The 57,671-nt window shown below is 64.0% G+C and carries 41 protein-coding genes and 1 riboswitch (2 of these 42 only partly in view); of the genes, 19 read left to right on the forward strand and 22 right to left on the reverse strand.

Annotated features, from left to right (window positions below; translation table 11 throughout):
• Together RE4_RS11005 and RE4_RS11010 are read right to left on the reverse strand one after the other, a co-directional pair.
• A protein-coding gene (locus RE4_RS11005) for a non-ribosomal peptide synthetase (protein WP_060938596.1) crosses the window boundary here: on the reverse strand, positions 1-19,240 show its 5' portion. 7,337 nt of this gene lie to the left of the window's left edge; the window shows 19,240 of its 26,577 coding nt (coding positions 1-19,240); its start codon is at positions 19,238-19,240; its stop codon lies off the left edge, out of view.
• 279 nt (positions 19,241-19,519) lie between these two features.
• Entirely contained in the window at positions 19,520-19,876 is a 357-nt protein-coding gene (locus RE4_RS11010; RefSeq protein ID WP_080657174.1) for a hypothetical protein, read from the reverse strand.
• A gap of 189 nt (positions 19,877-20,065) precedes the next feature.
• Between RE4_RS11010 and RE4_RS11015 the strand changes: the two genes are divergently transcribed.
• Positions 20,066-20,404: an RNA polymerase-binding protein RbpA gene (locus tag RE4_RS11015; RefSeq protein ID WP_019748472.1), complete on the forward strand. Its 339-nt coding sequence runs from the start codon at positions 20,066-20,068 to the stop codon at positions 20,402-20,404.
• 358 nt (positions 20,405-20,762) lie between these two features.
• Here RE4_RS11015 and RE4_RS11020 read toward each other — a convergent pair whose 3' ends face one another.
• The 6 genes from RE4_RS11020 to RE4_RS11045 form a co-directional block, all read right to left on the reverse strand.
• The gene (locus tag RE4_RS11020) at positions 20,763-21,941 is read right to left on the reverse strand and encodes a PrsW family intramembrane metalloprotease (RefSeq protein WP_019748474.1); all 1,179 of its coding nucleotides are present in this window, start codon (positions 21,939-21,941) and stop codon (positions 20,763-20,765) included.
• Entirely contained in the window at positions 21,938-22,591 is a 654-nt protein-coding gene (locus RE4_RS11025) for a hypothetical protein (protein WP_230544040.1), read from the reverse strand. Before RE4_RS11025 ends, RE4_RS11020 begins: the two co-directional genes overlap by 4 nt.
• Positions 22,592-22,727: 136 nt before the next feature.
• Positions 22,728-23,588 carry a DUF3159 domain-containing protein gene (locus RE4_RS11030; protein WP_060938571.1) on the reverse strand — a complete coding sequence of 287 codons (861 nt, stop codon included), beginning with the start codon at positions 23,586-23,588 and terminating at the stop codon, positions 22,728-22,730.
• A gap of 92 nt (positions 23,589-23,680) precedes the next feature.
• The gene (gene lnt, locus RE4_RS11035) at positions 23,681-25,249 is read right to left on the reverse strand and encodes an apolipoprotein N-acyltransferase (RefSeq protein ID WP_060938597.1); all 1,569 of its coding nucleotides are present in this window, start codon (positions 25,247-25,249) and stop codon (positions 23,681-23,683) included.
• A gap of 37 nt (positions 25,250-25,286) precedes the next feature.
• Positions 25,287-26,921: an amidohydrolase gene (locus tag RE4_RS11040; RefSeq protein WP_060938572.1), complete on the reverse strand. Its 1,635-nt coding sequence runs from the start codon at positions 26,919-26,921 to the stop codon at positions 25,287-25,289.
• A gap of 12 nt (positions 26,922-26,933) precedes the next feature.
• Positions 26,934-27,494 (reverse strand): FxsA family protein, encoded by a 561-nt coding sequence (locus RE4_RS11045; protein WP_003944915.1) that lies wholly within the window; start codon positions 27,492-27,494, stop codon positions 26,934-26,936.
• Positions 27,495-27,744: 250 nt separating this feature from the next.
• On the opposite strand from RE4_RS11045, the gene RE4_RS11050 reads away from it, so the two are divergent.
• Positions 27,745-28,404 carry a hypothetical protein gene (locus RE4_RS11050; protein WP_060938598.1) on the forward strand — a complete coding sequence of 220 codons (660 nt, stop codon included), beginning with the start codon at positions 27,745-27,747 and terminating at the stop codon, positions 28,402-28,404.
• A 37-nt stretch (positions 28,405-28,441) separates the two neighbouring features.
• On the opposite strand, the gene RE4_RS11055 is transcribed toward RE4_RS11050, so the two are convergent.
• Both RE4_RS11055 and RE4_RS11060 read right to left on the reverse strand, forming a co-directional pair.
• Positions 28,442-29,101, reverse strand: a complete 660-nt coding sequence (locus RE4_RS11055; RefSeq protein ID WP_003945024.1) for a response regulator — start codon at positions 29,099-29,101, stop codon at positions 28,442-28,444.
• 57 nt (positions 29,102-29,158) lie between these two features.
• A complete protein-coding gene (locus RE4_RS11060; protein WP_060938573.1) occupies positions 29,159-30,322 on the reverse strand; it encodes a sensor histidine kinase in 1,164 nt (387 codons plus the stop codon).
• 38 nt (positions 30,323-30,360) lie between these two features.
• On the opposite strand from RE4_RS11060, the gene RE4_RS11065 reads away from it, so the two are divergent.
• Genes RE4_RS11065 through RE4_RS11080 form a run of 4 tightly spaced genes read left to right on the forward strand, consistent with a single transcriptional unit; the run spans position 30,361 to position 34,939 of the window.
• Complete coding sequence (locus RE4_RS11065) at positions 30,361-31,128, forward strand: TSUP family transporter (protein ID WP_019748481.1); 768 nt, start codon at positions 30,361-30,363, stop codon at positions 31,126-31,128.
• 30 nt (positions 31,129-31,158) lie between these two features.
• The gene (locus tag RE4_RS11070) at positions 31,159-32,679 is read left to right on the forward strand and encodes a TldD/PmbA family protein (protein WP_060938574.1); all 1,521 of its coding nucleotides are present in this window, start codon (positions 31,159-31,161) and stop codon (positions 32,677-32,679) included.
• Entirely contained in the window at positions 32,676-34,034 is a 1,359-nt protein-coding gene (locus RE4_RS11075; protein WP_060938575.1) for a metallopeptidase TldD-related protein, read from the forward strand. The genes RE4_RS11070 and RE4_RS11075 overlap by 4 nt, the downstream gene beginning before the upstream one ends.
• Positions 34,034-34,939, forward strand: a complete 906-nt coding sequence (locus tag RE4_RS11080; protein WP_060938576.1) for a TIGR01777 family oxidoreductase — start codon at positions 34,034-34,036, stop codon at positions 34,937-34,939. Before RE4_RS11075 ends, RE4_RS11080 begins: the two co-directional genes overlap by 1 nt.
• Before the next feature lie 5 nt (positions 34,940-34,944).
• Here the strand turns inward: RE4_RS11080 and RE4_RS11085 are convergent, their stop codons facing one another.
• Complete coding sequence (locus RE4_RS11085) at positions 34,945-35,325, reverse strand: PPOX class F420-dependent oxidoreductase (RefSeq protein ID WP_029255376.1); 381 nt, start codon at positions 35,323-35,325, stop codon at positions 34,945-34,947.
• Positions 35,326-35,543: 218 nt separating this feature from the next.
• Between RE4_RS11085 and RE4_RS11090 the strand changes: the two genes are divergently transcribed.
• Positions 35,544-37,184, forward strand: a complete 1,641-nt coding sequence (locus tag RE4_RS11090) for a GMC oxidoreductase (protein WP_037134397.1) — start codon at positions 35,544-35,546, stop codon at positions 37,182-37,184.
• Between the two features lie 39 nt (positions 37,185-37,223).
• Here RE4_RS11090 and cobN read toward each other — a convergent pair whose 3' ends face one another.
• A complete protein-coding gene (cobN, locus tag RE4_RS11095; RefSeq protein ID WP_060938577.1) occupies positions 37,224-40,844 on the reverse strand; it encodes a cobaltochelatase subunit CobN in 3,621 nt (1,206 codons plus the stop codon).
• Between the two features lie 49 nt (positions 40,845-40,893).
• Positions 40,894-41,005, reverse strand: a riboswitch (adenosylcobalamin (AdoCbl) riboswitch).
• Positions 41,006-41,067: 62 nt separating this feature from the next.
• Between cobN and cobG the strand changes: the two genes are divergently transcribed.
• The 9 genes from cobG to RE4_RS11140 all read left to right on the forward strand — a co-directional run bounded on the left by cobG (position 41,068) and on the right by RE4_RS11140 (position 46,819).
• Positions 41,068-42,210, forward strand: coding sequence for a precorrin-3B synthase (gene cobG, locus RE4_RS11100; protein WP_021344300.1), 1,143 nt, complete (start codon positions 41,068-41,070; stop codon positions 42,208-42,210).
• 19 nt (positions 42,211-42,229) lie between these two features.
• A complete protein-coding gene (locus RE4_RS11105; protein ID WP_007729839.1) occupies positions 42,230-42,856 on the forward strand; it encodes a precorrin-8X methylmutase in 627 nt (208 codons plus the stop codon).
• Entirely contained in the window at positions 42,853-44,340 is a 1,488-nt protein-coding gene (cobJ, locus tag RE4_RS11110; RefSeq protein WP_060938578.1) for a precorrin-3B C(17)-methyltransferase, read from the forward strand. The genes RE4_RS11105 and cobJ overlap by 4 nt, the downstream gene beginning before the upstream one ends.
• Before the next feature lie 26 nt (positions 44,341-44,366).
• Entirely contained in the window at positions 44,367-44,726 is a 360-nt protein-coding gene (locus RE4_RS11115) for an HNH endonuclease (protein WP_078377497.1), read from the forward strand.
• Entirely contained in the window at positions 44,723-45,127 is a 405-nt protein-coding gene (locus tag RE4_RS11120) for a nuclear transport factor 2 family protein (RefSeq protein WP_060938579.1), read from the forward strand. Before RE4_RS11115 ends, RE4_RS11120 begins: the two co-directional genes overlap by 4 nt.
• Before the next feature lie 105 nt (positions 45,128-45,232).
• Positions 45,233-45,484, forward strand: coding sequence for a hypothetical protein (locus RE4_RS11125; RefSeq protein WP_051636474.1), 252 nt, complete (start codon positions 45,233-45,235; stop codon positions 45,482-45,484).
• Positions 45,481-45,813: a type II toxin-antitoxin system HicB family antitoxin gene (locus tag RE4_RS11130; RefSeq protein WP_037119480.1), complete on the forward strand. Its 333-nt coding sequence runs from the start codon at positions 45,481-45,483 to the stop codon at positions 45,811-45,813. The genes RE4_RS11125 and RE4_RS11130 overlap by 4 nt, the downstream gene beginning before the upstream one ends.
• Before the next feature lie 98 nt (positions 45,814-45,911).
• Positions 45,912-46,151: a PLDc N-terminal domain-containing protein gene (locus RE4_RS11135; protein ID WP_046378573.1), complete on the forward strand. Its 240-nt coding sequence runs from the start codon at positions 45,912-45,914 to the stop codon at positions 46,149-46,151.
• 77 nt (positions 46,152-46,228) lie between these two features.
• Positions 46,229-46,819 carry a dihydrofolate reductase family protein gene (locus RE4_RS11140; protein ID WP_046378574.1) on the forward strand — a complete coding sequence of 197 codons (591 nt, stop codon included), beginning with the start codon at positions 46,229-46,231 and terminating at the stop codon, positions 46,817-46,819.
• Between the two features lie 274 nt (positions 46,820-47,093).
• Here RE4_RS11140 and RE4_RS11145 read toward each other — a convergent pair whose 3' ends face one another.
• A complete protein-coding gene (locus RE4_RS11145) occupies positions 47,094-47,876 on the reverse strand; it encodes an alpha/beta hydrolase family protein (RefSeq protein WP_020969656.1) in 783 nt (260 codons plus the stop codon).
• 274 nt (positions 47,877-48,150) lie between these two features.
• Between RE4_RS11145 and ccsB the strand changes: the two genes are divergently transcribed.
• Positions 48,151-49,110 carry a c-type cytochrome biogenesis protein CcsB gene (gene ccsB / locus RE4_RS11150; protein WP_046378576.1) on the forward strand — a complete coding sequence of 320 codons (960 nt, stop codon included), beginning with the start codon at positions 48,151-48,153 and terminating at the stop codon, positions 49,108-49,110.
• Positions 49,111-49,123: 13 nt separating this feature from the next.
• On the opposite strand, the gene RE4_RS11155 is transcribed toward ccsB, so the two are convergent.
• The 8 genes from RE4_RS11155 to dprE2 all read right to left on the reverse strand — a co-directional run bounded on the left by RE4_RS11155 (position 49,124) and on the right by dprE2 (position 55,433).
• Positions 49,124-49,639 carry a DUF1990 domain-containing protein gene (locus tag RE4_RS11155; protein ID WP_060938580.1) on the reverse strand — a complete coding sequence of 172 codons (516 nt, stop codon included), beginning with the start codon at positions 49,637-49,639 and terminating at the stop codon, positions 49,124-49,126.
• Positions 49,639-49,998, reverse strand: a complete 360-nt coding sequence (locus RE4_RS11160; protein ID WP_019748498.1) for a VOC family protein — start codon at positions 49,996-49,998, stop codon at positions 49,639-49,641. Before RE4_RS11160 ends, RE4_RS11155 begins: the two co-directional genes overlap by 1 nt.
• Positions 49,999-50,008: 10 nt before the next feature.
• The gene (locus RE4_RS11165) at positions 50,009-50,650 is read right to left on the reverse strand and encodes a ScbR family autoregulator-binding transcription factor (protein ID WP_019748499.1); all 642 of its coding nucleotides are present in this window, start codon (positions 50,648-50,650) and stop codon (positions 50,009-50,011) included.
• A gap of 159 nt (positions 50,651-50,809) precedes the next feature.
• Positions 50,810-51,709 (reverse strand): HAMP domain-containing protein, encoded by a 900-nt coding sequence (locus RE4_RS11170; protein WP_225320034.1) that lies wholly within the window; start codon positions 51,707-51,709, stop codon positions 50,810-50,812.
• A gap of 166 nt (positions 51,710-51,875) precedes the next feature.
• On the reverse strand, positions 51,876-52,622 hold the full coding sequence (locus tag RE4_RS11175) for a cobalt-precorrin-6A reductase (RefSeq protein WP_060938581.1): 747 nt from the start codon (positions 52,620-52,622) through the stop codon (positions 51,876-51,878).
• Between the two features lie 23 nt (positions 52,623-52,645).
• Positions 52,646-53,395: a precorrin-4 C(11)-methyltransferase gene (gene cobM / locus RE4_RS11180; protein WP_060938582.1), complete on the reverse strand. Its 750-nt coding sequence runs from the start codon at positions 53,393-53,395 to the stop codon at positions 52,646-52,648.
• Entirely contained in the window at positions 53,392-54,675 is a 1,284-nt protein-coding gene (locus tag RE4_RS11185) for a bifunctional cobalt-precorrin-7 (C(5))-methyltransferase/cobalt-precorrin-6B (C(15))-methyltransferase (protein WP_060938583.1), read from the reverse strand. The genes cobM and RE4_RS11185 overlap by 4 nt, the downstream gene beginning before the upstream one ends.
• The gene (gene dprE2 / locus RE4_RS11190; protein WP_051636475.1) at positions 54,672-55,433 is read right to left on the reverse strand and encodes a decaprenylphospho-beta-D-erythro-pentofuranosid-2-ulose 2-reductase; all 762 of its coding nucleotides are present in this window, start codon (positions 55,431-55,433) and stop codon (positions 54,672-54,674) included. Before dprE2 ends, RE4_RS11185 begins: the two co-directional genes overlap by 4 nt.
• A 30-nt stretch (positions 55,434-55,463) precedes the next feature.
• On the opposite strand from dprE2, the gene RE4_RS11195 reads away from it, so the two are divergent.
• Positions 55,464-55,889: a PPOX class F420-dependent oxidoreductase gene (locus tag RE4_RS11195; RefSeq protein ID WP_019748505.1), complete on the forward strand. Its 426-nt coding sequence runs from the start codon at positions 55,464-55,466 to the stop codon at positions 55,887-55,889.
• Here the strand turns inward: RE4_RS11195 and RE4_RS11200 are convergent, their stop codons facing one another.
• A complete protein-coding gene (locus tag RE4_RS11200; protein ID WP_021344317.1) occupies positions 55,890-57,026 on the reverse strand; it encodes a M24 family metallopeptidase in 1,137 nt (378 codons plus the stop codon).
• A 37-nt stretch (positions 57,027-57,063) separates the two neighbouring features.
• Between RE4_RS11200 and RE4_RS11205 the strand changes: the two genes are divergently transcribed.
• A protein-coding gene (locus RE4_RS11205) for a 5'-3' exonuclease (RefSeq protein WP_029538151.1) crosses the window boundary here: on the forward strand, positions 57,064-57,671 show its 5' portion. It continues 358 nt past the right edge of the window; the window shows 608 of its 966 coding nt (coding positions 1-608); the start codon lies at positions 57,064-57,066; the stop codon falls past the right edge of the window.

Raw genomic sequence — 57,671 nt, forward strand, 5'->3', positions numbered from 1 at the left:
CTTCGTCGAGCGTCACTTCCGAGATCGGCAGCCACGGCACCTCGCCGTGCTCGGGGTCCGAGCCGGCAAAACGTCCGAGGTAGTTGAACGAGATCTCAGGTGTGGGCAACTCCTGTAGTTCTTCGTTCCGGTCGAGGTACTTGAGCATCCCGAACCCGATGCCGTTGTCCGGCAGACCGAGCAGCGTTTCCTTGACGACTTTCACAGCGGAGGCCGCGGTTGATCCCCCGGACAGTGCATCGACGACATTGAGTCCGGTGAGATCGATCCGGACGGGGAACAAGGTGGTGAACCAACCGACTGTGCGCGAGAGGTCTGCGCCAGGCGCTGCGTTCTCCTCGCGCCCGTGTCCCTCGAGATTGACGAGCACTTCCCCGCTGCGCTGTCCGCGCGATCGACGCCAGGCGGTGACGGCAATCGCGAGAGCAGCAAGCAGCCCGTCGTTCACCGAGCCTCCGAAATGTCGAGGCACCGCCGAGATGATGTTCTCGGTCACCGAGGTCGGTACGTCGACGCTGACGCGGTCGACGGTGGCTCCGACGTCGACCGCGGGGTCTAGCCCGCGCGTTCCGAGCATTGGTTCGTCGGTCCGCATCCTCGACCACAGGTCGATCTCGTCGCGTCGATCTGCGGCGGCCTCGGCGAGCGCTGTCGCCCAGCGACGTATCGACGTTCCGCCGGGGGGAAGAATCGGTGTTTCGCCGTCGAACGCCGACGCATATGCCGTGACCAGTCCGGGGACCAGCATTCGCCAGGACACACCGTCGACCGCGAGGTGATGAAGTACCAGGAGCAACCGTCCCGCCTCAGGCCGGTTGCCGTTCGCGCTGACCGGATCCAACCAGACTGCGCTGATCATCTTGCCGTGCTCGGGATCGAGTCGGCTGGATGCGTCCTGCATCGCGGCTTCTGCCGCGCGTAGGAATTCTTCGCCGCCGGTGGACACGATGGGGGTTCGGTGCAAGATGTCGGAGGCTGCGACGGTGCCGGGTTCGCTGATCTCGAGTTGGTGAGTCACGGCCTCCAGACGTGCCCGCAGTACGTCGTGGCGGTCGAGGATCGTTTGTAGTGCGCGCTCCAGCGCGGGGCCGGACACATCCGCGGGCAGTGCGATCAGCGCGCTCTGGCTGTAACTGCGGATCGTGCTCAGGTCACCGCGACTGCGTTCGACGAGCCACTCCATGATCGGTGTGAGCGGTAGCGGGCCGGCTCCCCCGCCGGGTAGCTCGGTGAGAACCGGTGCCGTTTCCGATGATTCGATGAGGAGGACCTTGGTGAGGCCGGCCACGGTTTTCGCTTCGAAGACGTCCCGCGGAGTGAAGATGAGGCCTGCGGACTTCGCCCGTGAGACGAGTTGGATTGACATGATCGAATCGCCGCCGAGGCCGAAGAAGGAATCGTCCACTCCGATACCGCCCCGCCCCAGAACCTCTCCGAAGAGGTCCGCGAGGACCGCTTCGGTGGCGGTGGCTGGTGCCCGCGTTGCCTCGGTTGTTCCCGTCACGGTGAAGTCCGGAGCCGGGAGGCTGCGTCGGTCGAGCTTTCCGTTGACCGTCAGTGGAAGCGATTCGAGGACGACGATCGCGGTGGGCACCATGTACTCCGCGAGTTCGGCGGCGACGAAGTCGGTCACCGTCGCTGAATCGACGGTACTGCCTGTTTCGGCGACCACGTACCCGACGATCCGCGGTGACGCTCCCTCTGTGCGAACAAGTGCTACCGAGGCAGCGACGCCGGGGCAGCGGAGCATTGCGGCTTCGATCTCTCCGAGTTCGATGCGGAAACCACGCACCTTCACCTGGAAATCACTGCGGCCCACGTACTCCAACTGCCCCGCGTCGTTCCACCTCGCCAGGTCCCCGCTCCGATACATTCGATCCCCCGAACTACCGAATGGATCGGGAAGGAACCGCACCGAAGTCAATGCGGGTTTCCCGAGGTATCCCCGAGTCACCTGGTCACCGGCGACGTACATTTCGCCGACAACACCTGGTGGCACCAGGTTCAGTCGCCGATCGAGTACGTAGACGGACAATCCTGGTACTGCTCGCCCGATGATGCTCGCCGACGCGTGCTCGCTGTCGTTGCGGTCGAGTGCGATTCGACTGACGTGCACTGTCGTCTCGGTGATCCCGTACATGTTGACCAGCGTCGGCGCCGTGTCCGCACGACGGTCGTACCACTTGCGCAATTGCCCGAGATCGAGCGCTTCTCCACCGAAGACGACGTAACGCAGTGCAAGGTCGGGGTCCGTGCCGTTCGGTGAGTACGCACGGTCGGCTTCGGCGAGTTGGTAGAAGGCGGTGGGTGTTTGGTTCAGCACCGTCACTCGCTCACGGCGGAGCAGTTCGTGGAACATGTCCGGCGATCTGGTCGTGTAGTAGTCGACGACGACCAGCCGGCCACCGTGCAGCAACGGCCCCCACAGCTCCCAGACGGAGAAGTCGAATGCGTACGAGTGGAACATCGTCCACACGTCCGTGTTGTCGAACCCGAATGTCGGGGAGGTGTTGTCCATCAGAGTCAGGACGTTTCGGTGGCTGACCTGGACACCTTTGGGGCGCCCTGTGGATCCGGAGGTGTAGATGATGTACGCGATCGCGTCGGGCAGAAGTGGTGTCGTCCGGTCCGCGTCGGTGATGCGATGTGGCGCGGAGTGATCGAGGCGTACCGCGATCTCCGGCGATCCGAGTTCGACGATGTCGATGCCGGATTCGATGATCTCCGAAGGTAGGTCGCTTCGGAAGTCTCCGGTCGTGACCAGGCATACCGGCCGCGCGTCGTCGAAGAGGAATCGCATGCGCTCGGCCGGGTAGGTGATGTCGACCGGCAGGTATGCCGCCCCCGCTTTGATGACAGCGACGAGGGCGAGCACGAGATCGGTGGTTCTGGGCATCGCAACGGCAACCACGGATTCCGGACCGATACCGCGGCCGATCAGGAGCCGCGCCAGGCGGTTCGCGCGCCCGTCCAGTTCGGCGTACGTCATGGCGCCGTCGCTGTCGTTGACCGCGGTCGACGACGGATGTGCTGCAACAGCTTCGAAGAATCGGTCCGCGATGTTGTCGGCCGGAGCCGGTTCGGCGTGAGTGTTCCACTCGGTCAGCATCTGTCGACGCTCGCCGACGCCCACGACGTCGATGTCACCGGTAGGAGTCGACGGCTCTCGGGAGACCGCCTCGAGGAGGGTGAGCAGCCTGCGTGAGAACGATTCGATCAATTCACCGTCGAACAGGTCTGTGGCGTAGATGAATTCGGCGTCGATTCCATCCGTTCCGCCATCCGCGTCGTAACGCTCGGTGACCGAGAGTTGCAGATCGAACTTGGCGACGGGTAGGTCGAACTCGACTCCCGAGACAGACAGCCCTGGCAGTTCGAGTTGCGGTAGCGCGTTGTTACGGAACTCGATGAGGATCTGGAACAACGGAGTGTGCGACGTCGAGCGTTCCGGGGCGAGTGCGTCGACCAACCTTTCGAAGGGCAAGTCGGTGTGTTGGAACGCGCCGAGGTCGCCTTCGCGAACCTGGGCGAGTACGTCCTCGAACGACGCGTCGGGCGTGATCTGTGCCCGCAGCACAAGAGTGTTGACGAACATTCCGACCAGGTGATCGAGTTCGGCCTCGCCGCGCCCGGCGACAGGTGTACCGATGGCGATGTCCTCGGTACCGGCCAGGCGTGCCGCAAGTACCGCCAGTGCTGCGTGCATGACCATGAACATGGTGCTGCCGTGCTCGCGGGCCAGATCGGTCAGCGCCCGATGGGACTGCGGCGATACCGCGAACCGGTGAACAGAGCCGACCATGGACGGCTTTGCCGGACGTGGGAACGACGTCGGCAGGGCGATCGGCTCGCCCAGTCCCGCGAGTCGGTCCTTCCAGTAATCGAGCTGACGGGTCAGAGCCGAGTCCGGATCTTCCTCGGAGCCGAGCACTTCGTGCTGCCACACAGCGAAGTCGCCGTACTGCACGGCCAGTTCCGACCAGCTCGGCGCACTGCCGGCGCTGCGGGCCGCATATGCCGCTGCCACGTCCGCTGCCAGGGGGTTCATCGAGAACCCGTCGGCGACGATGTGGTGGACGACGATCACGAGTACGTGCCTGCGCTCGTCCCCGTCGACGCGCAGGACCGCGCAGCGGATCGGAACTTCGGCCGAGGCGTCGAAGCCTGCCGAGGCCAGCTCGAGGATTCGATCGGACACTCTGGCAGCAGTGACGATTTCCGGCTCCAGGATCGGCATGACCTCGTCGCTGGACATCACCTGCTGCACCGGCTGTCCGTCGATCGAGGGGAACTTCGTCCGCAAGCTCTCGTGGCGACCCAATACGTCCGCTACCGCGGCCTGCAATGCGGCGAAGTCCAGATCGCCGTCGAGGCGCACTGCCAGGGGAACGTTGTAGGCCGGCGAGGTCACGTCGAACTGGTTGAGGAACCACATCCGCTTCTGTGCCAATGACACGGGCAGTGGATCCGGGCGAGATCGCCGAGTCAACGGTGGTCTGGGGTTCTCGCCGCGGCCGACACTCTCCGCCAGACGAGACAGCTGCCGAACTGTCGGAGACTCGAACAATCCTCGAACGCCGATGTCGGTGCCGAGAAGTGCGTTGACGCGGGCGATGACGCGGGTCGCGGTCAGTGAGTTTCCGCCGATGTCGAAGAAGTGAGTATCGATACCGATCGGGGACACTCCGAGCACGTCCTCGAAAACGCCCACGACCAGCCGTTCGAGCTCGGTCGCCGGTGCAGCGAGTGTTTCGGCATCGGTGTCGAAGCGAGGTGCCGGAAGAGCAGCCCGATCGACCTTGCCGACGCCGGTCAGTGGTAGCTCGTCGAGCACGACGACGCTCGCGGGCACCATGTGTGCCGGCAGTAGCTCCCGTGCCGCCGCCCGGATGTCCTCGGCGCTCACCGGGCGTTCGTCGTCGCAGACGACATATGCCGCCAAGGCCTGCTCGTCGGAGGGTCCGCGCACCGCCAATGTGACCGCGTACTCCACACCGGGCAGCTGACCCAACGCCGTGTCGACCTCGCCTAGTTCGATACGGAACCCGCGGATCTTGACCTGGAAGTCGCTGCGTCCGAGGTACTCGATGGTGCGGTCACTGCGCCAGCGCACCACGTCTCCGGTGCGGTACATCCGCTCCCCCGGCTCGCCGTACGGGTTGGCGACAAATCGTTCGCTCGTCAGCGATGAACGCCCGTGATAGCCGCGCGCGAGTCCAACTCCGGCGACATACAGTTCGCCGGGAACTCCGACGGACACCGGTTGAAGTCTGCGATCGAGGACGACCTCGCTGAAGCCGCGGTTCGGCGGCCCGAGATAGACCTTCTCACCGGCTGGGATGGGGTCACTGAGGTTGCAGGAGATGGTGGTTTCGGTGGGTCCGTAGACGTTGACGAACGATCTTCCCGGCGCCCAGGTGCGCACCAGGTCCGCCGAGGGCGCCTCGCCACCGACCGTGATGGTGGTCAGTTCGTCGAGTCCCTCGGGATCCACCGACGTCAGCGCTGCGGGCGTGATGAACGCGTGCGTGACATGTCCCTCTCGGAGAACGTCGGCCAGTTCGGCCCCTCCGTAGACGGTGGTGGGAGCTACGACCAGTTCGCCGCCGACGGCGAAGGCGAGCAGATACTCGAGAACGGAGGCGTCGAAACTCGGCGAGGCGAAATGCAGTGCGCGTGAATTCTCCGTGAGACCGTAGCGATGACGCTGTTCGTCGGCGAAGTTCTCGAGACCGGTGTGCGTGACGACGACACCCTTGGGCCGGCCGGTCGAGCCCGAGGTGTAGATGAGGTAGGCAGTGTTCTCCAGCCGCGGGGTTCCCCGGCGCTCGTCTTCGCGTAGCGGTGATGTGGACACTCCGGAGAGCCGAGTGGCGTTCTCCGGGTCGTCGAGTTCGAGCCACTTCGTTGCGCCACCGCCGGCCGGTGCGTGTGCAGCCGTGGTCATTCCGAGCGATGATGCCGAGTCCTCGAGCATGAACGAGATCCGGTCACTCGGGTAGCGAGGATCGATCGGCACGAAGGCGGCGCCGGTCTTGGTGATCGCCCAGACCGCTGCGACGGATTCGAAGGACCGTTCCACACAGATCGCCACCCGTGAGTCCGGGCCCGCGCCTTCCGAGATGAGCACGCGCGCCCACTGATTCGACGCCTCGTCCAGCTCTCGATAGGTCATCTTTCTGTCACCACAGGACAGTGCGACCCGTTCGGGGAATCTGCTCGCGGTGTCCGAAAAGATGCGATCGAGTGTCCTTACCGAGCGGCCTTGCCGGCCGCGCGCGGGAACCAATTGCTGCACTTGCGAATCCGGCATCAAACGCAGTTTCGCCAGCGGAAGATCCGGTTGTGCGGTGATCAGTTCGAGGGTGCGGAGCAGCCGGTCCGCGATCGCGTCGATGTCGTGATCGCCCAGGACTCCCGGGAAATACTCGAATTTGAGCCGCAGTCGCCCGTCTGCCGCAGAGGCAACGATTGCGAGTGGATAGTGCGCGGCATCCTCGGCGTCGTGGACGTCGAGAACGTGCATTCCGGCGATGTCGGTGCCCGAGGAGAGTCCACCGCGGTCGACGGGATACGACTCGAACACAGTCAGCGTGTCGAACGATGCAGCGGCCCCCACTGCCGAAGTGATGTGCGAAAGCCCCACATGATGGTGATCGGACAACCGCGCCTGTTCCGCTTGGACACGAACGCACAGCGCTGCCAGTGACTCTCGCGGGTCGAGGCGAACTCGGACGGGGACAGTGTTGATGAACAAACCCACCATCGACTCGACGCCGGACACCTGGGGTGGTCGGCCGGAGACGGTTCCACCGAAGACGACGTCGTCGCGGCCGAGGAGTTCGGCGAGCACGATTCCCCAGGCCACCTGGATCAAGGAGGCTGTCGTCAGGCCACGGGAGCGGACGAATCCACGCAGAAGTTCCGTCTCACGTTCTCCGAGGGCTGTGGTGGTCGAGCGTGAGGTGGCGCCGTCCTCGTCGACGGCGTGAGTTCCGGTCAGCAGCGTCGGGTCGTCGAGTCCGCGGAGTGCTTCGCCCCAGGCTTCGATCGACACGCTGTCGTCGCGAGTGCTGATCCAGCTCAGATAGTCCCGGTAGGGGTGCACGCGTGGGATGGCACTGTGATCACTGTCGGTGGCGTAGAGCGTCAGTAGGTCACGGACCAGCAGCGGCATCGACCATCCGTCGAGGAGGATGTGGTGGTTGGTCAGGATCAACCGATACGCGTCGTCTCCGGTTCGCAGAAGCAGGAACCGCAGCAGGGGCGGCGTGGCCATGTCGAAGCCTCGCACCCGATCCGCATGGAGGAGCTCGCGTATCTCGGTTGCCTGTTCGGTGGGGGCCAACGGAGAGATGTCGATCTCGGTCCACGGCACGTCCACGTCGGCGCTGATCACCTGCACCGATCGCCCACCGGTGTCGGTCGTGAACGCAGCTCGCAGGTTCTCATGACGGTCGAGCAACGCCTGTGCGGCGCGGTGCAACCTGGACGCGTCGACGCCGTCGAGTTCGAGTGCGAGTTGGACGGTGTACGCGTCGACTGTGTGTTCGGCGTAGCGGGCGTGGAAGAGCAGTCCGGATTGCAGCGGTGAAAGGGACCAGACGTCGGTCAGTGTCGGGAACTCGCGCTCGAGGTGGTCGATGGACTCCTGGTCCAGTTCGATCAGGTCGATGTCCGACGGTGTGAGTCCCCCGCGTTCGCTGTGTTCGGCGTAGCTGGCCAGAGCGCGCAACGACTGCACCCAGAGTTCGGCGATGGCGCGAGCATCGCGCTCTGCCAGCACGCCGGTGGGATAGGCGATAGTGGCACCGATGTGCGGTGCACCCGAGATTTCGGTGGTGACGACATTGACGTCCAGGACCGAACCCACGGGCATCTCGGACCGAGCTGCCGCTTCCAGATCGACGTCGCGGGCCAGCGCCCAGTCCCCCAGCGACTCTCCTGCCTCGGTGCCGGAGAAACGACCGAGATAGTTGAAGGAGATCTGCGGTTGACGGAGATCTTCCAGTTCCGCTCGGCCCGCCTCGTCGAGATAACGCAGAACTCCGTACCCGATGCCACTGTCCGGAACTCCCAACAGTTCTTCCTTGACCCGCTTGAGAACCACCGCTGCCTCGGGGCCGCTGCTCATCACGTTCGCGATGTCGATGTCGGCGAGGTCGATTCGCATCGGGAAGACACTGGTGAACCAGCCGACGGTGTGCAGGACGTCCGCACCGGGCACCACGTGAGCCTCGCGTCCGTGACCTTCCATCGAGACGAGCACGTTGTCGGTTCGTATGCCCTGTGCCTGCCTCCACTGCGTCAGTGCCAGCGCGAGAGCAGCAACGAGACCGTCGTTGACGGATCCACCGAAGAGCGCGGGAAGCGTGGTCAGGACTGTGTCGGACAGTTCGACGGGCACGTCGGCGACAACTCGGCCGACCGAATCGAACGTGTCGAGCCGCGGGTCCAGCGGCCGGGTTCCGATCAGGGGGTCGTCACCTTCGAGGATCGAACGCCACCGGGGCAATTCGACTCTTCGATCGGGCGCGATGTCACGGAGCGCATGCGACCAACGACGAACCGACGTGCCCGAATACGACGGCTCCGGCTCCTCGCCGGCGTCGATCCGGTGGAAAGCGGACGCAAGTTCCGGTACGAGCACGCGCCAGGACACGCCGTCCACCGCGAGGTGGTGGATCACCAGGAGCAACCGGCCGGTGTTGCGTACGCCGGACAACCAGACGACCCGCACCATCTCGCCCCGGACGGGGTCGAGTTCTCGACGTGCATCACCCAGGGCGGCGACGATCGCCGCGTCGAACACGGCGGTGCCCGGCTCGGCCTCGACCTCGACTACCCGGCAGATGTCCTCGGCTGCAACAGATCCCGGATCGCCGACTATGAGCCCGCGCTCGCCGTCGAGTTCGAGGCGCGCGCGAAGGATGTCGTGACGATCGAGAACGACTTGAAGCGCTGCGGTCAACTGCTCCACACTGCGAAGCCCGTGCGGCGCATTGAGAAGGGTCGCTTGGGAGAACGAATCGAGCCCCTGGAGATCGGAGCCGAGCCGGTCGAGCCACCACTGTGCCACCGGCAACAACGGCATGTGGCCGACGCCGCCTCCGGGAAGTTCCTCGAGCACCTCGGGTTCGTCGTCCTTGGTCGATGCCAGCAAAACCGCAAGACCGGCGACCGATTTCACCTCGAAGACGTCACGCGGGGTGAACACGAGCCCGGCGTCGCGGGCACGGGCGACGAGCTGAATCGACATGATCGAATCGCCGCCCATCGAGAAGAACGAGTCGTCGACGCCCACCGATTCGACACCGAGGACATCGACGAACAAGGCGGCCAGCGTGCGCTCGGTATCGGACTCGGCAGCCCGCGAGCGTGCCTGGGTTGCTCGCAGGTCGGGAACCGGCAGGGCTCGGCGGTCGAGCTTTCCGTTGGCAGTCATCGGCAGTTCGTCGAGCACGACCACCGCCGCAGGAACCATGTACGGGGCCAGAGCCGAACCCGCGAACGCGATGACGGCCTCGGGATCCACAGTCTGAGCATCGTTGGCGGGCACGACGTATCCGACGATTCGCGCGGCGCCTCCGTCACGTTCGAGCGTGGTCACCACGGAATGCGCGACCCCGGGATAGCGAGCCAGAACTGCTTCGATCTCGCCGAGTTCGATGCGGAACCCACGAATCTTGACCTGGAAATCACCTCGGCCCTGGTACTCGAGTTCGCCGTTCTTGTTCCACCTGGCGAGGTCGCCGGTGCGGTACATCCGTGTGCCCGCACTGCCCGCGGGATTGGGCACGAAACGTTCGGCGGTGGTGCCGGCGCGGTTGCGGTAACCGCGGGCGAGTCCGTCGCCACTGACGTACAGCTCCCCCGTCACTCCGACCGGGACGCGGTGCAGGCGATTGTCGAGGACCCACGCAGTGATGCCTGTCGACGGGCGACCGATCGTCACTCGATCGGCCGGGGACATCGGCTCGGTGATGCTGGCGACGACCGTCGATTCGGTCGGTCCGTAGGCATTGATCATGATCCGGTGATCACTGACCCAGGCGGCGACGAGATCGGGCGGGCAGACGTCGCCACCGGTTCCGATGCAAACCAGCTCGTTCAGTTCGCTCGGATCGACCGTGGCCAGAGCGGCCGGGGTGATGAAGGCGTGCGTGACGTGCTGATCGGCGATCAGGCTCGTCAGTTCGGTTCCGCCGATGATGCTCGGTGGAGCGATGACCATCGTGGCCCCGGCACCAACGGCCATCAGGAGTTCGAGAATCGAGGCGTCGAAGCTCGGTGAGCTGAAATGCAGCGTGCGCGAGGTCGATTCCACCCCGAATCGAGTACGTTCCTGTTCGGCGAGTGCCGAAAGCCCACGGTGAGTGACCATGACACCTTTGGGGACGCCGGTGGAACCGGAGGTGTAGATGACATAGGCGGGATTGTCCAGAGACACCGTCCCCGCCAGTTCCGAGGCCTCCAGCCGCTGATCTCCGAACTGTTCGAGGGTTGCCAGTGTCTCGGCCTGATCGAGCAGAACTGCGTCTGCCTCGTCGGGGACGACACCCACATGCTCGGCGGTGGTGAGGACGACGCCCGCTCCCGAGTCGTTGATCATGTGATGTACGCGGTCGACGGGGTACGCCGGGTCGACGGGTACGAATGCGGCGCCGGTCCGGGCAACCGCCCAGATCGCGACCACGGATTCCAGTGAGCGTGGCAATGCCAGGGCGACAACGGATTCCGGACCTGCCCCGCGGCCGATCAACAGTCGTGCAAGCCGATTGGCCCGGCGGTCCAGATCGGAGTACGTCAGATGTCGGTCGCCGAAAATCAGTGCAGTTCTCTGCGGTTCGTCGACGTACTTCCGCTCGAGCAACGTCGAGAAGTGAACCTGGTCGGGAAGTTCCGGTGCAGACACGACGCTGATCGTGTCGGTGTCGACCACGAGATCGATGTCGCCGACCGGCGTGTGCGGTGATTCGGTCACCGCACCAAGGATCCGAACAAGATATCGAGCGAAGCCTTCGACCGTCGACTCGTCGAACAGGGCGCTCGCGTAGGTGAACCCGGCCTCGATTCCCGCCGGCCGGCCGTCGTCGTCGAATGTCTCGGCAAGCGTGAGTTGCAGATCGAAATTCGAAACGGCGGATTCGAGTTCGAGGACCTCGACCTCGAGGTCCGTCAGACGAACTGCTGGTCGACTGGTGTTCTTGAACTCCAGCATCACCTGGAACAACGGTGAATGCGAAGTCGACCGCTCCGGAGCCAGCGCATCGACGACGCGCTCGAAGGGGACGTCTGCGTGAGCGAAGGCGTCGAGGTCGGTGCTGCGAACTCTGGCCAACAGATCGGTGAACGAGGCTGCGGGGTCGACATCGGCGCGCAGCACCAACGTTCCGACGAACATACCGACCATCGGATCCAGGAGGGCATTTCCGCGTCCGGCGATCGGTGAGCCGATCGTGATGTCTTCCATGCCGGACAATCTGGCCACGAGCACCGCGTACGCGGCGTGTATCGCCATGAACATACTGCTTCGGTGTTCGATCGCGGTTTCGCTCAGACGACGATGAATGCCGGCATCGATGTCGAATCGAACGACGCCGCCCGAGAGATCCTGTACGCGCGGCCGCGGGCGATCTGCGGGGAGCGCGAGAAGCTCGGGCACACTTGCCAGCTGACGTGTCCAGTACTCGAGCTGGCCGGCGAGGGTGCTCTCCGCTTCGTCTATCCGTCCGAGAGCCCTTTCCTGCCAGATCGCGAAGTCCGCGTACTGGACCGGGAGAGGAGACCAGTCGGGTGCCTCACCTCGATGCCGTGCCGAGTACGCGCTCATCACGTCGAACGCCAACGGTGCCATCGAGAATCCGTCGGCGCAGATGTGATGGACGACCACAGCCAGGACGTGATCTTCTGCGTCGACCTCGATCAGTTCCGCCCTGATCGGTGGAGCCTGCGTCACGTCGAAGCCCCTCGAGGTGACGCGTTCGATCTCCCCGAGTACCGCTTCGGTGCTCGCGCCGACAATCGGTAGCGACCCCAACGCTTCACCGGGTTCCACGATCACCTGCGCCGGCACTCCCTCGATCATGGGAAACAGCGTGCGCAGCGATTCGTGGCGATCGAGCACATCGGTGATCGCGCCTTCCAAGGCCGCAACGTCCAACCGGCCTCTCAGCCTGATCGCTATGGCCACGTTGTACGCCGCGGAGGTGACGTCGAATTGATTGACGAACCACATGCGCTTCTGCGCCAGCGACAGCGGAATCGACTGTGGCCGCGGCAACGCCTCGAGTGGAAGAACGGTTGCTCCCCCTCGCGCCGTTGCGCACTCGACCGCCAACTGCGCAACGGTCGGCGCGTCGAACAACTCTCTGATCGACAGGTTCAACGAGAGTGAATCGTTCACGCGCGCCACGGCGCGGGCAGCGACGAGACTGTTTCCGCCGATCTCGAAGAAGTTGTCGTGAACACCGACGGCCCCGGATTCCAGCAGCTCCTCGAAGATCGCCGCCAACTGTGCTTCGAGCGGTGTTCGCGGCGCCAGATACGTCTGCGAGCTGTCGAAGCTGGGAGCGGGCAGGGCTTTCCGATCGAGCTTGCCGGTCGAGCCGAGCGGAAACACGTCGAGGGCGATGACCACTGCGGGAACCATGTAGGCGGGAAGGAGACCTCTCAACTCGGCGCGCATGCCGTCCGTGTCGATCGAGGTGCCGGTCTCGGCGATGACGTAGCCGACCAAGCTGTCACCGACCACGTCGTCGTGATGGACGAGAGCAGCAGCTTGCGTGACACCGGGCAGCCTGAGCAACGCTGCTTCGACCTCGGCGAGCTCGATGCGCTGGCCGCGGATCTTGACCTGGAAATCGCGTCGACCGACGTAGTCGAGCAGCCCGTCGGCGCGCCACCGGACGACATCACCGGTTCGGTACATCCGGGTGCCAGCCGGGCCGTACGGATCGGCCACGAATCTGTCGGCCGTGAGATCGCTGCGCCCGAGGTATCCACGCGCCAGTTGCACTCCCGCCAGGTACAGCTCGCCGTGAACGCCGACCGGAACGGGATGCAGCCGCCCGTCGAGGACATAGAGCTGGGTGTTCCACACAGGAGCACCGATGGGAACGGTGACGGTCATGTCGGGGGTGAATTCGGCGGCGCTCACGTCGACGGCAGCCTCCGTGGGTCCGTACAGGTTGAACAATCCTGCAGAACTCAGACGGGTGAACGCCTCCGCGGTGGTGGGAGCGAGAGCTTCACCGCTGCAGAACACCTGACGCAGGCTTGCGCACTGCCCGGCAGTCGCGACCGCGACGAATTCCGCGAGCATCGACGGAACGAAGTGCGCCGTCGTGACGCCTTTTTCGGCCATCAACGCCGACAGGTACCCGGGATCACGGTGCCCCTCCGGTTCCGCGATCACCAACTGCGCACCAGTCTGCAGGGGCCAGAACAGTTCCCACACCGAGACGTCGAAGGTCACCGGAGTCTTGTGCAGCACCACGTCCGACGCGTGAAGTGGGTACGCGTCTTGCATCCACAGAAGGCGATTGACGATCGAACGGTGTGATACTGCAACGCCTTTCGGTCGACCGGTCGATCCGGACGTGAAGATCACGTATGCAGCATTGTCCGGGAGGAGGGGTCGGATCCGATCAGCGTCGGTGATCGGCACCGTCGTGGACACGGGACGATCGAGATCGACGTCGACGATCGGGACTCGCGCGGGAAGTGCGCCGTGGTCCTGGGGCCGGCTCAGCACACAGATCGGTGCGGCGATGTCGAAGACGTACGCGATCCGTTCGGCCGGATGGTCGGGGTCCACCGGGACATACGCCGCACCGGCACGGATCACGGCGTGGACCGCGACGAGTAGTTCGGGTGACCGGCGAATCGACACCGCGACGCGCATGTCCGGGCCGACACCGTGGGCGATGAGGGTTCTGGCAAGTTCGCTGACCCTCGCGTCGAACTCCGCATACGTCAGTGTCCGCTCGCCGTAGATGAGCGCGGCCCCCTCGGGCGTCCGGGCTGCCTGCTCCGCCACCAGGTCGGAGAGGGTGGTGATCGGTACGGCGTGTTCGGTGGCATTCCAGCGCTCGAGGACCAGTTCCGCCTCGCCCACAGCTGTGAGATCGACGTCGCCGACGATTGATTCGGGGTCGGCCGCTACCGCGTCGAGGAGCATCGTGAAGCGATCAGCGAGGCCCGACATGGTGTCCGAGTCGAAAAGTTGGCTGGCATAGTTCAACTGGCCGTCGAGATGGTCGCCGCGGTCGGTGAGAATGACCTGAAGATCGAACTTTGCTGCACCCGTGGACAGTTCGTCAACCGTGACGTCGAGCTCGGGCAAGGTGACCTCGGCGGGAGCAGCGCCTTGCATCACCAACATGACCTGGAACAGCGGTGCCTGGCGCTCTGCGAGGGATTCGACGAGCACGTCGTACGGCACTTCGGTGTGCTGCAAGGCCGCCACGTCGACGTCCCGGACGCGGGTGAGAACTTCACCGAAGGTGAGTCCCCCGTCGAGAACCGTCCTCAGCACCACCGTGTTGACGAACATTCCGACGACGTCGTCGAGGGCGCGCTCGCTACGCCCGGCCACCGGGGTGCCGATCGTGATGTCGTTCGCTCCACATTCTCGACTGAGCAGGACGGCCAGCGCGGCGTGGATCACCATGAACACGCTGACGTCGCATCGCGCCGCGATCTCGCCGACCCGGCGGTACGTCGCGGAGTCGATCCGGAAATCGAGATCGCCACCGCGCAGCGAGACACCTGCAGGCCGCGGATGATCCATCGGCAGTTCCGCGAGCTCACCGCGTTCGGCGAGCGTGTGCGACCAGAACCGCAACTGCTCGGCGAGAATCGAATCCGGGTCGGACGCTTCGCCGAGCGCTCCGCGTTGCCATTCGCTGAAATCGCCGTACTGCACTTCGAGCGGCAACCACGCCGGTACACGCCCGCTCGCCCTCGACGCGTACGCGACCATCACGTCACGAGCCAGCGGCGCCATCGACAGGCCGTCCGCTGCAATGTGGTGAACGACGAGGACCAGGGTGTGCTCGCGTTCGTTCACCTCGAGCAGAGTGGCGCGGATCGGCACCGATTCGCTGACGTCGAATCCCGTTCGTGCCAGTTCGCTCGCCCGCGCTGCGGCCGCTGCGGCAGGCACCGTTTCCACCTCGAGATGATCGAACATCTCGTCCACACCGAGAACGTGCTGGACCGGACCACGGGCGCTCTCGGGGAAAACGGTCCGCAAGACCTCGTGCCGAACGATCACGTCCCGCAGTGCGGTGAACAGTGCGTTGACGTCGAGATCGCCGGTCATCGAAACCGCGATCGGAATGTTGTACGCCGGCGAACTCGGATCGAGTTGATTGGTCAGCCACATACGTTGCTGAGCCAGAGATACCGGTATCCGGTCAGGGCGATCGATACGCGTCAGTGCTGGGGCGCGCGTGTTCCGCGAGTCCGCGAGGTCTGCGCGAGCAGCCAGAGCGGAGACGGTCGGCGCCTCGAAGAGGTCGAGAACGCTCAGCGTCGTCCCGAGTGCTCCGTTGACCCTCGACACGACTCGGGTCGCGATCAGCGAGTCACCGCCGAGGTCGAAGAAACTGTCGTCTGCTCCCGCCCTGGTGATGCCGAGCAGATCGCAGAACACTGCAGAAATTCGCTTCTCGGTCGAGGTCTCGGGGGCACGGTATTCGGCCGTGCCGCCAGCCGAATCGATGTCCGGTAATGCTTTCCTGTCGATCTTTCCGGCGGGAGTCAGTGGAATGGAATCGAGTACGACGATCCGCGACGGAACCATGTGCGCTGCCAACGAGGATCCGGCGTGGGCGATCAATTCGGAGTTGTCGATGTGCGTGCCCTCAGCCGCCGTGACGTACGCCGCCAACAGTGTTTCCCCACTCGGGCCCGAAACTCCGGCGGTGACGGCCTGCGCGACGCTCGGATGGCGGCGCAGTACGTCGTCGATCTCGCCGAGTTCGACGCGGAAACCGCGGATCTTGATCTGGAAGTCGCTCCGTCCGAGGTACTCCAGCTCACCCGCGCCGTTCCACCGCGCGAGGTCACCCGTGCGGTACATGCGCTCTCCCGCAACGCCGTTGGGGTCGGCGACGAATCGTTCGGCCGTGATCGTGGCTCGCGCGTGGTATCCACGCGCCAAACCGATACCGCTCACATAGAGTTCGCCGGCGACACCGATCGGCACCGGTTGAAGCCGCGAATCCAGGAGGACGGCCGCGGCGCCGCGCATCGGCTTTCCGATCGTGACGGGAACATCGCTGCTCAGCGGTCCGGTCAGGGTGGCGACGACGGTGGTTTCGGTCGGTCCGTACGCGTTGAACATCGAGCGTCCGTGTGACCACTGATCTACCAGCGCGGGCGAGCAGGCGTCGCCGCCGGTCACGACCACTCGTAGATCCGGTAGGCCGGCGGGATCAACAGTTGCCAGCGCGGCCGGGGTGACGAAAGCGTGTGTCACCCGGCCGACGCGCATCACCTGGGCCAGTTCGTCGCCGCCGTACACGGTGGGCGGCGCTATCACCATCGTCGCCGCGCCGCCGAAGGCAAGGAGAAGTTCGAGTACCGAAGCGTCGAAGCTCGGCGACGAGAAATGCAGGGTGCGGTCGCCTGGTTCGACTCCGAACCTGATTCGTTCTTCGTCGGCGAAGCTGCTCAGCCCGCGGTGACTGACCACGACGCCTTTGGGGACGCCGGTAGATCCCGAGGTGTAGATCAGGTAAGCCGGGTCGTCGTAGCGAACGCGTGAGCGACGTTCGCCATCGTCGAGCGGTGCGTCCGAGCGGTACGCGTTCGGTTCGTCGGTGCGGAATTCGTCCAGAAGCAGCCAGTCCACCGAATCGGCGAGCCCGGCATGGTGCTCCCCCACGCTGATTCCGACAACAGCTCCCGAATCGGTGAGCATGTGCCGAATACGATCCTCGGGGTAGTGCGGATCGATCGGAAGGAAGGCGCCGCCGGTCTTGGCCACTGCCCACGTCGCGGTCACCGATTCGATCGACCTCGACAGTGCAAGGGCGACGTAGGTGCCTGGGCCGACTCCCCTGTTGATCAGTTCGCGGGCGAGTGTGTTCGACTCGGCGTCGAGTTCCCGGTAGCTCACCTCACGATCACCGAAAACGAGCGCCGGGGCATCGGGGTTCACAGCCGCGGCCCGGCTGAGGATATCGGGCAGGGTCAACGGCGCGGACGCGGTCGCTCCCCGTGCCGGCATAAGGAACTCACGCTCGAACTCGTCGAGAAGATCGAGATCTCCGACCGACGTTCGCGGGGCTGCCGCTGCGCCCGCAAGGATCCGCACCAGTCGCGAGAGGAAGGCTTGGACCGTGGATTCGGCGTAGTGCTGCGTGGAGTACGCCACCTCGAGGGCGCCGGTATCCGCGTGGACGTCGATCGCCACATCGAGGCCGGCAATCGTGGTCTCCTGCGAGCCGTCGTTGAGATGGACGTGCAACTCGGGCAGCTCGGGGATACCTGCCGCCGATCGAACCAACAACGTGTCGCGTTCTCGAGCAAGAAAACTCACGAACTCGTCGAACGGCGCCGCCGGATCGACCTCGCAGCGCAGCGGCGAAGTCCCCCACTCGGTCCTCGTTCCGATCAACACGTCACGGCGCTCGGTCGATCTCGACAACAATGCCGCAAATGCCGCGTGGACAACGGCAAAGAGTGAGACATCTTCCGTACGTGCAAGTTCGGCGACCGCGGGATCGAGCGGGAAGCTGAGCCGATTCGTAGTGGTCGGCTCCGATTCTGCGTCGATTCGCTCGAGCCCCAGCGCCGAACCCTCGTCGGAGTCCCCCAGATATCCAGCCCAGAACCTTTCGGTTTCCCTCCGCTGCGCACTGCGTGCCCCGGCCTCGGCGCTTGCCGGATGAATCCGGTTCATCGGCGTACCGGCCGGTGCTGCTGTCAGTTCTGCGACCAACTCGGTGAACGCCCGGTGGTGTTCAACCAGTTCGTCGTGACCGTAGCGATTGGGGTTGCCACGAAAGTCGATCAACGTCTGAGCTGGGTCGCCACTCTGGTACACGTTGACCAGGAGATCCTCGACGGGCCCCGACGTGACGATGTGAAACTCGCCGGTCAGTGATCCCAGTGTTATCTCCTGCCGGAAGAGCATCACATTCATCATCGGACCGGACAGTCGTGCATCGCCGACCGCCAAGCCCGCATCGCGCCTGATGTCTTCGAGACTGCATCGCTGATGACGAAGCGCGCCGAGGAGTTCGAGTTGGACCCGCCCGACCAGATCGTCCACGCTTTCGTCGGGGTCGACGTGGATGTGAAGGGGCGCGACGTTGACCAGCATTCCGCCGGAGCGTTGCAGCGGTGCCGTGGTCCTCGCCGAGACCGGCAGATTTATCAGAACGTCGTCGTAGCCGGTGTTGCGAGACAAATAGCACGCCAGTGCCGAAATCAGCACCGCCGCCGCAGTGGCACCGGAACGCGAATTCCACTCGTCCAAGGCAGCAAGGCTGTTCGCCGACATCGCGGCACTGACGAGTTCGCTACGCGCAGTCGGAGGTCCCTCACGCGTTGCCAACGTAGAACCGTGCTCGACGCCGGACACTCGCTGGGCCCAGTATTCGCGGTCGGCCTCGAACCGACTCGATTCGCGGTACTTCTGATCGAGTTCGGACAGCGTCGTGACGTCGAGCGCCTTGTTTACCGCAGGCTCCCGGCCCTCGACTGCTGCGGTGTAGATCGCGGCAATTCGATTCACTATCGTCATTCCGCTGTATCCGTCGAGAGCAACGTGGTGAATCCTGGTGTACCACAAGTAGTCTCGATCACCAGTTTGGAGAATTGTCATCTCGACGAGACGATCACGCGTCAAGTCGAGCGTCGTCGCGTAATCGTTGTCCATCCACTCCGACGCAGCCTGCCGAGGGTTCTCACGCTCGCGGAAGTCGAAGTAGTCGATACCCGGATCGATCGTGAAGTCCACGATCTGGCACGGCTCACCATCGGGGTACATCAACCGCAGAAATGGCGACTCGAACTCGTGGGCGGCCTCCACTGCAGCGCGGCTGAGCAGTTGCATGTCCAGGTCGCCGTGGAACTCGATGTACTGCGCAATGAAATACGGCACCGTCGGGTGAAGTTGCTGCGCAAACCACATACTGCGCTGCACCGCTGACAGGGGAAACGCCCCTGCCGGCAGGCTTCGCGATCCGGTCAGCGGATCGATCCTCTTGTCGGTATCCATCACGACCACCCCCACACAGCGTTGTGACGATCAGCGCCGGGAACTGTGGCTCGGGGATTGAAGAGAAACATCGCACCGCCTCGATATCGAGTGGAAACCATGTGGCGATCCTGCGAGAGCGCAGCCGAAGGTCATCGACCTCGACGAAGGGTCGCTTCGAAGTCCGAACCTCCCCGAAGGTCCGAACTCAGGATCAGAATTTGTCGTCGTCAGGCGTCAGGCGCACCGCAGTGCTGCGGTGCTCAACGCAAGGCTAGAAACCGGTTGCCCACACCTGCTTCACCGGAAACGTTCGGCTTCACGGGCAAGTTCGGTCAACCGTTCACACAACTGTGCGAGTTCCGAACTTTCGGCTCCCTCGGCAACAGCAGTCGCCACATCTTCGGCGGCGCAGCGAACCTCGAACATCCGATCCACCAGTTCGACGGCCTCGACGGCGGTCAAGATGACGGCGTCAGCCGGGATCGACGTGCCCTTGACGGCATTGCGCTGCTCGTACGCGCGCTGGCGACAAGACTGGCTGCAGTACCGGCGACGACGACCCACTCCCGTCACCGCGACCTCGCGGCCGCACCACACACACGGGTTTCCGGAACGCGCAGTCTGCGGTGATCCGACGCGTGTGCTCTCAGCCATGAGTCGACACTGTACTCGAGATTCGGACGCCTTCGATGAACGCGCGCGGTACCCGGTAAGATGGAGAGGTTGCGTCTTCTCGCCACACGGGAACCAATCGGGTGCTCGTGGCGTTGTAGATGAGTGTGAGCGTCTACTCCCCAAGTCAGGGCGCCCACCAGCGGTGACGAACGAAGAGAGGACACCACCATGGCAGATCGCGTACTTCGAGGTAGCCGTCTCGGAGCTGTGAGCTACGAGACCGACCGTGACCATGACCTCGCGCCCCGTCGTATGGCCAAGTACAAGTGCGAGAACGGCGAGATCTTCGACATCCCGTTCGCGGACGAAGCCGAGATCCCCGGCACCTGGTTGTGCCGCAACGGCCTCGAAGGCGCCCTCATGGAGGGAACTGCCCCCGAAGCCAAGAAGGTCAAGCCTCCCCGCACCCACTGGGACATGCTGCTCGAGCGTCGCTCGGTCGAGGAACTCGAAGAGCTCCTCAAAGAGCGTCTCGATTTGCTGAAGGCCAAGCGTCGCGGCGCATGAACTAGCACTTCGATCAAGACCGTCCGGTTCTACACCGGGCGGTCTTTCTCGTTCTACGGGGAGTGATCGTTCACAAGTCGACGTCATACTTCGGCCCTTCTTCGACGTGGCAACTTCAGGATGCTTCGCGGTCCTCAAAGGCACTTCAGGACAACGTCATTCAGCATCCAGGCGCACTCGCGAGCCGACAGTGCGCGGATTCGCGATTCGCGCTGGAGAACCATCGGCACTGCTTCGTGCACCAGTGTGAGCTGTATCCCCCACCCCGCGACACACCAAACTTCGGTACCCCACTCACGCCGACTGGGGTGTGGGTAAATGACTTACGGTGCTGAACGGTACTTCCGCTACTTCGCGGTCACCGATCGATGCTCTGTGCCGCGGTTCCTTGGCGGAGGCGGGTGATTTCGTTGCGTGATTCGACGACCTGGGAGCTGTCGTCGCCCTTGCTGACAGCAAGGTCGCTGCACAGATCCAGCGCGGCACGAACGATATGTCGTCGTTGGCGACGTTCGGTGCGAGTGGGTGCGGCTTTCGCGTAAGTGCGTTGTTGTCGCCATCCGCCGGCGGCTGTCACCTCGGCGTCGGTCAGGACGCCGGACTCGATTTCCGGGGCGAGAATGTCACGGACGAAGTGGGATTCACGTGGGTGCGCCCAGACGAACGCGATCCACAAGGCAGTGAAAGCGAAGACGATGTCGCCGATCATGATGACGAACACGAGCGAACTGCTGCCGCCGGCGATCGCGAGCATCGAATCCCACACGCCGTGGATCAGGATGGGTGCCACGATCAACGCCAATCCGCGTCCGATCCGCCGGGGCTGGGCCGGGGTGCCGATCAGATAGATCACGCCGGCGCAGAAAAGGGCTGTAAAGAGGGGATGAGAGACGATGTCGGAGTAGGTGCGGGTGGCGATGGAACCGATCAGGCCGTCGGTTTGGTGGGCGCCGAAGCCCTGCGTCGCGCCGGCAATCGAGTACAGAAAGTCTTCGCTGGTCTGAAATCCCAAGCCGATGAAAGCGCCGAGGAGCAGGCCGTCGGTTGCGGTGCGCACCAGTCGCGGTGCAAGCGCGAGGAGGACGACGATGCCGATGCCTTTGGCGGTTTCCTCCACGAACGGTGCAGAGAGGCCCGCATGCCAGTCCTGAGCCCATACCTGCCCGAAAATCTTCGTGTAGAGCGAGCCGACTGCTCCGTTCGCGGGTACCGCGATAGTGAACGTTGCTGCGGTGGCGCCCCAGATGAAGCCGGTGACCACTAGTCCTACGGGTTGGCGTTCGTAGCGGTCGATGTGCCGGAACCACCATGTCCAGACCGCGGCGCTGATGATGCCGACGATGCCGGCAACGAGGAGTGCGCGCCCGAAGTATCCGGCGAAGGGGGCGAACATCTGCCAGCCTTTGACGAGGCCGAATCCGCACATCCACAGGTATATCCAGAACACGACGTTGCGTGGTTGGAAGAAGTGAAATTTCTCGCCCCAGGCCGTCGTATCGAATGCGCGAGAGCGGGTTTCGAGGAGATCGCTGCTCACTTGGTGTCTCCCTCATGTGTGCCGATGGAGGCGATCATGTCGGTGATTTCTCGACTGCGGGCGGCGATCTGATCGGGTGGGCCGACTACCTGTACCCGAATTCCCTCGCCGTCGGCGACGAATGTTGTCACCGATCCGGCGGACCGCGGAGTGTCAAAGCTGACCTGGACGCCGCTCAGACCCCCGTCGGTGCTGATCGGCTGGCGTGTACCGGAGACCGCAAGCACGGAACTGCCGTTCGTCGCCAGACTCACGGCATCTGTTTGGGAGAGGAGCTCGTCGGCAGTTCCACTGAATGTGTCGGCGTCGACGCTCACGGTGACGGTGCCGCCGGTCAACGTCACACGCGGGAACGAATCGGACGCGCCATGTTGGTCGGTTCGGAAACCACTCTCGACATTCCAGCCCGCAGGTGCGGCGAAGGAGACCGTTTCGGTCACGGCCATTCGGTCTCCGGCGCCGGTTGGATCTTCGGAGGAGACAGCGGAATCGATGGCGGGCACGATCACGGTCCAGAGCATCCACACCCCCAAGATCGCGAGGGCGTGTGGGAAGACGCGTGTGTCGAGTCCGAGGAAGCGGTGATCCGCTGGTGGACGTCGTCCGTGTATGGGCTCGTGCTTGTGTGCAGTACTCGAAATAACGCTCAATTTCCCTCGTTTCCATTGCACGGCAGGTGCACTGACTATCGCAGAAACGGACAAATTCCGTGCATCAGCCGGCACCTACCGGTCATCGAGACGATCGTGCACCAAGTTCCCGTCGGCGCGAGATCACCGAGAGCTCCTAGTCGACGGTGAACCGTCGCATCGCCAGATGTCCGAACACGCCGACCAGAATCAACGTGACGCCTGCGGTCACGGAAACGGAGTCGGTCACCAACCCCGCGATGCCGGTCACGGCTACGAACACCGGCAAAAAGTCGAACAGCCTGAAAATCGACTGCGGTGGTTCGGTTTCGAGGCCCTGAGCCTGAGCGGCCTTGTTCGGCGCATACTCGGGGTACCACTCGGTGAAGGAGATCGCGAAGAAGGTTCCGAGCAACTGCAGAATCCATCCGGTCCAGAAGTTGTCTCCGTCGTGCAGCAGCGCGTCTCCGAACAGGCCCACTGCGGCCGACCATGTGAAGGCGAGCGCCCACACTGCGGTGATGACGTAGTTGATGCGCAGAAACAGTGGCGTCGTCCAATACTCTTCAGGCGTCGACTCTTTCGCGTACTGCAAAGTGAAAGGATTGCGGAGCAGGATCGATCCGAAGGCAAAGACCACCAGCGCGATGTTGGTCAGTTCGCCTCCCCAGAGTTCGAACCACCGAATCGTGTTCGCCGACGCGAGGAGGCCGATGGCCGCCAGAACGCCGAAGAACACGACGTCGAAGACCTCCAACAGCTTCACCGTGCCGCCGCGCCGGTGACTGGCCGCCAAGATCAGCAGTGACAACCCGAGCGCGGCGGCCGCGGATTCCTCGAACCTTCCCGGCCCGGAGAGCAAGGACAGCAGGATCCACGGTGACAGCCCCGCGAGCGGTGACTGCAGCACCGCGTCGACGACACTGGTCTTGCGAACTGCAGTCTGGGGCCCGGTCTTCTCAGGCTGGGTCTTCTCAGGCTGGGTCTTGTCTGGCTCGGTCTTGTCTGGCTCGGTCACAGGAGGCCGCCTTTACGCAGGAACGGGTGGCACAGCGAGTACCCGCGTAGGCGCCCCTCGGAACATCGGCAGCCCGATATCCGTTGCTCGGGTCAGATTGCCGCAGTCTCCTCAGGTGATTGCTCGGCCCGATCTCGGCGCCGGGCTACCAGCGCCAGTGAAATCGCACCGACCGCGATGATGCTGAGCACGATCTCCGGCGCCGGACCTACTCGGGTAGCGAGGGTGGAGCTGGTCGAGAGCGGCACCTTGGCCACAAGTGCCGCCGGCACGAACAGGTCGGTCTGCGAAGTCACTGCCCCGTCGGGAGCGATGATGGCGCTGACACCACTGGTTGCGGCCACAACGACGGCACGGCCGTGCTCGACTGCCCGCACACGGGACATTGCCAGCTGCTGATACGTCATCTCGGTGTCCCCGAAGGTGGCGTTGTTGGTCGGTACTGCCAGCAGCTGCGCACCATTGCGCACCGATTCCTGGAACGCCCGGTCGAACGCAACCTCGTAACAAGTCGCGACGCCGATCGGTACACCCGCTGCGTGGACAACGCCGTTGCCCTCGCCGGGCACGAAATTGCCCGCACGATCGGCGTACGAGGAGAAGTTCCGGAAGAAGCTTCGGTATGGCAGGTATTCACCGAACGGCTGGATGATCTTCTTGTCGTGCTGTTCCTGAGGACCATTGGCGCCGTCCCACACGATCACTGAATTGGTGGTCGTCCGATCGGCATTCACGAGTACGGTGCCGACAAGAATCGGGGCTCCGATCGCTTCGGAGGCTCGGGTGATGTCGGCCGCGGCATCGGCGTTTCGCAGTGGGTCGATGTCCGAGGCATTTTCCGGCCAGATCACGACGTCAGGCTGATCGACGCGGCCCGCGTCCACCTCGGCTGCCAGTTTCACGGTTTCGGTGACGTGGTTGTCGAGGACCTGCTTGCGTTGCGAGTTGAAGTCCAAGCCCAACCGCGGAACGCTGCCCTGGATCGCGGCGACGGTGATCGTTCGGTCGCCGGAATCCATGGTGGCAAGAAACGGCGACACCACGAGAGCAACGATCACGGGCACGATGGCGGCGGCAACGGCTCCGAAGAATCCTCGGTCCCATCGTTTTGCCGCGACAGCGACGACGACTGCTGCCAAGCCGGTACCGGTCAGGGCCACCGCGAAGCTGAGCAGCGGCGCACCGCCGATACTCGCGAGTGGGAGGAGCCACCCTTCGGATTGACCGAATGCGAGCCTGCCCCAAGGAAATCCGCCGAAAGGGACGCTGGAACGAAGCCACTCGGTAAGCGTCCAGGTCGCGGCAATCCACAAAGGTGCCCAAGGCAACCTCGCCACCAGTACCGCCAGCAAACCGAACAGTCCGATGAACAACGACTCCACCGCGGCCAACGCGATCCACGGGACCGCGCCCACGAACACACCGATCCACGGAAGCAACGGCACCAGGAATCCGAGACCGGCCAGGTACCCGTAACCGAAGCCGGCACGAAGACGCAATCCGCCTCGACCGAAGTTCATCAACACGCACGTCAGAAGAGCGATCCCGACTGGCGCCAGAAACCACAGCGGACGAGGTGGGAACCCGGCGAAGATCAAGAATCCGCCTGCGGCTGCGTACAGCGAACGTAGCCATGCCGAACCGGTGAGCACAGCGCTCACGCGGGAGCGATCACTGCTGGGCGCCTCTGCGCCGGCCTCACTCACTCGTCGAGCCGCGCTGGTAGACGACGCGTCCGCGATGCACCGACTTGATGCAGACCGGAATCGGCGCATCTTCCGCCAGCCTGGGCAGAGCGGGTACTCGCGAGCGCGGATCGGTAGACCATCGCTGAACCGAATCGGCCGGTGCACTGACTTCGAGTTCGCCTGCCGCCCACAACACGTAGGAGGCGGGTGCACCCGGATTGAGCGTTCCCGCGGCGCCGTCCCGCACTCCGCCCGCGCGCCAGGCGCCGCGCGTTGCGGCGGAGAAGGCCGCACGCGGTGAGATTCCACTTCCGTCGGTGCGGTGCTGGACAGCGGCGCGCAGCATCGCCCACGGCTCGATGGGGGTGACCGGGGCATCGGAGCTGAATGCGAGCGAGACACCCTTACCGGCAGCAGGTGCAAACGGATTCAACGCTGCTGCGCGGTCGACTCCCAGGCGCGTGGCGTACAGACCGTCGGTACCGCCCCACAGTGCGTCGAACACCGGTTGGACGCTCGCGATGACACCCAAGGCCGCGAAGGTTTCCGCGTCGGCCATCGACATCATTTCCGCGTGCTCGAGGCGGTGACCCAACGCGGCGACCTTGGGGCCACCCAGTTCGTCGGCGACCTTGCGGAACGCGGCCGCTGCCGACGAGACGGCACCGTCGCCGATGGCATGGAAGCCGGCCTGGACACCCGCGAGGGTGCAGGCCCGGATGTGTGCGGCGATCGCGTCGACGTCGAGATAGGCGTTGCCCGTCGAATCAGGTTGGTCTGCATAGGGTACGAGCAGCCACGCGGTATGCGAACCGAGCGAACCGTCGATGAAGAGATCCCCGCCGAGTCCGTCTGCTCCGGTTTTGTCGAGGAGTGCGCGAGCATCCTCTTCGGTGTCGACGCGCTCACCCCAGTAGCCCCGAACCTCCACTCCGTGGTCGTGGGCCAGTAGTTCCTGGAAATCGGTCAGTCCCGAGATGTCCGGTCCCCCGCACTCGTGCACTGCGACGATCCCGCGGGAGGCGCACAGATCGAGCGCCGCGGTACGAGCAGACGCGCGCTGAGATTCGGTCAGCAGGTTCCGAGCCGCATTGCGCGCCAGGTGGTGTGCGTCGAAGGTCAGCGGGCCGTCGGCCGAGTATCCGGCAGTGTCGGCGAGGCCGGAGATCCCGTCGCGCAATGCGCTCGAGCACGCGGCCGAGTGAACGTCGATCCGCGAGAGATACACCTTGCGGCCAGGGGCAGCCGCGTCGAGATCCGCGGTCGAGGGCGGCGTCTGATCTGCCCACTCGGTGTCGTCCCAACCGTGTCCCCAGATGACTGCGTCGGGATGGGCAGTTTCGGGGTTTGCCGCTGCGAATGTTCGTACTCGCGAGAGGCATTCGTCCAGTGAGGTCGCGCCCACGAGATCGAGACAGACGAGATTGAGTCCCAATGCAGTGATGTGGACGTGGGTGTCGACGAACCCGGGAGTGACAAACGCACCGCCCAGGTCTTCGATCTCCGCGGCGGGGTGCAACGCCCGTCCGGCGCGCTCGTCGCCGACCCACACGACGGTGCCGTCGGTGATGGCGATCGAGGTCGCGTCAGGTGCAAATGAACTGTAGATCCGGCCGTTGACCAGCAGACGAGTAGTCACGAGCACCCAGTCTGCCTGTTAGTACTGCGGCCCCCGCGAACGGGTGGGTGTATCCGTGTCCAGAATCTCACCCTCGAGGACGAGTTCCTTGCCGTTGCTTGCTACGTACTCGGTGGTTTCGGGTGTCTCGACGATGATCTCGCCGTCGATCACCTCGCCGTTTCCGCGCATGCGCGCCGCGTAGCCGACGGTTCCGGCGAAGGCGTCACCACCGGCGGCAAATGCTGCTGCGCGCTTGCCTGCCAGGAGCACCGCAAGCGGGCGGAGCGCCCACCGGGTCGGCGGAATCAGAAGCAGAAGGCCCAGAACCGAAGTCACGAGTCCGGGTACGAACATCAACGCGGAGCCCGCCGCGACCAAGGCGCCGTCGGCGACCGCCAGTGACGGCGATCCCTCACCTCTGGTTGCCTTGCGGAATCCGTCCATGACTCGTCGCCACTGCGAACGCATGAGGATCAATCCGACAAGCGAACCGGCGAGAAACAGCAGCACTGTCCAGGCGACACCGATGGCGTTGCCCACGATGACCAATGCGGCGATCTCGACGATCACGTAGAGGAGGAATACGGCGGCGATCATGACGTCCCCTTTCAGACGGTCTATCCGTTCAACGCTCGAGGGGCCGGATTTTCTCCCGACAACGACGCAGAGGTGCAAAACAGGCGAGTGCCGTGAGTCACACGGGCCTTCTCTCGCGCACGTGCGACTTGCCTGGCGTTAACTAACGCTCCGCTAACGATTCTAAACCTCAAGTTGACGTTGAGACTATTCGCATGGTCAAGTCACTTCGGGCCGCATTTCCCGGCCTCATGAAATGAAGGAGCCCGACATGAGCCGACTCCCCGGCAAGACACTCGCCCGACACATTCCCGCTGCCATCGCCGGCACTGCCGCCGTCGTGGCACTCACCGCCGGCAGCACGATGATCAGCGCGGGAACCGCGGCCGCAGAACCGGTAGTACCCGAAGGAATTGCCGCGCTGATCGCGCAGGCCGCAGCCATCTCCCCCGAAGCCTCTGCTGCTGTTCAGCAGTTGATCGGCACGGCAGGCGCTGATCAGATCACGACCGCCCTCGATCTCCCGGACATCGGCGTCACCAAGCCGCAGTCGTTCATGTACCCCGCACCGACAGTCGGGTGTGGCGTGGCCGGTGAACCTGTCACCGTCACCCTCAGCTCCGCACAGGCCGGTCCGAACTTCCCGTTGCCGCCGTGGGTCGAGGCCGACCATCTCCGGTTCCAGGCAATCCCGGGTTACGTCGGCATACCCAAGACCTCAGGGTTGAGTGTTGCCTGGATCAACGTCGGCACCTTCAAGGGTGGCATCGTCCCGTTGGACGAGAAGTTGCCCGTACTCGATACGCCGTTGCTCTCGAAGGTCGTCGACACCGGCGACGGCAAGGTGTTTGCCGCTCTGTTCGGCAATGTCGATTACGCAGACGGGAAGACCTGCATCGTGCTGCCAACAGTGGGCGCTTTTGATGCCTGAGCAGACCGAAACGCTCGCTGCCTGACAGGCGGCTGGCCTACGCGCCCGGAGTCACCAGTCCGGTCTCGTAGGCCAGCACCACCGCCTGCACACGATCACGCAGATCGAGTTTGGTCAGAATGCGTCCGACGTGCGACTTGATCGTCGATTCGGACAGGTACAGCTGCTGTGCGATCTCGATGTTCGACAGTCCCGTGGCCACGTGCCCGAGGACTTCGCGTTCGCGTTCGGTCAGGACGTCGAGAACCACCGGATCGCGTCGCGGCGCCGGACCGTCCACGATGAACCTCGACAGCAGACGACGTGTCACCTTCGGGGAAACAACCGCATCACCGGCCGCCACGCTGCGGATAGCCGACACGAGGTCCTCGGGCGGGGTGTCCTTGAGAAGAAACCCACTCGCTCCGGCACGCAGGGCGCCGAGCGCGTGTTCGTCCAGGTCGAACGTCGTCATCACCAGGACCCTGGATTCGATCCCGGAGGCAAGAATCTGCTCCGTCGCTTTCACACCGTCGACAATCGGCATCCGCACATCCATCAACACGACGTCAGGCTTCAGCGCCACCGCCGCTGCGACCGCCGCGGCTCCGTCACCGGCCTCACCGATGACCGAGATGTCCTCATGTGCTTCGAGCACCATGTTCAGGCCCATCCGCATGAGTTCCTGGTCGTCGACTAGCAGCACGGTGATGGGCACGGCGTAAACCTATCGGGCCTGAGACGTCGGTGCCAATGCGATTGCGGCGAGCCGGGATCAATCGTGGATCTCGAGCGGCAACTCTGCGTACACACGCCAACTGCCGTCGGGGCGTCGTCCCGTCTCGAGCGTCCCGTGCAGTACCGCCACCCGCTCACGCATGCCGACCAGTCCGTTGCCCGAACCGTGAGCGAAGGTCGAGCTCGACGTTCCGTTGTCGACGACCTCGAGCAGTACCGCGGTCTCGGTGCGGCGCACGGTGACTCGGGCCTTCGGGTTCGCGCCGGCGTGGCGGAGGACATTGGTCAGTGATTCCTGAACGAGGCGATGAATGCCCAGGCTGACCGATGGACTGACGTCGTCGAGCTCGCCGGTCAGCTCGAGGCGCACGCCGAGACCGGCAGCCCGCATCATCTCGACGACCTTGGCGATGCCGGCCGTTCCGTGTTGCGGCATCAAATCGCTACTGACCTCGGTGCGCAGAAGCGAGACGGTCCGGCGAAGCTCGGCAAGGGCGTCACGTCCGGTGCTGGAGATGTTGCCGAGCGCCTTCTTCGCCAACGCGGGATTGGAATCGACGGCGTACGAGGCGCCGTCCGCTTGAACGATCATCACGCTGACCGCGTGGGCAACGACGTCGTGGAGTTCGCGGGCGATCCGGGTTCTTTCCGTCGCCACCGCATCCTCGGCGCGGCGGTCTCGTTCGTATTCGGCCACTTCGAGTCTGGCGGCCACTTCCTCGTCGTAGGCACGTCGCGCGCTCAAGAACTCGGCGGTGATCCAGGCCAGCGCATAGAGCAGCGTCGCGATGATGATCGTCAGGATCACGTCTTGGCGGATGACGAGCAACGAGAGAGTCATGTCCAGGGCAAGGAAGCACGCGAATATCGCCCCGGTACGCCGATCGACGTACGCAACGAGTGTGTAGAGCGAAACTCCGAGCGCCAGCAGGCCTGGATGTTCCGCAGCCGGATCCCCGGTCGCCCACATCATCAGGGTCGCGAAGTACGACATCGACAATATGGACGCAGCGGACACACGCGGATATTTGCGACGCCACACGACGGGAAGGCAGATCAGAAATCCGACGACGAGCTGAGGCCACCGCTCCTCACGCGGCGAACTGACGAACGTGACTACCTCGAGCGCGAAGAACACGAGCGCGAGCGCGCTGTCCGCGATCATCGGCTTTCCTCGCAGCCACAGGCTGAACCTCCGCATGTGCTCAAGAGTGTCACAGCTGTGAAAGAGTCACCGCCGTGGATATTGCTGATTGGGGACTGCTGATGACGGCAGCAACGGCGGCGGGTTGGGTGGACGCCGTCGTCGGCGGCGGCGGATTGATTCTGTTGCCCGCGCTCTTTCTGGTCGCCCCGCAATTGACCCCGCAGGCCGCACTGGCCACCAACAAACTGACGGCATTCACTGGGACGAGTGCTGCGGTGTACACGTTCTCGCGTCGAATCCCGATGGAATGGCGGCAGATGGCGCCGGCAGCCGCCTTGGCTGCGGTGACGTCCGCGTGCGGGGCGGCGGCCGTTTCACTGATCGACAAGAAGTACTTCATTCCGATCGTGATGGTCGTACTCGTCGCTGTCGCCGTCTTCGTGACAATGCGGCCGACGCTGGGCACCACGATCGCCACTCATCGTCCGACGCAGCGCAAGACCGTCCTCGTCCTGCTGCTCTCCGCCGGACTCATCGGGCTTTACGACGGTCTGCTCGGACCCGGCACCGGCACTTTCCTCATCATCAGCTTCGCCACCTTCCTCGGAACCGAATTCGTTCGGAGCGCGGCTATGGCGAAGGTGATCAATCTCGGTTCCAATTTCGGCGCGCTCGCCTACTTCGCCGTCACCGGGCATGTCTGGTGGAGTTTGGGTTTGGCGATGGCGGTGTGCAACGTTCTCGGCGCGGTCATCGGTTCGCGGATGGCGCTGAGCAAGGGATCCGGATTCGTCCGGATCACGCTGTTGGTGGTCGTGATCGCCATGGTGATTCGCCTCGGATGGCAGCAGTTCGGTTGAGATCGGCGGTCGTCGGCTAGCGTCGTGTGCGTGACCGTCACCCGAGATGTCGATGCAGATTTCCTCGCCCTCCCGCTGCGAGCCGTCGCTGATGCGGCGCTGTCGGCAGCGAGAACAGCCGGCGCCCAGCACGCCGATGTTCGTGTCCACCGCGTGCTCACACAGTCGATCCGCTTGCGCGACGGCGTAGTTCAGGCGGTGTCCGACGGAGACGAGATCGGGGTCGCCGTCCGTGTGATCGTCGACGGCACGTGGGGATTCGCCTCGCACGCCGACGTATCTCCTGACGTCGCGGCTGCGCTGGCACGCCAAGCGGTCGAGGTTGCGAAGGCATTACGCTCGCTCAATCGGGATCCGGTCACCCTCGCCGACGAGCCCGTCTATGCCGACGCGACGTGGGTGTCCCCGTACCTCGAAGATCCCTTCGCGACACCGACGGCCGACAAGGTAGCGCTGCTGGTCGACTACTCCGGACGGCTTCAAGCCGCTGACGGCGTGGATCACGTCACGGCGAGCGTCCTCCAGGTCAAGGAGCAAACTTTCTACGCGGATCTGGCCGGTTCGTCGATCACCCAGCAACGGGTGCGTCTGCACCCCGAATTCGAGGCTACCGCCGTCGACAAGTCGGCCGGCAGCTTCGAATCGATGCGCACCTTGGCGCCGCCGGTAGGTCGCGGATGGGAGTACCTCGGGGCGCAGAGCACGTGGAACTGGGGCGAAGAGCTCGCGCAGATCCCGGAGTGGCTGGCCGAGAAGACCAAGGCGCCCACTGTCGAAGCAGGTCCGACCGATCTCGTGATCGATCCGACCAATCTGTGGCTCACGATCCACGAATCCATCGGACACGCCACCGAATACGACCGCGCGATCGGCTACGAAGCGGCCTACGCCGGTACGTCGTTCGCGACGCCGGACAAGCTGGGAACGCTGAAATACGGAACGCCACTCATGCACGTGACCGCCGATCGTAACGAAGAGCACGGCCTGGCCAGCGTCGGATTCGACGACGACGGCGTCGCCTCTCAACGGTGGGATCTGGTGGCAGACGGAACACTGGTCGGGTATCAACTAGACCGCGTGTTCGCGCCGAGGCTGTGGCTGACGCGTTCCAACGGCTGCTCGTACGCCGACTCCGCACATCACGTTCCCATCCAGCGAATGGCCAACGTCTCGCTCTCCCCCGACCCTTCTACGGACACCTCGACCGCAGACCTGATCTCGCGAGTCGAGAACGGCATCTACGTCGTCGGTGACAAGTCCTGGTCGATCGACATGCAGCGCTACAACTTCCAGTTCACCGGTCAGCGGTTCTTCAAGATCCGTGACGGAAAACTCGACGGTCAGGTACGTGACGTGGCGTATCAGGCGACGACGACGGATTTCTGGGGCTCGATGGAAGCCGTTGGCGGTGAGTCGACCTGGCGCCTGCAGGGCGCGTTCAACTGCGGCAAGGCGCAACCCGGTCAGGTTGCGGCGGTCAGCCACGGCTGCCCGTCCGCTCTGTTCCGCGGAGTCAACATCCTCAATACTCGTTCGGAGGCTCAGCAGTGATCGATCCGCAGCAGGTCGTCGAGCGTGCATTGGCCGCGAGGACGGTAGACGAATCGTTGGTGATCGTGACCGATGCGAGTGAGGCGTCGCTGCGGTGGGCCAACAATTCGATGACCACCAACGGAGTTTCGCTGTCCCGGACGTGGACGGTGATCTCGATCGTGCGCGAGGGTGACATCGCGAAGGTGGGCACTGTCAGTTCCAGCAGTGTCGATCCGGAGCAGATTTCCGCACTCGTACAGGCAAGCGAACAGGCTGCGCGCACAGCCACTCCGGCTGACGACGCGTCCGACCTGATCACGCAGTCGGCGGCAGAGACCGACTGGGACCTGCCGGCCGCCCTGACCGACATCGGTGTCTTTGCGCAGTTGGCTGCCGACCTGTCCACGGCCTTCGACAGTGACGACCAGTTGTTCGGCTTCGCTCACCACCAGTTGCACACCACCTGGCTCGGAACTTCGACGGGCGTGCGACGTAGAACGGCTCAGGCCACCGGCTCCGTGGAGATCAACGGCAAGCGCGGCGACGCCAGCGCCTGGGTCGGATCCGGAACTGTCGATTTCACTGACATTTCAGTGCCGAATCTTTTGTCGCAGTTGACCACTCGGCTCGACTGGGCGGAGAATTCGGTCAGTCTGCCTGCCGGCCGCTACGAGACGATTCTTCCGCCTTCTGCTGTCGCGGACCTGATGATCTATCTGATGTGGACCATGGAGGGTCGCGGCGCCGAAGAGGGCCACACCGCACTTTCCACCACCGGTGGTACCCGGATCGGCGAGAAGCTCGGATTGCCACTGACACTCACCTCCGACCCCGGCGCCGAGGGCTTGCAGTCCGCGCCGTTCGTGATCACGACGTCGTCGAGTGAATCCGTCTCACTGTTCGACAACGGTATGGAGATCGAACCCGTCGACTGGGTCCGAGACGGCGTCGTCAATGCGCTGGCGTACCCGCGCCACGCTGCACGAGAATTCGGTCGACCTGTCGCAGTTCCCGGCGACAATCTCATCCTGACCGGTGGTGACGACACCTCGATCGAGGACATGATCGCAGGTACCGAGAAGGGTCTACTGCTCACAACCCTCTGGTACATCCGTGAGGTGGATCCGACGACGCTGCTGTTGACCGGACTCACCCGTGACGGGGTGTATTTGATCGAGGACGGCAAGATCGTCGGCGCCGTCAACAACTTCCGTTTCAACGAGAGCCCGCTCGATCTCCTGCGGCGGGTCACCGAGGCTGGACGCACCGAGATCACGCTTCCCCGCGAGTGGAAAGACTGGTTCACCCGCACGGCCATGCCGCCCATGCGGATTCCCGACTTCCACATGTCCTCGGTCAGCCAGGCGCAGTGATGACGAAGGTCGTGATCGCCGGCGGCACCGGCGCTCTCGGCCGCCGAATCAGCGACGATCTCGCCGACCGTGGGTATGACGTCGTGGTCCTGACTCGGTCACCGAAACCCGGCGGGCACAGGCAGGTTCAGTGGGACGGTGTCACGGTAGGCGACTGGGCAGGAGAACTCGACGGCGCCGCGGTGATCAACCTCGCCGGCGAGTTGGTCGATCGCCGACCCACCCCGGCAAACATCGCACTGCTCACCAACTCCCGAGTCGATCCGACCCGCGCGCTGGTCGAAGCGTCGAAACTACTGGCGCACCCTGTTCCGGTGTGGATCCAAGCGAGCACGCTCGCAATCTACGGCGACGCCGGAGAGACCCGACTCGACGAGGCTTCCCCACTCGCTGACGGACCACCTCAGATGACCGACGTCGCAAAGGACTGGGAGGCAGCGGTCGAGGGAGCAAACACGTCACGAGTAGTGATCCTGCGAACCAGCGTCGTATTGGAGAAGGGCACACCGGCGCTAGAGCGACTCCTGTTGCTCGTACGTCTCGGTCTGGGCGGACGCGTTGCGTCAGGTCGACAATGGACAAGTTGGATTCACATCGACGACTGGCTGTCGATCGTTCGTTGGACCCTCGAACCCGATTCGGCTGCCTCGGGCGTGGTCATCGCGACTGCCCCGGATCCCGTCCGCAATTCAGAACTGATGGCCGGGCTGCGCAAGCACCTTCACCGGCCACCTGCGCCGCCGACGCCCGCTGTCATGGTCAGATTCGGCGCGTTCCTGCTGCGCAGCGACGCTGCCTTGGGCCTGACGGGTCGTCACGCCGTGTCGAAAGTGCTGACGGACAACGGCTTCCCCTTCACCTATCCGCGGTTCGATTCAGCGTTGGACGATCTGCTCGGCAACTGACGCGGTCAAGCTGCAGTGATGGCAAGTCCGATCGTTCCGGTCTTGCCGCGGCGCAGGAGACTGCCTTTCATGGTGATCCAGCCAAGGATTCCGTAGCGACGCGCGATCGCGTCGCGAGCATGATCGGTGCCCGGCGCGTCGAGGATCTCGGCGACGGCGGCAACCGGTTCACCCTTCGGATTTCCCCGCGCGTCACACGCGGCGACTGTGACCGAGGGGTTTCGCTTGATGCGCTTGACCTTGTAGGAATCGGTGACGGTCCACATCAGGAGCTTGTCGCCGTCCGGCGCGGCCCAGAGCGGCGTCGCCACCGGCGTTCCGTCCTTGCGGAAGGTCGTGAGTAGGACGTACTTGGCCTCGGAGACGCGCTTGAAGTCGGAGTTCACTCCTCGAGGATAGGGGCGGGAACCGCTCACTGGACACCGATGAGCCTCGGCGACTATCCGGCGACCTTCCGCAATCGGCTGAAGCATGCCACTTATGCACGTTTTATCCGGTTTCTGTGCGCATTCAACATGCCGTTTCGTCCCCAAACTCCATCTCGAGTTATTCTGAGGCAAATCGTCGAACTGGGGAGTCGAACAAACACATGCAGCGTCGTGACATGCAGCGTCGTGACTTTTTCAAAGCGGCCGGAGTGGGGGCAGCAGTTGCAGCCGCGACACCGCTCATGTCGACCTCGATCAGCCACGCCGCCCCCGCGCCTCTGCGTGCGCTACCGATGGGTGCCGATCACTACCGCGCACTCGTCCCCGAGTTGTTCGTACCCTCGCCCACTCCCCCGGAACATTCCGAAGCCATCGTCATCGGGTCAGGTTTCGGCGCCAGCGCGACCGCTCTCCGGTTGGCGCAGAGCGGCACCCAGGTCACCATCCTCGAACGCGGACTCCGATGGCCGCATGATCCGCAGCGGGAGATTCACACCTCCGACATGCTGGCCGACGGCCGCGGAGTTTTCCGGCGCACATCGTTCACCAACCTCACCGGACTCCCGGTGGTGTGCGACTACTTCAGCGGCGTCCTCGATGCCACCGACTACGAACACATCTCGGTCTGGCGCGGCGCTGCAGTCGGCGGTGGTTCCATCATCTTCACCGGCGTGATGATCGCGCCCGAGCGCCGATTCTTCGACGCAGTCTTCGGCAACTCCCTCGACTACGACGAGATGGCGTCCACCTGGTACCCCAAGGTGCGCCAGATGCTGCGTCTGAGCCCGTTGCCCGAAGATATTTACCAAACCCCGAATTTCGGCCACTCGCGTCGTTGGGATCAGGACGCTCGTCGTGCCGGATTCGATCCGCAGCGGATCGACGGGATCTGGAACTGGGACGTGGTGCGCTCAGAACTCGACGGCCGAACCCGAGCCTCGGCCACTGTCGGTGACAGCAACATGGGTAACTCCAACGGCGCGAAGTTCGACCTCACGCAGAACTACATTCCCGCCGCCGAAGCCACCGGACGAGCCACCGTCTGTTACGGACATCAGGTGCTCGCGATCAGTCGCGAACGTGATGGACGCTACGTCGTCGACGTCGAATCGACGGATCCGACGGGTGGCGTTCTGGCCCGGAAGACTCTTACCTGTGACCGTCTGTTCCTCGGCGCCGGTTCGATCGGCACGTCCGAACTGTTGGTACGTGCCCAGGCGACGGGCGCGCTGCCGAACCTCAACGAACACGTCGGTAAGGGCTGGGGAACGAACGGCGACGCCGGGATGGTGCGCTCGTTCGGCTTCAGTGACGGCACCGAGCAAGCCGCACCGTCGGCATCACGGATCGTCGACGAGTCGGGAATGCCCCTCTCCCTGGAAAACTGGTACGTCCCCGGGCTACCCGTCAACATCGGCATGCTCGGAACCTTGGGTATGACCCTCGATTCGCAGCGCGCCGACTTCGCCTACGACGGCGGCTCCGATCGGGTGGTGCTGAACTGGCCGAAGAACGGCAACGACGCCACCGTCGAGGCCCTGCGCGCCGTCCAGAACAAGATGGCCTTTGCCGGCACCACGCTGCCGTCCGCCTTGCCGTTCGCGAAGGACGTCAATTCCTCGTTCACCGCGCATCCCCTCGGCGGTGCGGTTCTGGGCAAGGCCACTGACGGCTACGGGCGAGTCAAGGGCTACGACGGCCTGTACGTGATGGACGGCGCTGCCATTCCGGGCAGCACCGGCACCGTCAATCCGTCACTGACCATCACTGCTCTGGCGGAGCGGAACATCGCTCAGATCATCAAGTCCGGACGCTGAAACACCTCAGCGCCCGGACCTGCCGGTGATTCTCGAGGTTTACTCCCCCTCGAGTTCGCCTTCGGTTTCGAGGTACACCTGACGCAAGCCGTCGAGTGTCTTCTGCTCGGGGTGCTCCCACATGTTGCGCTCGGCGGCTTCGAGGAGCCGCTCGGCGATTCCGTGTAGTGCCCACGGATTGGATTGCGTCATGAACTTCTGGTTCTGCTCATCCAGAACGTAGGTCTCGGCGAGCTTTTCGTACATCCAGTCCGCGACCACGTTGGTGGTGGCGTCGTACCCGAAGAGGTAGTCGACCGTGGCTGCCATCTCGAAGGCACCCTTGTACCCGTGACGGCGCATCGCGTCGAGCCAGCGGGGATTGACCACGCGCGCCCGGAAGACACGTGCGGTCTCTTCCGAAAGTGTGCGTGTGCGAACCGATTCCGGCCTAGTGCTGTCGCCGATATATGCCTCGGGCGACTTTCCGGTCAGCGCGCGCACGGTGGCAACCATGCCGCCGTGGTACTGGAAGTAGTCGTCCGAATCGGCGATGTCGTGCTCACGTGTGTCGGTGTTCTTGGCTGCCACGTTGATTCGACGGTATGCACTGCGCATGTCGTCGGCTGCCGGGATTCCGTCGAGCCCACGGCCGTACGCGAAGCCGCCCCAGTTGGTGTACACCTCGGCGAGGTCGTCGTCACCGCGCCAGGTCTTGGAGTCGATGAGTTGCAGCAGTCCGGCGCCGTAGGTTCCGGGCTTCGAACCGAAGATACGGGTGGTCGCACGCCTGGCGTCGCCGTGCTCGGCAAGGTCGGCCTGTGCGTGGGCGCGCACATAGTTCTGCTCGTCCGTCTCGTCCAGTGCCGCGACCAGCTGAACGGCGTCGTCGAGCAGTGCGAGCACGTGTGGGAACGCATCACGGAAGAATCCGGAGATGCGGACGGTGACGTCGATGCGCGGGCGGCCGAGTTCTTCGAGATCGATCACTTCGAGGTTGACGACGCGTCGGCTTGCTTCGTCCCAGACGGGGCGAACACCGAGGAGCGCGAACACTTCGGCGATGTCGTCGCCGGAGGTACGCATGGCGGCGGTTCCCCACACCGACAGACCCACCGAGCGCGGGTATTCGCCGTGATCGGCGAGATAGCGAGCGGCGAGCGACTCGGCCATCGCCTGACCGGTCTCCCACGCCAGGCGTGAAGGAACTGCCTTGGGGTCGACGGAGTAGAAGTTACGACCAGTGGGAAGAACGTTGATCAGGCCGCGCAGCGGTGACCCGCTCGGGCCCGCGGCGATGAATCCGCCGTCGAGCGCGTGCAGGACCTGCTTGATCTCGTTGTCGGTCTGCCGCAGACGCGGAACCACTTCGGTGGCCGCGAACTGCAGGATCTTCACGACGGTCTCGTCGTCGCTGAGTTGTTCTGCCGCAGCGGGGTTCCAATCGGCGTCGTACATGCCGCGAACCAGTGCGTGCGCCTTTTCCTCGACGTCGTCGACACGGCTGCGCGACTCGTCGCCGTCTTCGCTGAGCCCGAGTGCTTCACGCAAACCGGGGACGCTCTGTTCGCCGCCCCACATCTGACGGGCTCGCAGCATGGCGAGGACCAGTTCGATTTCGGCGTCGCCCTGGGGGGCACGGCCGAGAATGTGCAGACCGTCGCGGATCTGGACGTCCTTGATCTCGCACAGCCAACCGTCGACGTGCAGGAGCATGTCGTCGAACACGTCTTCTTCAGGCCGCTCGGCGAGGCCGAGGTCGTGGTCCATCTTGGCGGCACGCATCAGTGTCCAGATCTGCTGGCGAATAGCCGGGAGCTTGGACGGATCGAGTGCGGAAATGTTGGAGTGCTCGTCGAGCAGTTGCTCGAGGCGGGAGATGTCGCCGTAGCTTTCGGCACGGGCCATCGGCGGGATCAGGTGATCGACGAGCGTCGCGTGAGCACGACGCTTGGCCTGTGTTCCCTCGCCCGGATCGTTGACCAGGAACGGGTAGATCAGCGGCAGGTCGCCGAGCGCTGCGTCGGTGCCGCAGTTGCTGGACATGCCGAGTGTCTTGCCCGGCAACCATTCGAGGTTGCCGTGCTTGCCGAGGTGCACAACGGCGTCGGCGCCGAATCCGCCGTTGTCCGGGGTGGCAGCGATCCAGCGGTAGGCCGCGAGGTAGTGGTGGCTCGGCGGCAGATCCGGGTCGTGGTAGATCGCGACAGGCTTTTCACCGAATCCCCGTGGCGGTTGGACCATGAGGACGATGTTGTTGAATCGCAGTGCCGCGATGACGATTTCGCCGTCCGGATCCTGCGAGCGATCGACGTACAGCTCGCCGGGCGCTGTGCCCCAGTGTTCTTCGACTCCGCTGCGCAGTTCCTCGGGCAGGGTGGCGAACCAGTCGCGGTACTTCGCTGCCGAGATGCGGATCGGATTGCCCTCGAGCTGCTCGGCAGTGAGCCAGTCGGGATCCTGTCCGCCGGCCGCGATCAGGGCGTGGATCAGCGCATCGCCGTCCTTGGCTGCCAGGCCGGGAACTGCGTCAGGGCCGTCGACCGGACCGAGGTCGTAACCGGCAGAACGCATTTCGGTGAGCAGATCGATTGCGCTCGCCGGAGTGTCGAGGCCGACGGCGTTGCCGATACGGGCGTGCTTGGTCGGGTACGCCGAGAGCATCAGAGCAACGCGACGCTGGGTGGTCGGAATGTGACGAAGCTTGCCGTGACGGACTGCGATGCCGGCGACACGGGCAGCGCGCTCGACATCGGGGACGTACGTGGACAGCCCGTCGGAGTCGATTTCCTTGAAGGAGAACGGGACGGTGATGATGCGACCGTCGAACTCCGGCACCGCCACCTGCGTCGCGACGTCGAGAGGCGACAGTCCGTCGTCGTTCTCGTCCCAGGTGGCGCGGCTACTGGTCAGGCACAGCCCCTGCAGGATCGGGACGTCGAGTGCAGCGAGTGCGGCGACGTCCCAGGCTTCGTCGTCCCCACCAGCGGACGCGGTGGCGGGCTTGGTGCCGCCGGCAGCAAGAACTGTCACGACCATAGCGTCGGCGCGGCGGAGCGTGCTCAAAAGTTCGGCTTCTGCGGTTCGCAGAGATGCGCAGTAGATCGGGAGCGCGGTGCCACCGGCCTCGGCGACCGCGTCGCACAACGCCTGGATATACCGGGTGTTTCCGGCCAAATGCTGGGCGCGGTAGTACAGAACTGCGATGACCGGACCGCTCGCCGAGTCGAGATCGGGCGCGAAATCAGCGATGCCCCAGGAAGGCAGGTGAGCCGGCGGCTCGAAACCGTGGCCGGTGAGCAGGACGGTGTCGGAGAGGAAGTGGTGCAACTGTGCCAGATTCTGTGCGCCACCCTCGGCCAGGTAGTTGTGCGCCTCGGCAGCAACACCGGCGGAGACCGTCGAGCACTCCATGAGGTCGGCATCCGGCGCGTGCTCGCCGCCGAGAACGACTACGGGCAGTCCGGAGGCGAGGACCATCTCCAAGCCGTCTTCCCAACTGCGACGGCTGCCGAGAATACGAACGATCACGAGGTCGACGCCGTCGAGCAAGGGCGGCATGTCCTCCGAGACTAGCAAGCGTGAGGGGTTGGCCCAGCGATAGGAGACGCCGTCGCCGGCTTCCTGGCTGGCGCGGGCGCTCAGCAGATCGGTGTCGGACGTGGAGAGCAGAAGAATCACGGGTGAAGCCTTCCTGGGGTTTCGCGCCCCGTGGCACAGATCTGTCATCGACGGCGGTTGAGGGTCTGACTTGTGTTTCCGAGCGGAAACACGTCCCGCTCGAGCAACACTCACAGTGGCGCGACCGCACCGGACTTTCACCGGTTTCCTCAACTGCCGTCACTGGTGGTGGTGATGCTACCGGTCCGCAGAAGGCACTCATGACAGGTCGTACCCTGGAGCCATGCCCACGGACCGTTCACAGCCAGACGCGTGCCCGGGTGCACTGCAAGTTCACCACGCCGCCGACGGCGCGCTGGCACGCGTGCGCCTACCCGGCGGACTCCTCACCCCGGTCCAATTGCAGACGCTCGCCGACGCAGCGCGCGATCTCGGCAACGGGCAGATGGAACTCACCTCGAGGGGCAACGTCCAACTGCGCTCGGTCTCGGACCCCGAAGCCTTCGCGGCGCGAATCGCTTCGGCCGGCCTGCTGCCGTCCGCGACGCACGAGCGAGTGCGCAACATCCTCGCGTCCCCACTGTCCGGCCGTATCGGGGGCGTAGCCGACATTCGTGAACTGGTCCACCGTCTCGATTCGGCGATCCAAGCGGATCAAGCATTGGCGGATCTGCCAGGGCGAACCCTGTTCACCCTCGACGACGGGCGCGGAGACATCACCGGGCTACGGGGCGATTTCGGACTCCATGCGCGCAGCGCCACCGAGCATTCACTGGTGCTCGCCGGTCACCACACCACTCATCTCGTCCAGGCGGACGACGCCGTCGAATTGCTCCTCGAGGCGGCTCGATCATTCCTCGACGTCCGCGACAAGCACTGGCGCCTGGCCGAGGTTCCGGACGGAATCGAACGCACCCTCGAGCAGCTGGGTCTGAGCGCCGAGTCCACCGGTGCTGCGGACCTCACGCCGGATGCACGGCCCACCATCGGCTGGCTCGAGCAGCGCGACGGGACCGTAGCCCTGGGCGGAGGCTTGCGATTCGGGCTGCTCGACGCTCGGCTGGCCGAGTTCCTGGCCGCCGTCGACAAGCCCGTTGTCGTGACGCCGTGGCGATCGGTGCACATCTTCGACCTCGACGAATGGGCTGCCGAGCAGGTAGTCCGGGTGTTGGCGCCGATGGGGTTGATCTTCGACGAGAACTCACCGTGGCTCGACGTCACCGCCTGCACCGGAAGCCCGGGATGCGAGAAGTCGCTCGCCGATGTGCGCACCGACGCCATCACCGCCGTCGAGCAGGCAGAACTGCCCGTCGTCGGGCGCCAGCACTGGGCCGGGTGCGACCGCAGCTGCGGACGTCCCCGCGGGGACGTAGCGGATGTGATTGCGACGGGTGACGGTTACCGGGTGAATCCGGCCGATCGGTGATGCCTCTATCGTGTGGCACATGATCGAGTACATCCGTGACGGCGCGGAAATCTATCGCCAGTCCTTTGCCACCATTCGGGCCGAAGCCGACCTGAGCCGTTTCCCGGCGGATGTCTCGCAAGCTGTAGTGCGCATGATTCATGCAAGTGGCCAGGTCGATCTCGTCGACGACGTCGCCTTCACACCCGGTGTCGTCTCGGCTGCGCGCGCAGCTCTGCGCGACGGCGCGCCGATCTTCTGCGACGCCCAGATGGTGGCTGCCGGCATCACGCGCAAGCGTCTGCCCGCCGGTAACGACGTCATCTGCACCCTCGGCGATCCGCGGGTTCCCGTGCTGGCGTCGACCATCGACAACACTCGCTCGGCGGCTGCTCTCGAACTGTGGGGAGCCAAGCTCGAGGGCGCTGTTGTCGCGATCGGAAACGCACCCACCGCACTGTTCCATCTCCTGAACCTCATCGAAGCCGGCGCACCCCGTCCGGCCGCCATCGTCGGAGGTCCGGTCGGCTTCATCGGCGCTGCCGAGTCGAAGGAAGCCCTCATCGAACACGCCAGCGGGATCGATCATCTCGTTCTCCGCGGCCGACGCGGCGGTAGCGCGATCACCGCGGCCGTCGTCAATGCGATTGCGAGCGAGGTCGAATGAGTGCAGGCAAGCTCTGGGGTGTCGGTATCGGCCCCGGCGATCCCGAATTGGTGACCGTCAAGGCCGCCCGCGTCATCGGCGAGGCAGACGTGATTGCCTTCCATTCCGCGCGGCACGGCAAGAGCATCTCCCGCGGAGTTGCAGCGCCGTACATGCGCGAAGGACAGATCGAAGAACACCTCGTCTACCCCGTGACCACCGAGACCGTTGATCATCCCGGCGGATACCAGGGCGCGATGGACGAGTTCTACGAAGCGGCTGCCGAACGGCTGGCAGTTCACCTCGCGGCCGGTCGAACCGTCGCCCTGCTCGCTGCCGGCGATCCGCTCTTCTACAGCTCCTACATGCACATGCACAAGAGGCTGGCCGATCGCTTCGACGCCGAAGTGATTCCCGGCGTCACCTCCGTCAGCGCGGCATCTGCTGCACTCGGAAAGCCGCTGGTCGAGGGTGAAGAGATCCTGACGATCCTGCCCGGAACATTGCCGCAGGCTGAGCTGACCAGGCGGCTCAAGGAAACCGACGCCGCAGCCATCCTCAAGCTCGGACGTACGTTCCCGCCGGTCCTGCAATCGCTCGAGGATTCCGGCCGCTTGGATGAAGCGCACTACGTCGAGCGCGCGAGCACCACACGTCAACGCGTCGAATCCGCTGCCGAGGTCGACCCGGACGGAGTTCCGTACTTCTCGATCGCCATCGTTCCGAGCCCGTCGAACAACCCTCGACCAGCAACCGAATCCCGCGGCGAGGTGGTCGTGGTCGGACTCGGACCGGGCGACACCGCCTGGACCACACCCGAAGTGGCGCATGAGCTTTCGTTGGCCACCGACCTCGTCGGCTACGGCCCTTATGTCGATCGCGTGCCGACGCGTCCGGGCCAGCGGCGCCATTCCAGCGACAACCGCGTCGAAGCCGAACGCGCCGCGATGGCGTTGGACCTGGCGAAGAACGGCGCCCGTGTAGCTGTCGTCTCGTCGGGAGATCCCGGCGTATTCGCCATGGCTGCAGCAGTTCTCGAAGTTGCCGCCGAAGACCAGTGGCGCGGTGTCCCGGTCCGCATCCTTCCCGGTATGACGGCGGCAAACGCTGTCGCCAGTCGCGTCGGCGCTCCCCTCGGGCACGACTATGCGGTGCTCTCCCTCTCCGATCGCCTCAAGCCGTGGGATGTCGTCGCTCGCCGTATCTCGGCAGTTGCAGCCGCAGACATGGCATTTGCGGTCTACAACCCGGCGTCGAAGTCCCGGACGTGGCAGGTCCAAGCCATGAAGGACCTCGTGCTCGAACACCGCTCCCCCGAGACTCCTGTTGTCATCGGGCGCGATGTTGCCGGCGCCGAGGAATCAGTTCGCGTCGTAACCCTCGGCGAGCTCGAGCCTTCCGAAATCGACATGCGGACTCTGCTGATCGTTGGATCGTCGATGACCACGGTCGTCGAAACCGGTTCGGGCCGTCAAGTGTTCACCCCGCGGCGCTACCCGGAGTAACCACCACTCGGCGATAGCATGGCGTCATGCCCGTCAACCGGACCCGGAAAGCCAGATACGCGCGCAAACGCAAACGCCGAATGGATCTGGTGGAGCACGACCTGTCCGTCGAGCAGTGGTCCGCGCTCAAAGCGGCCTGGGGTGGCTGCGCGTACTGCGGCGAGCCGGACGAGTCGCCGCAGCGTGACTGTGTGCTGGCGATCTCCCGCGGTGGGCGCTACACGCTCGACAACATCGCACCGGCGTGCCGCTCGTGCAATGCAAGCAAATGCAACAGCGAGGTCACTCTCTGGTTGCGACGCAAGGGGTATGACGAGAAGGCCTTCCTCCTGCGTCACGCGGAGATAGGTATCGAGATGAGGGCGCAGTTCTCGGAGCAGTCGTGACGACCCCGCACGAGTTTCGCCCGATCCTCGACGAGTTGATGGAGTTCGAACCTCTGTTTCACCGAACTCGAGTAGCGATGTCACGAGACGAGTTCGATGCGGTCGTCGACCCGGAGTTCCGGGAGATCGGAGCCTCCGGCGCTCGATACACCCGCGACTACGCGCAGTCGGTAGTCGCGAGCCGGCGACTCCGCGGCGAGGTGAACGACGCCGCCGAACTCGGGTGGAGGGTTGACCGGCCAGCACTGAGCAGGATCGCGCCTGACACGTATCTGGTGACGTACCGGCTGGCGCAGGCGCATCGTGTCACCGAGCGATCATCCATCTGGCGGTTCGCCGAGAATCGATGGAGCGTGTTGTTTCATCAAGGCACAGTCGTAGAAAGTGGTCTGGAAGCGTGAACAGCTCCCGACTCCGCCTCGGGAGAGAGAATTGCACGGTGTGGGCACTTACACCTTGCGCACTCCGCTGACCCACGGTGATACTAGATGCAGTATCAATATTGCATGGGGAAGAGAGACAAGCTGCTCGCGCAAATGCGGACCGCGCCGCAGAACGTCACCTACGACGAACTGTTCGCACTCTGCATCGATGTCTTCGGTCAGGCCAGGCAGAACGCCGGGTCTCACGCCAAGTTCCAGACGCCGTGGCCGGGACCACGCATCAACATTCAAAAGGGTTCGGGCGGTAAGGCCAAGCAGTACCAGGTAGGGCAAGTTCTGGCAGCAATCGAACGCATGGAAGGAGACTCGCCGTGATCCCCGCAGTGGAGCACTACACATACCGAGTCGAGTGGTACGAACCCGACGGAGAGTTCCTGGGAACCTGCACGGAGTTCCCTGGCCTGTCGTGGCTCGCGGATACTCAAGCAGCCGCCCTCGACGGCATCCGTACAGCGGTGGCCGAGACGCTCGCGGACATGGCAGAGACAGGTGAGCGGATCCCCGAACCGCTGAGCGAGCGCGGATATTCGGGCAAGTTCCAGGTCCGGATCACCCCGACTTTGCACCGCAAGCTGGCACGAGCAGCCGCCGAGGAAGGGGTTTCCCTCAACGCGTTGGTCTCCGAACGTCTCGCGTCCGCGTAATCAACGGGGCACCGAGGGAACGTCGATCTCGCAGTAAGCCCGAGCGCTGGAGCGTGTTGTTCCAATCAAGTCACAGCGGTTGAAAGGGATTTGTAAGCGTGAACGAATCGATCCACAACCCCACCATTCCGCTTTGGGTGGACATCACCTTCACCGTCTTCGTTCTTGCCTGGATCTTCATCACGATTAGCGTGCTCGTGGCGATCGTGCGCACCGACTTCGACCGCTCGGGCGGCAAATTCTGGTGGTCGGCACTGGTGATCGCGGTGCCTGTACTCGGTGCGCTCGTCTGGTTACTGTTCGGTCGACCCCCGCGTGACTCCAGGTCCCGAACCTGATCTACACCGACGGCCCGGCAGTAGTCTGAGTACGGTCCGGTGCTGTCACTCTGCGCGTATCAGGGGAGAACAACGAGATGAGACCACTTCGATACTCGATCAACGTCACCCTCGACGGCTGCTGCCATCACGAGGCGGGGCTTCCACCCGACGAGGAGTCGATGCGCTACTGGACCGCTCAGATGGAACGAGCCGATGCTTTGCTGTTCGGCCGGGTGACCTACGAGATGATGGAGTCGGCGTGGCGGCGGCCCGCAACGGGGGCGTGGCCTGACTGGATGGACGAGTGGGAGATCCCGTTCGCCGAGGCAATGGACCGGGCTAAGAAGTACGTCGTGTCGAGCACGCTGAGCGGGGTCGATTGGAATGCCGAACTCGTGCAAGGCGACTTGGGGTCAGCGATTCAACGGCTCAAGGAGCAGCCCGGCGAAGGTCTGTGGGTTGGCGGCGTGACACTCCCCCTGGCATTGGCAGACCTGGGACTGATCGACGAGTACGAGTTCGTTGTGCAACCGGTCCTTGCCGGACACGGACCGACGTTGCTCGCCGGTCTGCACGAGCGCATCCAGCTTGAGCTCGTCGACCGCCACGAGTTCCAGTCGGGTGCAGTCGCCGTGCGATATCGGCCCACTCAAATACCGCCCCCGGGTCAGGTATCGGACGGGTAGTCGACGCATGGCTGGACATGCGCGGTTGAAACACATGTCGTCGCCTCAGTTCGGACGCGAGAAGAGTTTCCAGTCTTGTTCGGTGTTCGGTGTTCGGTATTGACCGGATACTCGGCACTGCACCTCGAGCTGTAAGCATTCCCGGTCGAGGGCCATGCTAGCGCGCACCCTCGCGCGCCTCAGCAAAAATGGCCTAGCTGGACGGCTACTAGCGAGCGAAGGATCGAAATCGCATCGGCGTCCGACGCAGGCCGGACGCCGATACGTGTTCACGTCAGCTCACAGGAGCGCCACCGCTCCCGCCGAGGTGGCGGGCGAAGAACCGAGCCGAACTGTCGCGCTCGTAGTCGGGCACCGGATAGTGCCTGCCCGAGTAGGCGTGCAGCGTCTTCTCCTTCGAGCCGAAGGCATCGAACAACGCTATCCCTGACGTGCGGTCGTAATCCTTGTCATCCCAAGGGATCCGGTACTCGACCGGGACCGTGAGCTTTCGCGCTGCCTCGAGGAGGGAGCTGTCCACAAAAACTCCCCCGAAGCTCACGGCAGCGATCCTGGATTCGACCGGGGCCAACATGAGCCCGGTCACGACCCCTAGCGACACGCCGCCGAAGCCGATCGGAGCGTCGGCGTTGACGTCGGGCAGCGTTTGCAGAGCGTCGATGGTCGCCTGCCATTCCGGCACTGCACGCTCCGCCAACGATCGGTTGTACTCGACGACGATCGGGGCGATCGGCTCGTGGGCCGCCCTAGCCTGGTGGATCGCCTCGACCCACTGTTCGTCCTGTGTGTTTCGCGGCCGGTCGCCATGTCCGGGCGCGTCGATCGCGGCGACTGTGAACCCGTGAGAGCTCACACTGTGGAGTGCGCTGGCAACCAGTCCTGGTGCCTTCTTGTGCATGCCGCCGGAGTGCCCGGACAGCAGAAGGGGTGATTCGACAGATCCGGACGCGGGTGACCAGAGCACACCGGTGATGTCGTCCAGAGTGAAATGGCGTTCGACGACCCCGTTCAACGTCGTCTCGGAAGTGAATTCGATGGTCTGAGAATTGGATTGCATGGTGTTACCTTTCGGGATTGCCTACTCGAGGCGCTCCCGGCGACACCTACGTCAATCGCCGATCCGTGAACACGAGTGGGAGCACCCACATGGTTACAGCGTTCATGGGTCTCACCTCCTGGCGTGTTGTCACGGTCTCGCACAAGCTATCAACCCCAATCGAAGCTCGTCCAATCATTTTCCGGACCACTGATCCGACAGACGGCCCTGCCAGTTCTACGATCGTGTGTAGTAGATTCCAAACGACAACCAACCGGTCGTTATGAGGAGCCTGATGTCGGTCGATCCAGTTCTCGCGCAGTACAGCGACTACGCCTTCGCGTCGTCTTTCGCGATTTACGTTCTCGCCCTGGTTCTTTCCGTCGTCGACTTCTCCAGCACACCCCTCTCTGCCACGGTGCGACCGGCACTCGCACATGCCGGAAGTGCATCGAATCCGGCATTGCCCGGCCGGATCGCATTGCCGCCGAATCGAACCCGCGCCCATCGTGCGGGTCGCGCTGCCATGTCTCTCATCGTCGTCGCCCTGGTCCTCAACGTCACCGCGCTTGCACTTCGCGGCATCTCGACGCACCGATGGCCTCTCGGAAACCTCTACGAGTACGCGCTTTTCCTCAGCGCGGCATTGGTGGCATGCTGGCTGGTCATTCTGCGGCGGTACCCGATTCGATCGTTGACCATCTTCGTACTGTCACCCACCGTGGTACTTCTGTTCGTCGCCGCCGCAAGCATGTATGCCGAGGCAGCGCCGGTCGTACCCGCTCTTCGTTCGTACTGGATCGGCGTGCACGTCACGATCATCGTCGCCGCCTCCGGCATCCTTACGTTCGCAAGTTCGGTCAGCGCACTTTTCATGATTGCCGAGGTGGGTCCGCAGTCGAAGAAACGCGCGTTGCGTTGGATTGCGGCACGACTGCCGTCATCCGAATTGCTTGACCGCGTGGCCTACCGAACAACGGTCGTCGGATTCCCATTGTTCAGCATCGGGGTGATCTGCGGGGCGATCTGGGCGGAAGCCGCGTGGGGACGTTTCTGGGGCTGGGACCCCAAGGAGACGGTCTCGTTCATCTCCTGGGTTCTCTATGCCGCGTACCTCCATGCGCGCGCTACCGCAGGGTTGAAGAACATGCGTGCGGCATGGATCAATGTTGCTGCGCTCGCAACCATGCTTTTCAACATGTTTGCAATCAACTACGTCGTGTCGGGATTGCACTCGTACGCTGGATTGAATTGACGCCTACAACGGGTCAAACCCGCGATCGGTCGACGCTCGCGCGGACGGCACGGATGTAGCGGCGCGTCACAAACGCCTGAACTCGACGTCCGATCGGAGCGCCGAGACGTACCCACCACGTTCCAGGCTTGGAGAATGCGACGATCTCGATACGAACCGCTTGGCTGGTCTCGTCGAACTGGACGACAAACAATTCCTCCCCGCATTCGGGGTGGCCTGCGCGGGTTCCGTACGCGAAGCCCTTGCGATTGGGGTCGTCGACGACATAGACGATCCGAACCGGAATAGTCACCGGACCGAGTCCGAAAGTCGCATCCTGACCTGCCACCGCGGTCGGGGCTGCCGTACGGACGGTCAGACCGGCTCCGCGGTGCATTCCCCATTCCAGGACGGTACGAGCTGCGACCTCGAAATCTTCACGTCCGGATCCGACGGTCGCGCTCTCGTGAACGTGGTGATAGCCAGCGGGGAGAACGCCTGACGTTGCGCCCACCTCGAGGTACGTCAGTCCGCCCGGGCCGGACACCATCACTGCTCGCGTCGGTGGCTGAGGATGTTGATCACGTGACCGTCGGGGTCGGCAGCGAAGAACCTGCGCACACCCCACGGCTCCTCGGTGACGGGATAGACGATCGTGTCGCCGCGTTGCACTGCGGCCTCGTACGCCGCATCGAGATCGTCCACCTCTACGGAGACGTCCGGCACGACGGGGGCATGAGCGTCGTGCGTCATGACGCTGATCTGCAAAGACGGATCCGTCGGCGAAGCCAACGTCACGATCCACCCGTGATCCATGACAACTTCGAGGCCCAGCACTTCGGTGTAGAAGCGCTGCGCGGCCTCGAGCGAACTACTCGACAGATCCGAAACTATCCGCGTGACGGCCATGTCCCGCAGGCTACGCCGCCGCCGGAGTCCACCGCGACTTGACGAGGCGCTCGATGTCACCGGAAAGTTCGTCGCTGACGATTCCCGGAAGCAGGATCTGCCACATCTCGTCGACACGATCCGGAAGGTCCGAGCGTCGGGTGAGAACGTTCGAAACCAGCTGTACCCCGGTGAATGCCGAGGGCATGAACCTGCCGAACGATTCTGCGCTGACCGATTTTCGGATTTCACCTTCCGCCTGAGCTCTGGCGGTGAGATCCGTGATTGCCGAGATCCATTCGGCGTACGGTTCCACCGGCCCCTCGTACGTGCTCAGTTCCAGCGTCAGGCGAATGCCCGCGCGAACGATCGGCTCGTCGACAATCTGACGTGCCATTTCGTGCGTGAGCATGATCATCTGTTCCAACGGGTCCTTGCCCGTCGCGGAAATCGCCTGCACCGATTCGATCGAGAGCCGATGCTGTTCGGCAATGATGAATTGCGCGAGCTCGTCCTTCGACGCGAAATGGAAGTACAACGCGCCCTTGGTAGTACCGGCCCCCGAGACTATGTCGGCCATGCTGGTGCTGCCGTAACCAGTCTTCTCGAACTGCGCGGCCGCGCCGGCAACGATTTGCTGCCGAGTCAGCTCGGCGCGTGCTTGCTTGACCACTGAATCCCTCTCGTCCTCCAAAGGCCCCCGCCCAGCAAACCCCACGGTTCGCGCCACACTCCAGCTATACCCAAAAACTTCACAATTGCCCCACATTACCAGCGCTCCTTCCATTGCTTCAATTACGAATGCAACAAAGGCGCTGGTCAGACGTCCGATTTAGAGGGAATCTCCTCTCCCCAACGTGCTTTCGTCAACCCGCGCACGGTCCACCAACTCTCCGACGAGGAGCGTCAACTCCATCATCTGGTCCGTGATTTCCTCACGCAACTGCGTTGCATCTGCCTCGGAAATCGCGCCGGACTTGGTATCGAAAGACATCAACAACTCGATATTGGTGCGAAGTGCAGTCAACGGAGCCAGAAGGTCCTGGCCCGCTTCGGTGATCAGACTTCTCTGGCGCGCCCGCGATTCCGACAGCGTTCCGAGCATCCGATTGAAACTGACTGTCAACGACGCCAACTCGTCGTCGCCGGTCACCGGAATCGGCGCAAGATCATCCGTTTCGGCAACCCGCCGCGTTGCCGCAGTGAGTCGCGCAATTGGCCGTAATCCTGTGCGTGCCACAGCATCTCCGGCCGCGTAAGCGAGTGCGATACCGGCCGCCCCGAGTGCCGCCAACACCACTGCGAGTCGCTTGAGGACCGAACGTGTCGGCCCCAAGGATTGCGCGACAACCAAAGTTTGGCCCGCAACCGAGGGCTCGACAAGAATTCGATACGCATCGACGGTTGCGATCGTCTGCGACGAATTGCCGTCTGCGATCGACCTGATGGCGTCTGCGCTGGTGCTGAACGGCGGCAGACCGGGAGTCGCCGTCACCAAGGCGCCGTCGGCAGTGAGAAGCCCCACCGCCTGGATGACCGCTGTATCCGCGCCGGCCGTCAATCCCAGAACCGGTGTGACACCGCCGAAATTGACGGTGTCGGTGATCGCGTCACTCGTGCGCTCGAGTTGTCGATCGACGTTGCCTTGCAAATACGCGTTGAACACGATGTACACCGCCGACGCCGACACGATCACCGCGATCGCCACCAGGCCCGCAGTCAGCAATTTCACGCGCGCATGGAGCGTCCGCACGTGAATTCCCGATGGTTTTCGACGGCTCATTCCGGGAACCGACACTCTCATGCGCGGTCCCGCAGTGCGGCGTCGAAAGATCCCAACATCCCTCCAGTATGGTCACGGAACCTTAGACGAACCTGAAGCGAACACGATGTCGGCCTCACAGCGCCTTTCCACTACCGAAAGCCGTGAGCCAGTCCACCGCCCCGGCTTCGGTGTCGAATGCCGGAGCGGTCGCCGGGATCGGTGGTCGTTCGACGACGATCACCGGGATCGACAATTGCCTGGCGGCGGCGATCTTTGCGTACGTCTGCTCGCCGCCACTGTTCTTGGTGATCACGACGTCGACGCCGTGAGTTCTCATCAGATCGACTTCCGCTTCGACGTCGAATGGGCCACGTGCGAGCAGCAATTGCGAATGAGGCGGCAATGTCCCTGAAGGCGGATCGATGGAACGCACGAGAAACGAGACGTTCTTCACGCGGTCGAACGCCGAAACTCCTTGCCTCCCGATCGTCAGAAAAGCGCGTGAGCCGATCGTCGGCACCAATTCTGCGGCGTGATCGAGATCGCGTACCGGAAGCCAGGTGTCGCCGGGTTGCTCGCGCCACGGGGGGCGTCGGTACATGGCGTACGGAACGGAATTTGCGCGGCACGCGTCGAATGCATTTTTGGTGATGCGAGCGGCAAACGGATGTGTGGCGTCCAGCACTGCACGAATATCGTTGGCCGACAACCACTCCGAGAGCCCGTCGGCTCCCCCGAACCCACCGATGCGCACTTCCCCCTCCGGCCATCGAGGATCACGAACCCGGCCGGCCAGCGATGTGACAACTTCGAGGTCGGCTGAATCGGCCAACCGAGAAGCGATCACTCGACCTTCACCCGTGCCGCCGAGCAAGAGCACGCGACGACGAGTACCCGTCGGGGTCAGTGTGTGCTTCTCTCACGCACCGCCGAGTAGAGATAGCTGTCCGGGAATCCTTCAGCAGTCAACACTCGGCCCACGATCACAACGGCCGTCTTCGTGATGCCGGCTGCATGAACAAGTTCGACGATCGTCTTCAAAGTGCCTCGAACAACGATCTCCTCGGGCCGCGAGGCGAAGGCGACGACCGCCACCGGGCAGTCCTCGCCGTAATTGTCGGCCAACTCGGATGCGATCTGTTCGATGCGATGAGCGCCGAGGTGAACCACCATCGTTGCGCCGCTGCGGCCCAGGGACCGCAGATCCTCGCCCTCCGGCATTGCCGTCGACAAGGTGGAGACTCGGGTGAGAACAATGGTCTGCGAGACGCCTGGGACGGTCAGCTCACGCCTCAGCGCTGCGGCGGCCGCGGTAAATGCAGGAACACCGGGAATCATGTCGAAATCGACACCCGCGGCGTCCAGGCGACGAGCCTGCTCGGCTACCGCGCTGAAGATCGACGGATCACCGGAATGCAGACGCGCGACGTCCAGCCCGGCCGAATGCGCTTCGACAAGGATCGCGGTGATCTCGTCCAGGCTCAGGCGAGCAGTGTCCACGACCTGCGCCCCGACCGGGCACCACTCGAGCAACTCCGCTGGGACAAGGCTGCCGGCGTACAAGCACACAGGGCTCGCAGCGATGATGCGTTGCGCGCGGACAGTGATCAGATCTGCCGCACCGGGACCCGCACCGATGAAATGAACGGTCATTGTGTGGATTCCTCCGGCGTATCTGTGCCTGCGCCTGCAGACGGCTGACTTTTTGTGACGGACCATTGGACCACCGGAAGTTGCGGTCGCCAAACGTTGAACGCGCCCAAAGGCTCGGCGCGCTGCACCTGAAAGCGTCGCAGCGTCCCACCCTGGCGACTCATCCAGCCGAGCAGCAACGATTCGGACTCGGCGGTCACGGCGTTGGCAACCAGACGCCCGCCCACGCTCAACTGCTCCCAGCACGCTTCGAGCATTCCCGGTTGCGTGACGCCGCCGCCGACGAACACCGCATCGGGACGCCGAACCTCTTCCGCAAACGCCTCGGGCGCGGTCCCTTTCACTGCCAACGCAGGCACGCCGAGATTGAGTGCATTGGCACCGATCTGCGATACCCGGCTCGCCACTTTCTCGAATGCTGTTGCAGTGCAACGCGGGTGGGTTCTCATCCACTCGATGGCGACGGTGCCAGACCCTCCGCCGACGTCCCAGAGGTGTTCTCCCGGCGCCGGTGCGAGTGCACACAACGTCAATGCGCGGATCTCCTGCTTGGTCATCTGACCGTCGCCGACAAACGCAGCATCCGGTAGACCCGGGATTCGAGTCAGCCGCAACGGATGATCGACCGAGATGCACTCGACGGCCAGAATGTTCAACGCGTCCACGTCCTCGTCCGCGTGATCCCACTCGTCCGCCACCGTGACGGTCCGCGATTCCTCGGCCCCGCCCAGCTGGGCCAGCACAGTCAGAGTCGATCGTCCGAAGCCCGCGGCGGACAACAGACGAGCCACCTCCCCCGGTGTCGAGCGCCCGTTGCTCAGAACCAACAGGCGCGCGCCATCGACCACTGCCGCCAAGACGGTCGCCGAGTCTCGGTTCACCAGGCTCACGACGTCGACCTCGGCCGATGCCCATCCCATTCGCGCGCTCGCCAACGCCACCGACGACGGGTGGGAGATCACTCGCACGTTGTCCGCGCCGAGCAGCCGGACCAACGTGACGCCGAGGCCGTGGAACATCGGGTCGCCACTGGCGAGCACACATACTTTGCGGTCCGCGTTCTCGGCGAACATCGACGGCAACGCCGGAATCATCGGAGACGGCCAGGTGAGCCTGGTGGGCGCACGCCGTGCCCCGAGATGTGTCGCCGGGACCAAGTCCAACTGGCGCGGCGACCCCATCAGGACCTCCGCACCGAGGATTGCGCCCTTTGCGCTCTCGGACAGCCCGTCCCAGCCATCGGCGCCGATGCCGACGATCACCACCGGGTGTGCGGTCATCGCGGCATCCGGCGCCAGATCGTCTGAGGCAGAAGCCGCATGACGAAGAACACCGGCTGCAAGATTCGCGGTACCCACACCCGCGTCGCCCCGGAGTTCAGTCCCCGTACGACGGCGTCGGCGACCTGCGACGGGGTGCTCGACATCGGGGCGGGCGACATCCCCTCCGTCATCTTCCCGATGACGAATCCCGGCCGTACCAGCATCAACTGCACGCCCGAACCGTGCAGCGCGTCGCCCAGACCGCTGGCAAAACCTTCCAAGCCGGCCTTTGCGCTCCCGTAGACGTAGTTGGCGCGGCGAACCCGAACGCCGGCGACGGACGAGAACACCACGATCTTTCCGGTTCCCTGTCGGCGCATGATCTCCGCGAGGTGGGTGAGGATGCTGATCTGAGCCACGTAGTCGGTGTGCACCACCGCGACCGCATGCGCCGCATCGGTTTCGGCACGCGCCTGATCGCCGAGAATTCCGAAGGCCAGCACTGCAACCGAAATCCGACCGTGCTCGGCGACTACGGCGTCCAGGAGGTCTCCGTGCGTGTCGACGGCGTCGGCGTCGAACTCGACGGTGGAGACGCCGACCGCTCCGGCATTCCTGAGCATCTGCTCCTGCTCCGACAGCTCGCCGCTGCGTCTGGCAGCCAGAACGATGTTGCGGCCCGGCGCGAGCCTGACCGCGATCTCGAGGCCGATCTCACTTCGTCCGCCGAGGAGCAGTACCGTCTCGATGTCATTCACGTTCGCACCCGCAGTCACCGCTCCAGTGTCCTGGATTACCGTCGTGGCATGACGCTCACCCCCTCCACCACGCCATCGGCACAGCAGACTCTCACCGAAGACGGGCTGAAGTTCGTCGGTGAATACCACCTCGCGACGCTCACGACGTTGCGTCCGAACGGCACCCCACACGTCGTGGCCGTCGGGTTCACCTGGGACCAGGAAGCCGGAAAGGCGCGCGTGATCACCAGCGGTGGTTCACAGAAGGCGATCAACGCAGCGCGTGGCGGATACGCCGCAGTCAGTTCGGTCGACGGTGGTCGCTGGCTCACGCTCGAAGGGCCGGCACGCGTGCTCGCCGACGAGGACTCCGTGGCCGACGCCGTTCGGCGCTATGCCGAGCGGTACCGCCAGCCACGGGTCAACCCAGCGCGCGTGGTCATCGAAATCGACGTCACACGCATCCTCGGGTCCGCGGCGTTCAAGGAAAGCTGATCAGCCGAGGACAGTCAGGCCGTGCGGACGGTTGTTGAACGACTCGCAACCGTCCGCGGTCACGACGACGATGTCCTCGATACGGGCACCCCAACTGCCGCGGAAGTAGATTCCCGGTTCGATGCTGAAGGCCATACCTTCGACGAGTTCGATGGTGTTGCCCTCGACGATGTACGGCTCCTCATGCACGGACAGCCCGATACCGTGACCGGTGCGGTGAACGAAGACCTCCGCAAGACCTTGTGCGGCAAGCACTTCGCGGGCGGCAACGTCGACGGATTCTGCGGATACTCCTGGCCGCACCGAATCGACGGCAGCCTGCTGTGCCGCTTCGAGTACCGCGAACTGCGCTGATACCTCGGCGGACGGCTGTCCCATGCTGTACGTGCGGGTGGAATCCGAGTTGTAGCCGGGCTCGACCGGTCCGCCGATGTCGATCACGACGACATCGCCGCTCTCGATCACCCGGTCCGAAACCTCGTGATGCGGATCGGCGCCGTGCGGGCCTGATCCGACGATCACAAACGCGGCCTCGGTGTGCCCCTCTTCGAGAATCGCCTCCGAAATTGCCTCGCCCACTTCGGCTTCCGTACGGCCGACGATCAAGAACTCGGCCATGCGGGCGTGAACACGGTCGATCGCCGCACCGGCCCGTCGCAACGCCTCGATCTCGGCGTCGTCCTTGACCATCCGCAATTCACGCAAGACGCCGGTAGCGAGGATCGGCAACGCGCCCAAGGTGTCTGCGAGCGGGATCAGGTGCAATGCAGGCATCGCATCCGTCACCGCAACTTTGGCGCCGGTCGGGAGTTGCGCCGCCACAATCGCATACGGGTCGACACCGTCGACCCAGTCGAGCACGGTCAGCCCGAGATCGCCCACCGCCGATTCCTTCAACGACGCCAACTCCAAGCGAGGAAGCACGACAGACGCCTTCGCCGTGTCCGCAGCGATGACCAACGCGGTCAAGCGCTCGAAGGAGTCGGCCCGAGAACCCGTCAGGTACCGAAGATCCGGGCCTGGAGTCACCACCAGACCGTCGAGCCCTGCTGATCGAGCCAACTCCGCGGCGCGGGCGATACGTGCGCCGTAGACGGCGCTGGAGAATCGGGAATCCTGTTCGGCTGGAGACGTCATGGCTTACAGGTTAGTGCCGACTGGCAGGATGGTGACCATGAGTGGGCCATTGCTTCTCCTCGACGGTGCCAGCCTGTGGTTTCGTGCGTTCTACGCGCTGCCCGAGTCATTCGTCGACCCCGACGGAAGACCTGTCAACGCCGTGCGCGGTTTCACCGACATGGTGGCTTCCCTGATCACCAAACACCAGCCGAGTCGTCTCGCGGTGTGCCTGGACTTGGATTGGCGACCGCAGTTCCGCGTCGATGCAGTCCCGACGTACAAAGCGCATCGCGTCGAAGAAGGCTCTGACGGTTCGTCCGAAGAAGTTCCGGACACGTTGACGCCTCAGGTCGACATGATCATGGACGTGCTCGCAGCAGCAGGAATCGCGACAGCGGGTGCCGTCGGACTCGAAGCCGACGACGTGCTGGGAACGCTCGCCGCCACCGAGCGCGAAGATCTCACCGTCGTCGTCAGTGGTGACCGAGACCTTTTGCAGGTCGTCACCGACGAGTACGTGCCCGTTCGTGTCCTCTACGTGGGCCGTGGCTTGTCCAAGGCCGAACTCTTCGGACCGGTCGAGGTTGCCGAGAAGTACGGAGTACCCGGTGACCGTGCGGGCGAGGCATACGCCGAACTCGCGGTACTGCGCGGAGACGCCTC

This window comes from Rhodococcus erythropolis NBRC 15567, assembly GCF_001552595.1.
In the GTDB taxonomy this organism is placed as follows: Bacteria; Actinomycetota; Actinomycetes; order Mycobacteriales; family Mycobacteriaceae; genus Rhodococcus_F; species Rhodococcus_F erythropolis.

Coding starts and splice junctions, on each gene's coding strand:
- RE4_RS11010 (WP_080657174.1), bottom strand. CDS start 19,876: ATGGCTGAGAGCACACGCGTCGGATCACCGCAGACTGCGCGTTCCGGA.
- RE4_RS11015 (WP_019748472.1), top strand. CDS start 20,066: ATGGCAGATCGCGTACTTCGAGGTAGCCGTCTCGGAGCTGTGAGCTAC.
- RE4_RS11045 (WP_003944915.1), bottom strand. CDS start 27,494: ATGATCGCCGCCGTATTCCTCCTCTACGTGATCGTCGAGATCGCCGCA.
- RE4_RS11050 (WP_060938598.1), top strand. CDS start 27,745: ATGAGCCGACTCCCCGGCAAGACACTCGCCCGACACATTCCCGCTGCC.
- RE4_RS11060 (WP_060938573.1), bottom strand. CDS start 30,322: ATGCGGAGGTTCAGCCTGTGGCTGCGAGGAAAGCCGATGATCGCGGAC.
- RE4_RS11080 (WP_060938576.1), top strand. CDS start 34,034: ATGACGAAGGTCGTGATCGCCGGCGGCACCGGCGCTCTCGGCCGCCGA.
- RE4_RS11090 (WP_037134397.1), top strand. CDS start 35,544: ATGCAGCGTCGTGACTTTTTCAAAGCGGCCGGAGTGGGGGCAGCAGTT.
- cobG (WP_021344300.1), top strand. CDS start 41,068: ATGCCCACGGACCGTTCACAGCCAGACGCGTGCCCGGGTGCACTGCAA.
- RE4_RS11105 (WP_007729839.1), top strand. CDS start 42,230: ATGATCGAGTACATCCGTGACGGCGCGGAAATCTATCGCCAGTCCTTT.
- cobJ (WP_060938578.1), top strand. CDS start 42,853: ATGAGTGCAGGCAAGCTCTGGGGTGTCGGTATCGGCCCCGGCGATCCC.
- RE4_RS11115 (WP_078377497.1), top strand. CDS start 44,367: ATGCCCGTCAACCGGACCCGGAAAGCCAGATACGCGCGCAAACGCAAA.
- RE4_RS11125 (WP_051636474.1), top strand. CDS start 45,233: ATGGGGAAGAGAGACAAGCTGCTCGCGCAAATGCGGACCGCGCCGCAG.
- RE4_RS11140 (WP_046378574.1), top strand. CDS start 46,229: ATGAGACCACTTCGATACTCGATCAACGTCACCCTCGACGGCTGCTGC.
- RE4_RS11145 (WP_020969656.1), bottom strand. CDS start 47,876: ATGCAATCCAATTCTCAGACCATCGAATTCACTTCCGAGACGACGTTG.
- ccsB (WP_046378576.1), top strand. CDS start 48,151: ATGTCGGTCGATCCAGTTCTCGCGCAGTACAGCGACTACGCCTTCGCG.
- RE4_RS11155 (WP_060938580.1), bottom strand. CDS start 49,639: ATGGTGTCCGGCCCGGGCGGACTGACGTACCTCGAGGTGGGCGCAACG.
- RE4_RS11160 (WP_019748498.1), bottom strand. CDS start 49,998: ATGGCCGTCACGCGGATAGTTTCGGATCTGTCGAGTAGTTCGCTCGAG.
- cobM (WP_060938582.1), bottom strand. CDS start 53,395: ATGACCGTTCATTTCATCGGTGCGGGTCCCGGTGCGGCAGATCTGATC.
- RE4_RS11185 (WP_060938583.1), bottom strand. CDS start 54,675: ATGACCGCACACCCGGTGGTGATCGTCGGCATCGGCGCCGATGGCTGG.
- RE4_RS11195 (WP_019748505.1), top strand. CDS start 55,464: ATGACGCTCACCCCCTCCACCACGCCATCGGCACAGCAGACTCTCACC.
- RE4_RS11200 (WP_021344317.1), bottom strand. CDS start 57,026: ATGACGTCTCCAGCCGAACAGGATTCCCGATTCTCCAGCGCCGTCTAC.